Annotated in this window: 43 protein-coding genes and 1 riboswitch (1 of these 44 running past the window's edge); of the genes, 39 read left to right on the forward strand and 4 right to left on the reverse strand. The window is 55.6% G+C overall.

Annotation, left to right across the window (positions count from 1 at the left end):
- The 12 genes from T518_RS02245 to T518_RS02300 form a co-directional block, all read left to right on the forward strand.
- The coding region (locus T518_RS02245; protein ID WP_036374587.1) for an IS30 family transposase at nucleotides 1-331 on the forward strand (331 nt) is incomplete at its 5' end.
- Between the two features lie 97 nt (nucleotides 332-428).
- Entirely contained in the window at nucleotides 429-10643 is a 10215-nt protein-coding gene (locus tag T518_RS02250; RefSeq protein ID WP_036374590.1) for a YadA-like family protein, read from the forward strand.
- A 221-nt stretch (nucleotides 10644-10864) separates the two neighbouring features.
- Nucleotides 10865-12478 carry an MBL fold metallo-hydrolase RNA specificity domain-containing protein gene (locus tag T518_RS02255; RefSeq protein ID WP_036374594.1) on the forward strand — a complete coding sequence of 538 codons (1614 nt, stop codon included), beginning with the start codon at nucleotides 10865-10867 and terminating at the stop codon, nucleotides 12476-12478.
- Nucleotides 12479-12753: 275 nt separating this feature from the next.
- On the forward strand, nucleotides 12754-13701 hold the full coding sequence (locus T518_RS02260; RefSeq protein ID WP_036374596.1) for an aspartate carbamoyltransferase catalytic subunit: 948 nt from the start codon (nucleotides 12754-12756) through the stop codon (nucleotides 13699-13701).
- Nucleotides 13698-14984 carry a dihydroorotase gene (locus tag T518_RS02265; protein ID WP_036374599.1) on the forward strand — a complete coding sequence of 429 codons (1287 nt, stop codon included), beginning with the start codon at nucleotides 13698-13700 and terminating at the stop codon, nucleotides 14982-14984. Before T518_RS02260 ends, T518_RS02265 begins: the two co-directional genes overlap by 4 nt.
- A gap of 17 nt (nucleotides 14985-15001) precedes the next feature.
- Entirely contained in the window at nucleotides 15002-16075 is a 1074-nt protein-coding gene (gene carA, locus T518_RS02270) for a glutamine-hydrolyzing carbamoyl-phosphate synthase small subunit (protein WP_036374601.1), read from the forward strand.
- A gap of 3 nt (nucleotides 16076-16078) precedes the next feature.
- Nucleotides 16079-19306, forward strand: coding sequence for a carbamoyl-phosphate synthase large subunit (carB, locus tag T518_RS02275; protein WP_036374604.1), 3228 nt, complete (start codon nucleotides 16079-16081; stop codon nucleotides 19304-19306).
- Entirely contained in the window at nucleotides 19293-20072 is a 780-nt protein-coding gene (locus tag T518_RS02280; protein ID WP_036374607.1) for a dihydroorotate dehydrogenase electron transfer subunit, read from the forward strand. The genes carB and T518_RS02280 overlap by 14 nt, the downstream gene beginning before the upstream one ends.
- Nucleotides 20069-21019: a dihydroorotate dehydrogenase gene (locus T518_RS02285; protein ID WP_036374610.1), complete on the forward strand. Its 951-nt coding sequence runs from the start codon at nucleotides 20069-20071 to the stop codon at nucleotides 21017-21019. The genes T518_RS02280 and T518_RS02285 overlap by 4 nt, the downstream gene beginning before the upstream one ends.
- A gap of 8 nt (nucleotides 21020-21027) precedes the next feature.
- A complete protein-coding gene (pyrF, locus tag T518_RS02290; RefSeq protein ID WP_036374613.1) occupies nucleotides 21028-21753 on the forward strand; it encodes an orotidine-5'-phosphate decarboxylase in 726 nt (241 codons plus the stop codon).
- Between the two features lie 2 nt (nucleotides 21754-21755).
- A complete protein-coding gene (gene pyrE, locus T518_RS02295; RefSeq protein WP_036375042.1) occupies nucleotides 21756-22331 on the forward strand; it encodes an orotate phosphoribosyltransferase in 576 nt (191 codons plus the stop codon).
- Nucleotides 22332-22571: 240 nt separating this feature from the next.
- Nucleotides 22572-23198: a sugar O-acetyltransferase gene (locus tag T518_RS02300; protein WP_036375044.1), complete on the forward strand. Its 627-nt coding sequence runs from the start codon at nucleotides 22572-22574 to the stop codon at nucleotides 23196-23198.
- A 27-nt stretch (nucleotides 23199-23225) separates the two neighbouring features.
- Here T518_RS02300 and T518_RS02305 read toward each other — a convergent pair whose 3' ends face one another.
- Together T518_RS02305 and T518_RS11820 are read right to left on the reverse strand one after the other, a co-directional pair.
- Complete coding sequence (locus T518_RS02305; RefSeq protein ID WP_036374616.1) at nucleotides 23226-23966, reverse strand: metallophosphoesterase; 741 nt, start codon at nucleotides 23964-23966, stop codon at nucleotides 23226-23228.
- A 235-nt stretch (nucleotides 23967-24201) separates the two neighbouring features.
- Entirely contained in the window at nucleotides 24202-24357 is a 156-nt protein-coding gene (locus tag T518_RS11820; protein WP_081828400.1) for a transporter, read from the reverse strand.
- A 316-nt stretch (nucleotides 24358-24673) separates the two neighbouring features.
- Here T518_RS11820 and T518_RS02310 point away from each other — a divergent pair, with 316 nt between their 5' ends.
- From T518_RS02310 to T518_RS02325, 4 genes are all read left to right on the forward strand, one after another.
- The gene (locus T518_RS02310) at nucleotides 24674-25339 is read left to right on the forward strand and encodes an alpha/beta hydrolase (RefSeq protein ID WP_051652149.1); all 666 of its coding nucleotides are present in this window, start codon (nucleotides 24674-24676) and stop codon (nucleotides 25337-25339) included.
- 175 nt (nucleotides 25340-25514) lie between these two features.
- Nucleotides 25515-25895, forward strand: a complete 381-nt coding sequence (locus T518_RS02315) for a VOC family protein (protein ID WP_036374618.1) — start codon at nucleotides 25515-25517, stop codon at nucleotides 25893-25895.
- Nucleotides 25896-26271: 376 nt separating this feature from the next.
- Nucleotides 26272-26679: a hypothetical protein gene (locus tag T518_RS02320; protein ID WP_036374620.1), complete on the forward strand. Its 408-nt coding sequence runs from the start codon at nucleotides 26272-26274 to the stop codon at nucleotides 26677-26679.
- A gap of 286 nt (nucleotides 26680-26965) precedes the next feature.
- Nucleotides 26966-28438 carry a transposase gene (locus tag T518_RS02325; RefSeq protein ID WP_211248167.1) on the forward strand — a complete coding sequence of 491 codons (1473 nt, stop codon included), beginning with the start codon at nucleotides 26966-26968 and terminating at the stop codon, nucleotides 28436-28438.
- A 285-nt stretch (nucleotides 28439-28723) separates the two neighbouring features.
- On the opposite strand, the gene T518_RS02330 is transcribed toward T518_RS02325, so the two are convergent.
- Entirely contained in the window at nucleotides 28724-29272 is a 549-nt protein-coding gene (locus T518_RS02330) for a folate family ECF transporter S component (protein WP_036374623.1), read from the reverse strand.
- Nucleotides 29273-29365: 93 nt separating this feature from the next.
- Nucleotides 29366-29464: riboswitch (THF riboswitch) on the reverse strand.
- 361 nt (nucleotides 29465-29825) lie between these two features.
- On the opposite strand from T518_RS02330, the gene T518_RS02335 reads away from it, so the two are divergent.
- From T518_RS02335 to T518_RS02355, 5 genes are read left to right on the forward strand one after another with little or no spacing between them, the layout of a single operon-like run.
- Entirely contained in the window at nucleotides 29826-30476 is a 651-nt protein-coding gene (locus T518_RS02335; protein ID WP_036374626.1) for a hypothetical protein, read from the forward strand.
- Nucleotides 30477-30486: 10 nt separating this feature from the next.
- Nucleotides 30487-32643 (forward strand): DEAD/DEAH box helicase family protein, encoded by a 2157-nt coding sequence (locus tag T518_RS02340; protein WP_081828386.1) that lies wholly within the window; start codon nucleotides 30487-30489, stop codon nucleotides 32641-32643.
- Nucleotides 32640-32837, forward strand: a complete 198-nt coding sequence (locus T518_RS02345) for a hypothetical protein (protein ID WP_155948035.1) — start codon at nucleotides 32640-32642, stop codon at nucleotides 32835-32837. Before T518_RS02340 ends, T518_RS02345 begins: the two co-directional genes overlap by 4 nt.
- Nucleotides 32837-34816 carry an AAA family ATPase gene (locus tag T518_RS02350; RefSeq protein ID WP_036374629.1) on the forward strand — a complete coding sequence of 660 codons (1980 nt, stop codon included), beginning with the start codon at nucleotides 32837-32839 and terminating at the stop codon, nucleotides 34814-34816. Before T518_RS02345 ends, T518_RS02350 begins: the two co-directional genes overlap by 1 nt.
- A gap of 2 nt (nucleotides 34817-34818) precedes the next feature.
- Nucleotides 34819-35265, forward strand: coding sequence for a hypothetical protein (locus tag T518_RS02355; RefSeq protein ID WP_036374630.1), 447 nt, complete (start codon nucleotides 34819-34821; stop codon nucleotides 35263-35265).
- A gap of 41 nt (nucleotides 35266-35306) precedes the next feature.
- Here T518_RS02355 and T518_RS02360 read toward each other — a convergent pair whose 3' ends face one another.
- A complete protein-coding gene (locus T518_RS02360; RefSeq protein WP_036374631.1) occupies nucleotides 35307-36482 on the reverse strand; it encodes a radical SAM protein in 1176 nt (391 codons plus the stop codon).
- A 229-nt stretch (nucleotides 36483-36711) separates the two neighbouring features.
- Here T518_RS02360 and T518_RS02365 point away from each other — a divergent pair, with 229 nt between their 5' ends.
- From T518_RS02365 to T518_RS02450, 18 genes are all read left to right on the forward strand, one after another.
- Nucleotides 36712-37461 (forward strand): nucleoside phosphorylase, encoded by a 750-nt coding sequence (locus tag T518_RS02365; protein ID WP_036374632.1) that lies wholly within the window; start codon nucleotides 36712-36714, stop codon nucleotides 37459-37461.
- 1 nt (nucleotide 37462) lies between these two features.
- Complete coding sequence (gene pnuC / locus T518_RS02370) at nucleotides 37463-38176, forward strand: nicotinamide riboside transporter PnuC (protein WP_036374633.1); 714 nt, start codon at nucleotides 37463-37465, stop codon at nucleotides 38174-38176.
- A gap of 189 nt (nucleotides 38177-38365) precedes the next feature.
- Nucleotides 38366-39334, forward strand: a complete 969-nt coding sequence (locus T518_RS02375; RefSeq protein ID WP_036374635.1) for a D-2-hydroxyacid dehydrogenase — start codon at nucleotides 38366-38368, stop codon at nucleotides 39332-39334.
- Nucleotides 39335-39542: 208 nt separating this feature from the next.
- Entirely contained in the window at nucleotides 39543-41009 is a 1467-nt protein-coding gene (locus T518_RS02380; RefSeq protein ID WP_255240769.1) for a nicotinate phosphoribosyltransferase, read from the forward strand.
- A gap of 17 nt (nucleotides 41010-41026) precedes the next feature.
- The gene (locus T518_RS02385; protein ID WP_036374640.1) at nucleotides 41027-41887 is read left to right on the forward strand and encodes a shikimate dehydrogenase; all 861 of its coding nucleotides are present in this window, start codon (nucleotides 41027-41029) and stop codon (nucleotides 41885-41887) included.
- A 33-nt stretch (nucleotides 41888-41920) separates the two neighbouring features.
- A complete protein-coding gene (gene tgt, locus T518_RS02390; protein WP_036374642.1) occupies nucleotides 41921-43048 on the forward strand; it encodes a tRNA guanosine(34) transglycosylase Tgt in 1128 nt (375 codons plus the stop codon).
- Between the two features lie 62 nt (nucleotides 43049-43110).
- On the forward strand, nucleotides 43111-43389 hold the full coding sequence (yajC, locus tag T518_RS02395; protein ID WP_036374644.1) for a preprotein translocase subunit YajC: 279 nt from the start codon (nucleotides 43111-43113) through the stop codon (nucleotides 43387-43389).
- Nucleotides 43389-43991 carry a 5-formyltetrahydrofolate cyclo-ligase gene (locus T518_RS02400; protein ID WP_036374645.1) on the forward strand — a complete coding sequence of 201 codons (603 nt, stop codon included), beginning with the start codon at nucleotides 43389-43391 and terminating at the stop codon, nucleotides 43989-43991. The genes yajC and T518_RS02400 overlap by 1 nt, the downstream gene beginning before the upstream one ends.
- A gap of 43 nt (nucleotides 43992-44034) precedes the next feature.
- Nucleotides 44035-45288, forward strand: coding sequence for a protein translocase subunit SecD (gene secD / locus T518_RS02405; protein WP_211248172.1), 1254 nt, complete (start codon nucleotides 44035-44037; stop codon nucleotides 45286-45288).
- Nucleotides 45281-46198 carry a protein translocase subunit SecF gene (secF, locus tag T518_RS02410; protein WP_036374647.1) on the forward strand — a complete coding sequence of 306 codons (918 nt, stop codon included), beginning with the start codon at nucleotides 45281-45283 and terminating at the stop codon, nucleotides 46196-46198. The genes secD and secF overlap by 8 nt, the downstream gene beginning before the upstream one ends.
- Nucleotides 46199-46947: 749 nt before the next feature.
- Nucleotides 46948-48954 (forward strand): single-stranded-DNA-specific exonuclease RecJ, encoded by a 2007-nt coding sequence (gene recJ, locus T518_RS02415; RefSeq protein WP_036374649.1) that lies wholly within the window; start codon nucleotides 46948-46950, stop codon nucleotides 48952-48954.
- 64 nt (nucleotides 48955-49018) lie between these two features.
- Complete coding sequence (locus T518_RS02420; RefSeq protein ID WP_036374651.1) at nucleotides 49019-51241, forward strand: RelA/SpoT family protein; 2223 nt, start codon at nucleotides 49019-49021, stop codon at nucleotides 51239-51241.
- Between the two features lie 152 nt (nucleotides 51242-51393).
- A complete protein-coding gene (locus tag T518_RS02425; RefSeq protein ID WP_081828388.1) occupies nucleotides 51394-51849 on the forward strand; it encodes a Fur family transcriptional regulator in 456 nt (151 codons plus the stop codon).
- Nucleotides 51850-51863: 14 nt separating this feature from the next.
- Nucleotides 51864-53375 (forward strand): coproporphyrinogen dehydrogenase HemZ, encoded by a 1512-nt coding sequence (hemZ, locus tag T518_RS02430; RefSeq protein WP_036374659.1) that lies wholly within the window; start codon nucleotides 51864-51866, stop codon nucleotides 53373-53375.
- Between the two features lie 21 nt (nucleotides 53376-53396).
- The gene (gene hisS, locus T518_RS02435; protein WP_036374662.1) at nucleotides 53397-54662 is read left to right on the forward strand and encodes a histidine--tRNA ligase; all 1266 of its coding nucleotides are present in this window, start codon (nucleotides 53397-53399) and stop codon (nucleotides 54660-54662) included.
- Nucleotides 54662-56470: an aspartate--tRNA ligase gene (aspS, locus tag T518_RS02440; protein ID WP_036374665.1), complete on the forward strand. Its 1809-nt coding sequence runs from the start codon at nucleotides 54662-54664 to the stop codon at nucleotides 56468-56470. Before hisS ends, aspS begins: the two co-directional genes overlap by 1 nt.
- A 137-nt stretch (nucleotides 56471-56607) precedes the next feature.
- On the forward strand, nucleotides 56608-57378 hold the full coding sequence (locus T518_RS02445; RefSeq protein WP_051652151.1) for a WecB/TagA/CpsF family glycosyltransferase: 771 nt from the start codon (nucleotides 56608-56610) through the stop codon (nucleotides 57376-57378).
- A 182-nt stretch (nucleotides 57379-57560) separates the two neighbouring features.
- Nucleotides 57561-57671 carry the start of a phosphatidylserine decarboxylase family protein gene (locus T518_RS02450; protein ID WP_036374671.1) on the forward strand. The gene runs 528 nt beyond the window's last position, so the window shows 111 of its 639 coding nt (coding positions 1-111); it begins with the start codon at nucleotides 57561-57563; the stop codon falls past the right edge of the window.

The raw sequence follows: 57671 nt of genomic DNA on the forward strand, positions 1-57671 counted from the left end.
CAAGGTGATGTGTGAAGCACTCTCGGGGCAGCCGCATCTTTCGGTCACGCCAGATCGCGGAAAGGAATTCTCGAAACATGCTCAACTCAGCAAGGAACTGAAGCGTGTGACGTTCTACTTTCCTGCTCCGCACCATCCATGGGAGCGCGGGACCAACGAGAATACCAATGGGCTTCTGCGGGAGTTCTTCCCGAAAGGCAAGGACATCACGGATACGCCAGAGGATTACATCCAACGGAAGTACCATGAGTTGAACCTGCGCCCTAGGAAGTGCCTTGGCTACAAAACACCATATGAGGTCTATTTCTCAAAGGTGTTGCACTTAGCTTGACAATTCGCCGAAAAAAAAGAATGAGGAAGCATGGGGCGAGGCCATCGGTCTGGGTGCTGTTGATCTTAATGACAGTCGACTGGTCTCCGGCAAAACCATGTATAAGGAGTTGCATTCCGGCATAACTAGTACCACCAATACGATTGATGCCGGTAAGACTGTTGCGTGGAATTTGAATGCACTCGATCAGGCCATCGGCAAAGCGACGGTAAATCTGAGCACCTTGGATACACAGGTCAAATCGAATGCAGATGCAATTCAGAACAACACGTCCAATATTTCGACGAATACCACCAATATTTCGGCAAATACGACGGCGATAGATAATTTGAGAACATCTACGACGACTAACTTAGCCACAAAAGCAGATGTCAATGCATCAAACCTTACGAATCTTTCGGATCCGGATTTGACGGCATGGGGTACCGCATTGGGCAAGGGGACAATTGCCGCAGGCAATGAGAAGCTGGTGACTGGTGGTATGCTGCACAGCGAGCTCCGTCCGGCGACTGATGGTACGTATGTGAAGAATGGTAATACGACCGCAACAAATCTGACGGCCTTGGATACGCAGATCAAGAACGTCATTGATGCCATTGGCCTCGATCCTGATAATACAACGACGAGTTACACCTCGAAGCTGAATAAGTATTTCAAGGTCAATCCGAAAGTAACAACAACCGATACTACGACAACGTATGATCCGGATGCCGTTGCCAACGGCACGAACTCCGTCGCGATTGGCCCGAATGCGAAGACGGCGACGTATACGACTACGGTGACTTCCGACGACAGCACGACGACTACAGAAACAGCCGCGGATCATGCTGTTGCCATCGGTGACGGCGCGACGGTCAATGCTGCTGGTGATCAGGGCATCGCTCTGGGCAAGGGCGCGGTGACTGGCGAAGCGGAGGCTTCCACTCCGGATGGCACCACAACCACGACGACCGATGCCAAGGGCGGCGAAAGCAGCGTGGCCATTGGCGACAGTGCTAGGGCAAACGGCAATCAGGCCCTTGCTTTCGGCAAGGGTGCCAGTGTCTTGAATCCAACTGGCACTGGCGTATCAACGGGCAGCACTGCTATCGGCAGTGGCGCGAAAGTAGACGGCGGCAGTAACTCCATTGCCTTGGGCACGAGTGCCGTGGTCAACACTGTCTCAGATGCCATGGCTCTGGGCAATGGTGCTACCATCAATAAGACAGCAAAAGAAAGTATTGCTATTGGCAAAGGAGCCGTGACCGGTGGTGTAGATAAACCCATTACGCTGACCAATGGCACCACCGGGACTCTGGCTGCAGCGGGCGGCTTGGATTCCATTGCCATCGGCAACGGCGCCGTCAGTGAAGGCAATGAAGCTCTGGCACTTGGCAAAGGGGCTAAGGTGACGAATGGGGCTACCGGCGGCGATTCGGCAGCTGCCATTGTCAAGAACGGTTCAGCCGCCATCGGCGATGGGGCAGAAGTCGCGAACTCCGCAACCTCTATGGCCATCGGCAACGGAGCCAGCATCACAGAAGGTGAAAATACGACCGTCATCGGCAGCGGTGCCAAGGCGACGCAGACGAAACAGGCTTTTGTCGCTGGCTATCAGGCATCCTCGGACAGCAGTGCAGAAAGCTCTGTTGCCATCGGTGACAATGCCAGTACGCACTCGGCTCGAACCACCGCCATTGGCTACAAGGCAGAAGCTCACAATGCAGATTCCATCGCCATCGGCAGTGAAGCGAAGACCGACGATAACGGCGGCGGCATCGCCATCGGTAATAAGACATCCGTTGCTCAGGGCGGCATCGCCATCGGCAATGCGACGCAGGCAAGCAATATAAGCTCCTTAGCGATCGGCAATGGTGCGGTAGCAAATGTCAATCAGTCAATCTCGATAGGTTATAATGCTGGTGTCAACACAACAGAAGATTACAAAGAACGAAACGGTTCGCTCGTTGCCATCGGCACGTCGGCCGGCAATAACGTCAAGGGCATGCAGAACGTAGCCATTGGTGCGTCTGCAGGCAGTGCAGTACTGAGCAGTAACAACATCGCCATCGGTACCAATGCTGGCAATGGCATCAAGAATGTAACGAGTGAGACGGATACAAACCCGCAGAATGGTTACAATATCTCCATCGGTGCGGGGGCAAATTACACAGAAGGCAATACGAATCAGAACATTGTCTCGTCGATTGCCATTGGCCATGCTACTCATGCAGTGAACCGTGCTGTTGCTATAGGCGAAGGAGCATCGGCACAGGGGGACTCAGGCATGGCTTTAGGCAATAGTGCAAAGAGTTCCGGTTCCGGCAGTATTGCCATCGGCAATGCGGCTAGTGCAGCAGATGGCAATATTGCTTTTGGCGCTGGTGCTATTGCGTCAGGATCGCCTTCCGGAAATGCAAAGTGGACAAGCCAAGAGGCACCTAAATATTATATCTCTGTGGGAAATCCGGGCGGCGGCTCTACAGATTCGCCGATGCTGAGAAGAATCTCCAATGTAGCAGATGGTTCCGATGACCATGATGTGGCTACCGTTGCACAGCTCCAGGAAGTATCGAATCAGCTAAAGAACACCATTGTCGGCACGGACAGCGATAATAAGGACGTACAAACCTATTCCACCACCTATATCGATAATAAAGTTACTGAACTCAAGAATAATATTTCTGCATCCAAGACAAAGTATTTCTCTGTGAATCCCAGTTCACAGACAACGAATTCTGGTGGCACCGGTGCTAATACCGACGGCGCGGCCGATGCCATGGCTATCGGCCCTAATGCCAAGGCAAGCAGTGTCAAGGCTTTGGCAATCGGTAACAATGTCTCGGCCAGCGGTACGCTGAGCATCGCTATCGGCACGGCCAGCGATCCATCTACAGATACGACTACGGCTGAAACGCCGCATCCTACCTCGTCGGAAGGCACGAGCAGCGTGGCTATCGGTACGTCGGCCATTGCGCAGACCAATGACTCCATCGCTATCGGTACACGCGCGGCAACCTATACGGCCAATACAACAAGCACTCCAGTCTCGACTGTTGGTGTACAGTCCATTGCCATTGGCTTCTCGGCAGAGACGCGCGACGATAATGCCATCTCTATCGGCACGAAGTCGAAGGCAAACAGTGCGGATGCGGTTGCCATCGGCGATGAGGCAGAGGCGCTGAATACGAATGCGGTCGTCATCGGCAAGGCAAGTACGGCTGAGGGAAGTGATTCCGTTACAATCGGTATGTCGAATGCCAATAATGGAAAGGCAGTCATAACTACTGGTAATTCCAACCGGATCACAAACAGCCAGGGTGTTAAAGATACTGTACAGAACAGTGGTCTATACGGCTCCTCGAATGCAATCAGTTCTGTATCTTCATCGAATACCAGCAATGCTATCACCGATGTGTATGCCGTGGGTAATTCCAACACGCTGAATCAGAATGGTGAAAAGAACGTTTTGACCGATGTATCGATTATGGGCAATAAGAATACCATCGAGAATGGTACGGCTGGTGCCTACACGCAGACCGTGAAGCAGATTGCCGTCGTAGGCAGCGGCAATAAGGTCAAGGGAAATACCCAGATCGATTACAACACCTGGGGAACGGTGCAGAGAGATACAATCCTTGGCTATAAAAACACAGTTGATGCCACCACACAGTGGACACCTGTATCCAATCTCCAGATTCTCGGCAATGATGTGACGGCTACCCTTGGCAACTCTGTCTACCTCGGTACCGGCTCTTCCGCTACGGCGTCCAAGTCTGCCACGACGGAAGCCATCACACTTGCCAAAGAGCAGGGAGATGCAGAAGCAATCGCCTCGGATGAATACAAGAAAGCCACGACAGAAGCAGAACAAACGGCCATCAAGCAGAAATACGAAGCCCAGTATATCCATGCGGCCAACATCGCGGCCATGGATCAGGATGGCATTTCTGCCGGCATAACTAACTACGATAAAGACTACACTTATGGCAACGACAGCGCCTACACCTATGCAGGCAGTCAGGCAACCGGTGTAGTAACGGTGGGCAGCAAAGATGCCACCCGCCGCATCCAGAACGTATCCGCCGGTCTCGTCGGCCCCAATAGCACCGATGCCGTCAACGGCTCCCAGCTCTACGCTCTGACACGCCAGATCCGCTTCGGCGGCGACAACTCCACCTTCGGGAAGACTACGGCAGCCGATGATGTCAACGTGGTAGCCAAAGGTTCCAACGAAAAACTGGCCATCACCGGCGGCGCAGAAGGTGTATCTAACACGACCACCACGGATGGCAAGTCTGTGACCACCGTAGACGGCACCAAGATTGCCGACAAGAACATCGCCGTCATTGCAGAAGATGATGCCCTCCATGTCAAACTGGCAAGCAACCTTAAGAATCTGAACACCGCCCAGCTGGGAAAGACCACCGCCACCACAACAACTACTGACGATGGCACATCCACCACAACCTATAGCTATCAGGAAACCCTGAAGCTGGACGGCACCGGTGATAACGGTGGCACACTTGCACTGAAAGATGCAAAGGGTGAGAATGGCGTTACGCTCCGTACCAGCGGTGCGACAAAAACGGCTGATGTGACCGGCGCAGAAACGAACCGTCTCCTTGTCAACGACAAGACCGTAGCCACCACCGACGACGGCCTGAAATTCGGCGGCGACACAGGGACGGACTCTGCCCTGAAGCTGAACAGTAAGCTCACCGTCAAAGGCGGCGCTACGACCGGCTTATCCGATAATAACAATATCGGCGTCGTTTCCGATGGCAAGGGCACGCTGACGGTGAAACTCAATAAGGATGTCAATCTGGGCGCGGATGGCAGCCTGACTACTGGCACTGTGACGGCAGCTACCGTCACCACCGGTAGTAGCACGCTCAACACCAACGGCCTGACCATCACAGGCGGCCCGAAGTTTACCAGTAACGGCATCAGCGCCAATAGCCAGCAGATTAAAAACGTCTTGGCAGGGACGGATGATACCGATGCTGCCAACTACAGCCAAATCAAGAAAGCAACTACAACGGTTGTCAAGGGAACCAATGTAGACAGCGTATCCGATGACACCACTTCTGCCGATGGACACCATATCTACACAGTGAATGTCAGCAATCTGGGAGTCAAGGTGGCTGATGGACAGAAGACTAGTGTAGCACTCAGTGATGGACTGGTCTTTGGCAACGGTACAAACACCACAGCTTCTGTGGGTCAAAATGGTGCCATTACCTTCAATGTGTCCAATGATGCCATCAAGACCCAGGCCAAGGATGCCATCAATATGTCTGCCGGTTCGAATGTAAAGGTAGATACCGCCACCAGTACGGATGGCTCATCCAAAACCTTCACCATCAGTGCCACCCACAATGCTCTGAAATCAGCTACTTTGACGTCAAAGTCCAATGATGTATCCACGCTGACCATCACCGGCAATGATGGTGATACTGCGTCTGTTGATATCAAGAACACGCATCTTACGGTCACGAAAGACTCCGAAGCCAAGACTGTCACGTTCACCAGCAACGACGGCACCACTCCGGCAACAACTTTGAGCCTTAGTGATTTGGGTGCTGCCAGCACAGCAGACATGAATGCAGCGAAGGCAGCCGCATCGACTGAAGTCAAGGCTGGAACCAATGCATCGTTGGGGACGGTAGAGACCAATCAGACGGATCAGCATAAAATTTATACGGTCAATGTCGACAACCTGGGCTTGAAGCAGAATGGCACGGCGGCTGGTACAGTCACGTTGGCTGATGGCATCGATTTTGCGGATGGAACCAATACGTCGGCCACGGTGTCGGATGGAAAGGTGACGTTTGATCTGAAGAGGGATGTTACCGGTATTGATACCGTTACGGCAAACAACTCCATTCAGGCAGGCAATGTCAAAGTTGGCAAGCAGGGGACGGACAACAAGAACTACGTCACCGGATTGGACAATAAGAATTGGACAGTCGGACAGACCACCTACGAGGCAGGCCGGGCGGCTACAGAAGATCAGCTGAAATCCGTTAGCGATAAAGTCGCAAGCGGTTTCCAGGTAACTGACGGTACGACCTCTGCCAATATCGGTGCCGACAAGAAAGTCACCTTCACGAATGGCAATTATACGACCGCGAAGGTGACCCAGGCCACGGATGGGGCTAATGTTCAGTATGATATCAATACGGCTCAGATTAATGCCGGTGCCAATGGCACGATATCTGCACCGACAACTGACGGCGTAGCGACGGCAGCGAATGTAGCTGAGGCCATCAATAGTGCGGCTTGGAACATCAAAGCCAACGACGGCACAGCTACGGCTATCAAGGCTGGAACGACTGTCGGACTCAAGGCGGGCAACAATCTGACACTTTCCCAGAGTGGCACGGATTTCACCTATAGGCTGAATGATGAGCTGACTGGTATCAAGAGCCTGACGACTGTTGCTCAGGATGGAGTCACTACGACTCTTGCCGCAAGTGGCGTGACAATTGCTTCGTCGGGTACTGGCAATAAGTCGGTCTCCTTGACTGCCAACGGCTTGAACAATGGTGGCAAGCAGATCACTGATGTGGCAAGCGGCGGCGATACAGACACCAATGCGGCCAATATCAGCGATGTCAAGCGTCTGGTGCAGGCTTCGGCTAGTGGTACGACTGAGACAGGCTTCAACGTCAAAGGCGATGATGCAACAGCTCAGAAGGTAAAACTTGGCAAGCAGCTTAATGTGGTAGGCGGCACCAATAAGGCCGAAGAGCTGTCGGACAATAACATTGGTGTTGTGACTACAGCTGATGCTGAAGGCAATGCTACTCTGACAGTGAAACTGAACAAGGATATCACGCTTGATTCTGTAACTGCTGGCAACAGCACGTTGGATACAAATGGCCTGACTATCAAAGAAGGCACAACACCCAAGGTGGTAATTACCAACGGTAATGTTACCATGGGCGGAAATGTCATCCATAATGTGGGTGATGGCGTTGCTCCTACCGATGCCGTCAACAAGGGCCAGCTGGAGGCTCTCCAGAACCAGGTCAGCGGTGGCTGGAACCTTGTCGAAAAGAATTCGGATGGGACTGCCGTGACGGCCAAGATTGGTGCTGGCAAGACCGTGACCTATACGGATGGCACGTATACTAAGTCCGTGATTACAAAGGATGACACCACTGGCAATGCCACGGTGAAGGTGGACGTGACCACCGGCACATTTGGTGCTGGTACCGGTGATAAGGCTGGTACGGTTACTTCCACAGCTAATGGACTGGCAACAACTCAGGATGTGGCCACTGCCGTCAACAATGCGTCTTGGACGATTCAGGATGGAAATCATACGGACAATGCACAGCAGGTCAAGGCTGGTGATACAGTGTCTCTCAAGGCAGGCGATAACCTGAGTCTTGAACAGAATGGTAAGGAGTTCACCTACAAGCTCAATCAGACGCTGACCAACATGAACAGTGTCACCGCTGTAGACGACAAACAGAACACGGCTGTCCTGAACGGGGAAGGCCTGAAAGTCACCGATGCCCAGGGCAACGCGCTGACTCAGCATGCTACAGAAGTCCGCCTCCATGATGCCAACAAGGCAGCTGATGACACAACCACTGATGTGGTCCTGAACAAACAGGGGCTGCAGAACGGCGGCCATACCATTACAGGCGTGGCAGACGGCAAGGTGGTGGCCGGTTCCAATACGGACAGCACTACCAGTATCGGTGCGGACAAGACCGTTTCCTTCGTCAACGGCAAAAACAGCACGGTAACCGTATCTGGTTCTGACTCCGGTGCCACGGTCAAAATGGATGTGGATACGGCCGAACTGGCTGTGAAAGACAACAAAGCCGTTGCCACCGGTTCCGGTGTGGCTGATGCCCAGGAAGTGGCAGAGGCCATCAACAATGCGGCCTGGAATGTCCAGAAGGCAGGGGATACTGCCCAGCAGGTGAAGGCCGGCGATACCGTGACCTTTGCGGCTGGCAACAATATGGTCCTGACCCAGAGCGGCACCAGTTTTACCTATGGCCTGGCTCCGGATGTCAATACGAAGAGTATTCGTCTGGGCGGCAGTAAGGATACCAATGATAGCTGGACAGGCGGCATATTCGTTGGCAAGCAGATTGGCGGCGGCGCAAACCAGAATGAGGGCGATTATATCACCGGACTGGATAACACTGCCTGGGATCTGTCCAAAGTGGTGGAGAACCGGGCGGCTACGGAAGGTCAGCTGAAGGCAGCCATCAACCAGGTAACCATTGCCTCCCAGAGCGGTGGCTTCGGCCTGCGGGATGAAAAAGGCAGTACTGTTTCTCAGATGCTGGGCCAGACGGTAGGCATCATCGGCGATACAGAATATGAAGCCGACGGCAAGACCGTCAAAAAGCAGGGCAATATCACCACGGAAGCTGACAGCACCAATGCAGGGGCTGTGAAAGTCAAACTGAACAAGAATCTGGACCTGACAGAACAGGGTTCCGTCACCATTGGCACCACCAGTCTGACCAGCGGTCAGGCCAAAGTGGGCAAGGTCACGGTGAACGGCACCGACAATACAGTGAGCGGCCTGGCCAATACCTCATGGGATGAAGCAATGGCGAAGAAAGATGGCTATAATGGTTCCACGAAAGCGGCTACGGAAAGCCAGCTGCAGGCTGTCTATACCCAGGCTACCACCACCGCTTCGGCCAATGAACAGCATATCCAGGCAGGTACGTATGATGTCATGACCCAATCCGATGCGAATGGGAAGAAGCAGAACAGCGTCACCATGAATATCGTCGATGGAAGTGGAAATACGAAAGGCCAGGTTGTCATCAACGATGTGGCCAAAGCCTCGGATGTGGGGGATACCGACAGGCTGTCCACGGAAGTCAAAACAAAGAACGGCGGCAACGATCAGAAGACCTCTGTCGTGGAAGCCGTCAATAATCTGAACGACAAGGTGAACAGTCGCGTAGGCGATAATCGGTACAGTGCTGTCACGAGCAAGGATCCGGTACAGGATGGAGATAGTTCGACAACGGCTATTGCCAAACTGAACAATCGCATGACCGATATTTACACTACTTCTACGCAGCACTCTTCTGTATCGGTTGATGAGAATCTGACGCTGGATAGCAGCAGTAAAAATACTTCCGGCGGCACCAATTACCAGATCGGCCTGAATAAGGAGAAAATCGACCTGGGCAATGTGACCATCCAAGGGAACGAGGGCTCCATTACGGCGAAATCCATGAAGGCGGATACCTTTACGGCGGGCGACACGGTCGTCAACAAGGACGGCATAAAAGTCGGCGACAAGTCGGCGCTGACGGGCGACTCGCTCAAAGTTGGCGGCAAGACGTATGTCGATGACAAGGGCATCAATGCCAATGGCAAGGCCATCGGGAATGTCGGCGACGGCAAGAACGACGGCGATGCGGTCAATGTCAAGCAGGTCAACGACCTGGCAGCAAGACAGGGCGAGGCCATCGGCCAGAATGCGGCGCACATCAATCAGCTTGACCGGGCGGTCAACCGTCTCGACTCGCGTATCAACCGCGTCGGCGCTGGAGCGGCTGCTCTGGCGGCGCTGCATCCGGGTGAATACAATCCGGACGACAAGGTCGACTTTGCGGCAGGCTTTGGCAATTACCGTGGGGCGAGTGCGGCAGCTGTCGGCATGTACTACCATCCGGATGAGACGACGACGATGTCGGTCGGCGCAAGCTTTGGCGGCGGCGAGAACATGGTCAACGCCGGCATCACCTGGAAGATGGGCAAGGACTCTGGCCACATGAGCACGCAGGCGGCGACTAAGGCTGTCCCGGTACAGTTCGTAGCGGCCCCGACGCAGACGCAGCAGTCGAGTGGCCAGGCAGAGGGTACGAAGATGCCACAGCCGGTCACGGCGGTGACGACGACGGCCAGCGGCCAGCAGGTGCCGATTGTGGCGGCTTATCTGCCGTCGGTCGACAATTCGACGCGGGCGGAGAACGACGAGCTCAAGGAGCTTCTGGCCCGCCAGACGGCCATTCTCGAGAGGCTCGCCGATCAGAAGACGGCGCCAGCTCAGGCGACTGCTCCTGTCAGCGGCGAGGATCTCTTCCCAGATGTGCCGGAGAACCATTGGGCGTACGACTTTGTCGCGAAGCTCGCGCAGGCCGGCGCGCTCAAGGACTGCCGCGTCGAGGACCCGGCGAACAATCCGATGCTCACGCGCAACGACTTCGCGCAGATTCTCTACACGGCGCTCAAGAACGGTGCGACGAAGAACCCCGCCCTCAACAAGGACGGCGGCCTCAACCACCTCGCCAATGAGTTCCGCGCCGAGCTCAAGAACGTCAAGCGCTGAGCCCTGAACCCTGAACTACACAACAGGATACACGAGATTTCCGGAATCCCGCATGCTGCAAGACACGCGGGATTCTTGCTGTAAAAAGCGAAAAAACTTTCTGTTCAAAAGAGGAATCCGAACGCATGAATGCGAATATTACCAGTAAGAGACAGTAAGAGTAACGTGTATCTAATGGGAAGACAACCAATACAGATGTAGACGTATAAGGGGGCATTTCTATGCGACTCGAATTCTTAGGTGCGGCTCATACAGTCACGGGTTCCTGCTATCTGCTGGAGACGGGGGAGGACCGCTATCTGATTGACTGCGGCATGTTCCAGGGTGCCAAGCGCATCCGCGAGTACAACTACGACGCCTTTTCGTTCAACCCGGCGGACATCGACGGCATGCTCCTGACGCATGCGCACGTCGATCACTGCGGCCTCGTGCCGAAGCTCGTGCGCGAGGGCTTCAAGGGGACGGTCTACGCGACGCAGGCGACGTGTGATCTCGTCCGGATCATGCTGCCCGACTCTGCGCACATCCAAGAGTCGGATGCGGAGCTGATGAACCGCAAGGGGAGGCGGCGCGGCGATGAGCCAATCCAGCCGCTCTACGGCGTCGACGATGCGATGGATGCGCTCAAGCAGTTCGCGCCGGTCCCCTATGACAAGGAGCTGCGCTTGTCGGACAATCTGCGCGTCTTCTTCCGCGATGCGGGCCACATCCTCGGCTCGGCTATCCTCGAGATCTACGTGAAGGAGGGCGACAAGGAGACGAAGCTCGTCTTCTCGGGCGACCTCGGCCAGCCGGACCAGCCGCTCCTGCGCGACCCGACGATCATCCACGGCGCTGACTTTGTCATCACGGAGTCGACGTACGGCGACCGCCTGCACCAGCTCTACGACAAGGAGACGGCGCTCATCGAGATCGTCAACGAGACGATGGACCGCGGCGGCAACCTCATCATCCCGTCGTTTGCCGTCGGCCGCACGCAGACGCTTCTCTACTACTTCTACCGGCTGCACTGTGAGGGAAGGCTCGACCCGGACATCCCGATCATCATCGACAGCCCGCTGGCCATCAACGCGACGCGCGTCTTCCTCAAGAACTTCCGCGACTTTGACGAGGAGTCCCTGAAGGTCTTCGGCAAAGAGGGGAAAGTGCCGAACTTTGCACAGGTCCATCTCTGTGAGACGGCGGCAGAGTCGCGCGCGCTCAACTCGTCGGAGGGCTCGGCCATCATCATCTCGGCTTCCGGCATGGCCGATGCGGGCCGCGTGCTGCATCACCTCAAGCACAACCTCTGGCGCCCGGAGTCGACGATCCTCTTCGTCGGTTACCAGGCAGAGGGGTGCCTTGGCCGTCGCCTCATCGACGGCATCACGCGCGTGCGCGTGCTCGGCGAAGAGATCGCCGTCAAGGCGCAGATCAAGAGCCTCGACGGATTCTCGGCACACGCCGACGCCAACCAGATCATGAGCTGGCTCGGCGAGATCCGTGACCCGAAGCCCGCGAAGATCTTCATCGTCCACGGCGAGGCCCCGGCGCAGGAAGCGCTCAAGAGCCGCATCCAGAAAGAGCTCGGCATCGAGTGCTACATCCCGTTCCGCGGCGACCTCGCGAAGATCTCGGGCCGCGCGTCGGAGATCATCCCGTCGAACATCCCGGCCGTCTCGGTCGAGAAGGAGATGGAGGATGTCCTGCGCGACTTCGATTCCGACTACCGCCAGCTGCGCCGCCGCGTCATGCAGTACGTCGTGCGCCAGCCGAAGATGATGGAGCCGGTCATCAAGGTCATGAGCAAGGCGCGCAACTACATGCGCAAGCTCTTCACGCCGTTTAATATCTGATGGGAAATCTGATGGGAGGGAATTTCTCATCTGCCTTGCGTTTCGGTCTGAGATACGATATAATAGCTACAGTCAGATGACACAGACGAAAAAGGAAAATTGCCTTTTTAAGATGCGTACTGCGATGCGCATAAAGGGAGCCACAAAGTAACGTCATAAGCTTACGTAAAGCCAGGAGCTTTCTTATGCATACGCATAGGGAGCTCCTTTTCTGCATATCAGGGGCTAAAAAGACAATGGACCATTTCTAGCGGATTCTTTAAGGAGTGATCAACTTGGGGAAAACAAATGTATCCTTACGAGGCAAGAACGTCCTCGGACTCGCTGACTTCTCGGCGGAGGAGATCCGTCTCGTACTCGAGACGGCCAAGGAAATGAAGAACATCATCCATCGTGACATCAAGAAAGTCCCGACGCTGCGCGGCAAGTCCATTGTCACGCTGTTCTACGAGCCGTCGACGCGCACGCGCACGTCGTTCGAGCTTGCAGGTAAGTACCTCGGCGCCGATGTCGTCAACATCACGGCGGGCACGTCGAGCATCGTCAAGGGCGAGAGCCTGCGCGACACGCTCTACACAATCGAGGCGATGGGTGTCGACGCCATCGTCATGCGCCACAAGGCAGAGGGCGCGGCGGAGTACGCTGCGCGCGTCGTGAGCCCGGTCATCATCAACGCCGGTGACGGCGCCCACGCGCATCCGTCGCAGGGCCTGCTGAACCTCTTCACGATCGAGCAGCACAAGGGTCATCTCGAGGGCCTCAAGGTCGCCATCCTCGGCGATGTCCTGCACAGCCGCGTCGCGCGCTCCGATATCTACGGCATGCGCAAGATGGGCATGGAAGTCCACATCGCCGGCCCGAAGACGCTCTTGCCGCGCTTCCTTTCGGAGGAGCCGGGCATCGTCGTGCACGAGCGCATCGAGGACGCCATCAAGGACGCGGACGTCATCGAAGTCCTGCGCATCCAGCTCGAGCGCATGAAGGGCGGTCTCTTCCCGACGACGCGCGAGTACGCCCGCATCTTCGGCCTCAACAATGAGCGCCTCGCCCTCGCGAAGGACGATGTGCTCGTCCTCCATCCGGGCCCGATGAATAAAGGATGGGAAATCTCGCCGTTCGTCGCGTACGGCGACAACTCCGCGATTCAGGAAGAAGTCCAGAATGGCGTAGCCGTCCGCATGGCACTCTTTACCTTGGTTCTGACGGGAGGGAAACAGGAATGAAACTGATACTCAAAGGTGGCCGGGTCATCAATCCGGCAGAGCATTTTGACGAAGTCGCTGATGTGCTGATCGAGGATGGCAAGATTGCTGCCATCGGCAAGGACCTCGCAGCTGAAGGTGCGGAAGTCTACGATGCAGCGGGCAAGCTCGTCACGCCAGGCCTCATCGACATGCACACGCACTTCCGCGAGCCAGGCCAGGAGGCCAAGGAGGACTTTGAGTCCGGCTCGAAGGCAGCAGCCGCCGGCGGCTACACGACGGTCGCGACGATGCCGAATACGAAGCCGGTCGTCGATGCGGCTGACATCGTGCGCAGCCTCCAGAAGCGCGCCGAGGACGTCGCCAAGGTCCACATCCGCATCATCGGTGCAGTGACGAAGGGCCAGAAGGGCCAGGAGCTCGCCGAGCTCGGCGACATGGTCGAGGCGGGCGCTGTCGCGTTCTCCGATGACGGCCACTTCGACCCGACGGCCAAGGTCCTCTTGAACGCCTACGACTACCTGCACACGTTCGACAAGGTCATCATCAACCACGAGGAAGAGACGTCGCTCGTCGAGGACGGCGTCATGAATGAGGGCCACCGCAGCGCGATGCTCGGCATGAAGGGCCGCCCGACGGTCGCCGAGGACATCGCCGTCGCCCGCGACATCCTTCTCGCGGAGTACGCCGGCGCGCGCGTCCACGTCGCCCACATCAGCTCGGGCCGCTCTGTCGACCTCGTGCGCCAGGCCAAGAAGCGCGGCGTGCGCGTCACGACGGAGGTCACGCCGCACCACCTGACGATGACGGACGAGTGCGTCAACCTCTACGACAGCTCGACGAAGACGAATCCGCCGCTGCGCACGCAGAGCGATGTCGACGCGATGGTCGAGGGCCTCAAGGACGGCACGATCGACGCCATCGTCACGGACCACTCCCCGCACGCACAGGAGGAGAAGGACCGCGAGTACGTGTACGCTCCGAGCGGCTTCCCCGGCCTTGAGACGGCCATCGGCGTGCTCTTCACGGATCTCTGCAAGACGGGCAAGGTCGACATCCCGACGATCATCGAGAGAATGACGTGGGGCCCTGCAAAGGCCTTCAAGCTCGATGCCGGCACGATCAACGTCGGCGCGAATGCCGATGTCACAGTCATCGACCCTGATCTTGTCTGGACGGTCGACCCGAAGAAGTTCTACACGAGAGGCAGCCATTCGCCGTTCGTCGGCCGCGAGCTCACGGGCAAGCCGGTCCTGACGATTGTCGATGGCAAGGTCGTCATGAAAGACGGCGTGGTTCTCTGATTAGTGAGGTGTTTTGAGTGAAAGGAAAATTGATCCTGGAAGACGGCAGCGTATTCCACGGGGAACTCTTGAATAATATCAAGGCAACGGGTGAAGTTGTCTTCAATACCGGCATGGTCGGCTATCAGGAAAGCCTGACGGACCCGTCCTACTGCCGCCAGATCCTGACGCTGACCTACCCGATGGTCGGCAACTACGGCATCGCTGACATCTTCATGCAGTCGCGCAAGTCGTTCGTCAATGGCTTCGTCATCGGCGAGCTCTGCGAGCACGGCAGCAACTGGCACTATGAGACAAGCCTCGCGGACTTTCTGACAAAACAGGGCGTCCCGTGCCTTTACAACGTCGACACGCGCGCTGTCACGCGCAAGATCCGCAATGCCGGCACGATGAAAGGCATCATTGTCTCCGAGGATGCCGCGCAGACGGAGATCGACGAGCTCTTCGCCGTGCCCATCAAGAAGGACGTCGTCATGGAAGTCACGACGCCTGAGGCCTACACGCTCGAGAGCGAGAAGGAAGACGCGCCGTTTGTCGTCGCGATGGACTTCGGCGTCAAGCAGAACATCATCAAGTCGATGCACGACCTCGGCTTCAAGATCACGGTCGTTCCGGCTCACACGACGGCAGAGGAAGTGCTCGCCATGAACCCGGACGGCGTCTTCCTCTCGAACGGCCCTGGCGACCCGGCTGACGTGCCGGAGATCGTCGAAGAGGTCAAGAAGCTCATCGGTAAGAAGCCGATCTTCGGCATCTGCCTCGGCCATCAGCTCTTGGCGCTCGCGATGGGCGCGAAGACCTACAAGCTCAAGTTCGGCCACCGCGGCACGAACCAGCCGGTCAAGGACCTGCGCACGGGCAATGTCTACATCTCCTCGCAGAACCACGGCTACGCCGTCGACGAAGAATCCCTCAAGGACCTGCCGCTGACGGTCACGCACATCAATGTCAACGACGGCACGGTCGAGGGCATGCGCCACAATACGCTTCCGATCTTCTCCGTGCAGTATCATCCGGAAGCAGCGCCTGGCCCAGACGACAACATGTACCTGTTCGACGAGTTCTGGGCAATGCTGAAGAAAGGGGAATGACTCGTGCCAAAGAAAGCGAATCTCAAGAAAGTAATGGTCATCGGCTCTGGCCCAATCATCATCGGCCAGGCCGCTGAATTCGACTACGCCGGCTCCCAGGCCTGCCGCGCGCTCAAGGAAGAAGGCCTCGAAGTCGTGCTCGTCAACTCGAACCCGGCGACGATCATGACGGATACGCACATCGCGGACCGCGTCTACATCGAGCCGCTGACGCCGGAATTCCTCGAGGAGATCATCTCGAAGGAGCGCCCGGACGGCCTGCTCGCGACGCTCGGCGGCCAGGCTGGCCTGAACCTCGCGGTACAGCTCTCCGAGAAGGGCGTCCTCGAGAAGTACAATGTCGAGCTGCTCGGCACGCCCTTGAAGGCCATCGAGCGAGCAGAGGACCGCGAGCTCTTCAAAGAGACGATGCAGAAGCTCGGCGAGCCGATCCCCGAGAGCACGATCGTCGAGGATGTGCCGTCGGCTGTGGCGTTCGCCAATGAGATCGGGTATCCGGTCATCGTCCGCCCGGCCTACACGATGGGCGGTACCGGCGGCGGCATCGCCGAGAACGAAGAGGAGCTCGTCGAGACGGTCATCAAGGGCCTGACGTACTCCATGATCGGCCAGGTGCTCATCGAGCGCAGCGTCGCCGGCTGGAAAGAGATCGAGTACGAGGTCATGCGCGACGGCCACGACAACTGCATCACCGTCTGCAACATGGAGAACTTCGACCCGGTCGGCGTCCACACGGGCGATTCCATCGTCGTCGCTCCGTCGCAGACGCTGACGGACCACGAGTACCAGATGCTCCGCTCTGCATCGCTCCGCATCATCCGCGAGCTCGGCATCGAAGGCGGCTGCAACGCGCAGTACGCACTCGACCCGAACAGCAACCGCTACTACGTCATCGAGGTCAACCCGCGCGTCAGCCGCTCCTCGGCGCTCGCTTCGAAGGCGACGGGCTACCCAATCGCGAAGGTTTCCGCGAAGATCGCCATCGGCTACACGCTCGATGAGATCACGAACGCCGTCACCCAGAAGACGAAGGCCTGCTTCGAGCCGGCCCTCGACTACTGCGTCGTCAAGTTCCCGCGCTGGCCGTTCGACAAGTTCGTCTACGCTGACCGCACGCTCGGCACGCAGATGAAGGCGACGGGCGAGGTCATGAGCATCGACCGCCACTTCGAGGGCGCCATCCTCAAGGCGGCCCGCTCGCTCGAGATCGGCGTGCACCGCCTGCACATGGACAAGATGGACGCCTGGGACGATGCCCGCGTCAAGAAGAACCTCGCGCGCATCAACGACGAGCGCATCTTCGTCATCGCCGAAGCCCTGCGCCGCGGCATTGCGACAGTCGACGAGATCCACGATATCACGAAGGTCGACAAGTGGTTCCTCTACAAGATCCAGAACATCGCGACCATCGAGAACAAGCTCAAGGATGAAGCCCTGACGCCGAGCCTCATGCTCGAGGCGAAGAACATCGGCCTGGCCGACCGCTCCATCGCCGAGATCACGGGCAAGACGGCAGACGAGGTCCGCACCATCCGCAAGACGATGCACATCCTGCCGAAGTACAAGATGGTCGATACGTGTGCAGCCGAGTTCGAGGCCGCCACGCCGTACTACTACTCGACCTTCCAGGCAGAGGAGGACGAAGTCCGTGTGTCCGACGCCCGCAAGGTCATCGTCCTCGGCTCCGGCCCGATCCGCATCGGCCAGGGCGTCGAGTTCGACTACTGCTCCGTACACTCCGTCTGGGCACTGCGTGAGATGGGCATCGAGGCCATCATCATCAACAACAACCCGGAGACGGTATCGACGGACTTCGACATCTCCGACCGCCTCTACTTTGAGCCGCTGACGGCAGAGGATGTCCTCAACATCATCGACAAGGAAAATCCGGAGGGCGTCATCGTCCAGTTCGGCGGCCAGACGGCCATCAACCTCGCCGCATCCCTGCAGAAGGCAGGCGTCAAGGTCTTCGGCACGTCGGTCGACGACATCGACCGCGCAGAGGACCGCGAGCGCTTCGATGAAGTCCTCACGCAGACGCAGATCCCGCGCCCGCAGGGCATCAGCGTCACGAACCTCGACGATGCCGTCACGGGTGCCGCCAAGATCGGCTACCCGGTCATGGTCCGCCCGTCGTACGTCCTCGGCGGCCGCGCGATGGAGATCGTCTACAACGAGGCGGAGCTGCGCGACTACATGAGCCGCGCCGTCAAGGTCACGCCGGACCACCCGGTTCTCGTCGACCGCTACATGCAGGGCACGGAAGTCGAGGTCGATGGCATCTCCGATGGCGTCGATGTCGTCATCCCGGGCATCATGGAGCACGTCGAGCGCGCCGGTGTCCACTCGGGCGACTCCATCGCCGTCTACCCGCCGCAGACGCTCTCGTCGAAGGTCATCTACACGATCATCGACTACACGAAGCGCCTCGCGCTCTCGCTGCACGTCAAGGGCCTCCTGAACATCCAGTTCGTCGTCGTCGACGGCGAGGTCTATATCATCGAGGTCAACCCGCGCTCCTCGCGCACGGTGCCATTCCTCTCGAAGGTCACGAACGTCGACATGGTCGGCATCGCGACGCGCATCGCCATGGGCCACACCTTGAAGGAGCTCGGCTACAAGTCGGGCCTCGTGCCGCCGAAGCCGTACGTCGCCGTCAAGGCACCGGTCTTCTCCTTCGCGAAGATGACAGACGTCGACATCGCGCTCGGACCTGAGATGAAGTCGACGGGCGAGGTCATGGGCATCGACTACCACTACGCGCGCGCCCTCTACAAGGCCATCATCGGCTCGGGCATCCACGTCCCGACGAAGGGCTGCATCCTCTTCACGGTTGCCGACAAGGACAAGGAAGAGATGAAGCAGCTCGCCAAGGCCTTTGCCGAACTCGGCTTCGAGATCTGCGCGACGGAGGGCACGGCCAAGGCCATCCAGTCGATGGGCATCGATGCAGAAGTCGTCGGCAAGGTCCACGAGCGCAGCTCCGACATCATCCAGATGATCAAGAACGGCAAGATCAACATGGTCATCAACACCTTGACGCAGGGCAAGCACTCGGCCAAGGACGGCTTCAAGATCCGCCGCGCGACGGTCGAGCACGGCATCGCCTGCCTGACGTCTCTCGACACGGCCTGGGAAGTCCTGCGCGTGCTCTCCTTCATGCGTGAGCGCCGCCTTGTCTACTCGCTGGCCATCCAGGACTATGTAGGTGGTGGTGATGACCTTGCCTAATCATCCAGAGAAAATCGTGCGCGACGCGAAGGTCCTCGCACAGCAGGAGCTCGCGACGAACGTCTACTTCCTCGTCGTCGAGTCGCCAGAGATCGCGCGCCGGGCCAAGGCCGGGCAGTTCGTGCAGCTGCGCATCCTCTCGGGTGCGTTCACACTGCGCCGCCCGGTCGGCGTGGCGGCTGTCGACGAGAAGAAGGGCAGCATCGCCTTCATCTACCGCGTCGTCGGCAAGGGCACGAAAGCGCTCGCACAGCTGATGCCGGGGGAGATGGTCAATGTGCTCGGCCCGCTCGGCCACGGCTTCGCGATGGCGTACAAGCACCCGCTGATCGTCGGCGGCGGCATGGGACTCTCGCCGCTGCTCTACTACGCGGCAGCCATGCAGGGCAAAGCCGACGTCCTCATGGGGGGCAAGACGGCCGAAGAGCTCTTCTGGTCGGGCCTCTTTGACGACCTCTGCGGCCATTGCTTCCTGACGACGGATGACGGCTCGCGCGGCACCAAGGGCTTCACGACGACCGTCCTTCCCGAGATCCTCGAGAGGGGCGACTACGATGTCGTCGTGACCTGCGGCCCGGAAGTCATGATGCGCGGCGTCGCCAAGATCGCCAGAGAGCACGGCATCCCGTGCGAAGTCTCGCTCGAGAAGCGCATGGCCTGCGGCCTCGGCGCCTGCCTCTCGTGCTCGATTGACACGACGGACGGCCAGCGCAAGAAGGTCTGCAAGGACGGCCCCGTCTTCCCGGCAGAGGAGGTGTTCGCATGAGTGACGAACGACTCCAGACAAATCTTCTCGGCATCGCCATGAAGACGCCGGTGCTGACGGCCTCGGGCACGTTCGGCTTCGGCGAGGAATTCAAAGACTTCGTCGACCTCTCGCGCCTCGGCGGCGTCATGGTCAAGGGCACGACGCTCCTGCCGCGCCGCGGCAACGACGGCGTGCGCATCACAGAGACGCCGGAGGGCATGCTCAACTGCATCGGCCTCGAGAATCCGGGCGTCGAGCACTTCCTCGATGAGACGCTGCCGCGCATTCAGCAGTACGGCATGAACGTCATCGTCAACATCTCGGGCAGCACGGCAGAGGAGTACGGCAAGCTCGCCGGTCTCCTCGACGTGCCGGGCGTCGCGGCCATCGAGCTCAACGTCTCGTGCCCGAACGTCAAAGAAGGCGGCATCGTCTTCGGCACCGACCCGGAGGCGGCTGCGGCCGTCGTCCGCGAGGCCAAGGCGCACACGAAGAAGCCCGTCATCCTCAAGCTCTCGCCGAACGTCACCGACATCGTCGCGATGGCCAGGGCCGTCGAGGCGGCCGGCGCAGACGCCGTGTCGCTCATCAATACGCTGCTCGGCATGGAGATCGACATCCACAGATTCCGCCCCGTGCTCGGCAACATCACAGGCGGCCTCTCCGGCCCCTGCGTAAAGCCGGTCGCTGTGCGCATGGTCTGGCAGGTCGCGCAGGCCGTCCGCATCCCGATCATCGGCATGGGCGGTATCGCGAGTGCAGAAGATGCCGTCGAATTCTTCCTCGCCGGTGCGAGCGCCGTCGCCGTCGGCACGGCCAACTTCACCGACCCGGAGATCACGATGAAGATCTGCGACGGCCTCGACACGTACCTTGCTGAGCACGGCTTCTCGAGCATCGAGGAGATCGTCGGCAAGGCCAATCCGGGCTTTCTCGGGTTCCGGAACGATGTTCAGAAAGGATGACAGAGATAATGGCAATCCAAGCAGATGACCGCTTGATCGTGGCCCTCGACTTCCACACGATGGAGGACGTCAAGTCCCTCGTCGAGAAGCTCGGGGAAAGCGTCTCATACTATAAAGTCGGCATGGAGCTCTTCTACAGCGTCGGCGGCGAAGTCGTCCGCTGGCTGCGCGGCCAGGGCAAGCACGTCTTCCTCGACCTCAAGCTCCACGACATCCCGAACACCGTGGCCGGCGGGCTCTGCTCGCTCATGGACCTCGGCGCCGACATCCTCAATGTCCACGCGAGCGGCGGCTACACGATGATGAAGACGGCAGCCGACCGGCTGCACGCGGCAGCAGAGGAGAGAGGCATCCCGTGCCCGAAGCTCATCGCCATCACGGTGCTGACGAGCATCAACCAGGAAGACTGGGCGGGCGTCGGCCAGACCCTTCCCATCAAGGACGCCGTCGTGCGCCTCACAAAGCTCGCCAAGTCGGCCGGCCTTGACGGCGTCGTCGCGTCGCCGCAGGAAGCAGCCCTCATCCGCGAAGCGTGCGGCGAGGACTTCCTGATCGTGACGCCGGGCGTGCGCCCTGCAGGCTCGGCCATCAACGACCAGAGCCGCATCGCGACGCCTTCGGCTGCGCTCAAGAGCGGCGCGAGCCACCTCGTCATCGGCCGCCCGATCCGCGCCGCCGAAGACCCGAAGGCCGCAGCCGAGGCTATCTTGAAAGAAATGGAGACCGTACAATGAAAATGACCGAAGAAGAAGTAAAAGACCTGCTCGTCAAGACGAACGCCATCATGAATGGCCACTTCCTGCTGACGTCCGGTCTGCACAGCCCGCACTACGTCGAGAAATTCAACGTGCTGCAGCATCCGAAGTACACGCAGCAGCTCTGCGAGGCGATGGCCGAGAAGTTCAAGGACGCTGACATCGAGACCGTCGTCGGCCCGATGACCGGCGGCATCCTGCTCGCTCACGAGACGGGCAAGGCCCTCGGCACGCGCGCCATCTTCACGGAGCGCGTCGACGGCAAGATGACCTTCCGCCGCGGCTTCCACCTGCATCCGGGTGAGCGCTGCCTGATTGTCGAAGACATCGTCACGACCGGCGGCTCCATCAAGGAAGTCATCGACGTCGTCAAGGCAAACGGCGGCATCCCCGTCGCCGTCAGCATGCTCGTCGACCGCAGCGGCGGCAAAGTCAATTTCGGCGACGTCCCGTGCACGGCACTGCTGCACCTCAACGTCGAGACCTACAAGCCAGAGGACTGCCCGCTCTGCAAACAGGGCATCCCGATGACAAAACGCGGACGGACTGGTCGCTAAGGTTCAAAGGCATACCAGTAATGCGACCGTGTGTGGCAGCACCGGGAAAAATAAGACTGCGTTTTTAAGCGTGAAAAAGCAGCATCGCTCAGGAATTGCCTGACGATGCTGCTTTTTGCTGTCTTATACGCATTTGGCAGGAAAAAACGAACGTGCTGTCGAATCGTTATACTTAGGAAAACTTAAGGAATGATAGACGCAAAAGAGAGGGGATTTCCATTGAGCAAAGTGTACGATGACATGATGAACGGCGAAATCTACTGGCCGGGTGATGAGGAACTGATGAAGCAGCAGCTCGACTGCATGGAAAAGCTCTACGACTACAATGCCACGCGGCCGCATGAGTGGGAGAAGCGGCAGAAGCTGCTCAAAGAGATGCTAGCAGAAGCCGGGGAGGACTGCTACATCGAGCCGCCGCTGCACGCGAACTGGGGCGGCCATCACCTGCACCTCGGCAAGCAGGTCTACGCCAACTACAACCTCACGGCCGTCGACGACGGCGAGATCTTCATCGGCGACTACACGATGATCGGGCCAAACGTCACGCTCGCGACGCCGAACCATCCGCTAGCACCGGAGCTGCGCGAGAAAGGCTATCAGTACAATCTGCCCATCCGCATCGGCAAGAACGTCTGGCTCGGCGCAGGCGTCATCGTCGTGCCCGGCGTCACGATCGGTGACAACACGGTCATCGGCGCGGGCAGCGTCGTGACGCGCGACATCCCCGCAGGCGTGCTGGCCTTTGGCGTGCCGTGCCGCGTGCAGCGCGAGCTCGGCGAACGCGACTGGGAATTCTACCACAAGGGCAGGCGCGTGCCGCAGGAGCTGCTGAAGTACCGCAGGCCCGGCAAAGAGACGGAGGCATGACCACGGTCCAGCTTATGCTGGTCACGGTCAAAGGATCTTGACCGGCTTGAAATCGAGATAGTCGCCTGAGACAAGCCGGTAGGTGATGCCGCGCACGACGCCCTGCAGGCTGTCGTGGAAGCGCTCCTCGCCGTGGCAGTGCGAGTAGATGACCTGCTCGGCGCCGTATTCCTCGGCGATGTCGGTGAAGGGGCTCTTCTGCTCGAGGATGTTCGTCGGCGGATAGTGCAGGAACAGGATGAACTTCTGGAAGCCCGCATCCACCGCCGCATCGAGCGAGCGGCGCAGCCGCGTGCACTCGCGCTCGACGAGCATCTTGGCGTGCGCTTCGCGCTCCTCATCCCAGCCGATGACGCGGCCCTGCCCGTCGAGATAGAACGGCCCCTCAAACGTGAAGCCCTTCGTGCCGACGAGCGCGTAATCTTCGTAGGCAAAGAAATTATTCTGCAGGAAGGACAGCTTCCCCGCAAAGCGGCGATTGAGAGAGGCTGTCCTCTTTGCGTCCCAGAACATGTCGTGGTTGCCGCGCAGCAGGATCTTGCGCCCCGGCAGCGCCTCGATGAATGCGAGATCCTGCTCACACTCCGCGAGCTTTCGCCCCCAGGAGTGGTCGCCCGTGATGACGAGCGTGTCGTGCGGCCCGACGAGCGCCTCGCAGTTCCGCTTGATTTTTTCTTCATGGTGCCGCCACACCGCGCCAAAGACGTCCATCGACTTCTCGGGTGTCTGGAACGAGAGGTGAAAATCACCGATTGCAAAGAGAGCCATATTTACTGCCCCTTTCGTATAACGTGGATGCATGGCTTAATTGACTTTTCTCTATTTTTATGATATGCTTTGCATAGATAAAAAGAGCGAACCTAAGATGGTCGGCTCGGCATATCTGTTGGCTAAAAAATTTCGGCCATACAAACAGCGCTGCAGACGCTGATGGCCACCGTACATCCCGAAGAAGCCGTCCCTGGCAGGACGGCTTTTTCATTTGTGAATGTACGCCGAAGGGTTATTTCCGAATGATGCGGAGCAGTTCCAGCAGGAACGTTCCGTCAATGACTCCGAAGGAAGCCAGCACGATCAAGGCGAGAAAGACCAGCACTGAGAGTGCAGCCAGTCCGCAGACCGTGAGGATAGCAACCTCCGAGGAGAACAGTGCTTCCATGGAAGCAGGCATTCGTCGCGTGACACCAGAGGCATCACGTCCCTTTCTGTCTTGGATTTATGCCAAAGCCAGACGGCTCGACTACCGATGACCATCAATTGCATCGTAGATGACAGCAAGATGCTGTGTTCGCTCTAAGGGGAAATCCCCTCTGCTACAGTATAGCAGGAACGAAGAATGCTAGCAAGGAGTGTTAATCTGGATGAAAATGGAGATGGAAATGGAACGAGGCAGATGTGGGGCAGCCACCAAAAGAAACGGCCGGACGTGGCTGTGTGACGAGTTTCCTGTTGATGTTCCTTCGGGCGCGGAATCAATGCGCGGCATTGTCCTGCATGCGCCAGAGCCACGCGCTTTGCTCGTGCAGCCCGTCGGGCAGGAAGAGATTGTTGCGCGCAAGGGGCTCTTTGAGGAAGTCAGCGCCATTGCCGCTGCTGTTAGCATGCCGCTGGCTGTCGCCTTCCTTGCCGTCGAGGACTGGAACCAGCAGCTTTCCCCGTGGCAGGCGCCCGCCGTCTTCGGCAAGCAGGACTTTGGCGCAGGGGCAGAGGAGACGCTGAAGTCCATCGAGGCCATCCTGCCCGCGCTTAAGAGCCATTGTGCTCTGGCAGAGGATGCGCCCGTCGTACTCGGTGGCTACTCCCTCGCCGCGCTCTTCTCACTCTGGAGCGCCTATGAAAGCACCTCGTTCGACGCCATTGCCGCCGCATCGCCGTCCGTCTGGTTCCCCGGCTGGCTCGACTACGCCAAAGCCCGCGAGCCAAAGGCAGGCATCATCTACCTGAGCCTCGGCGACCGCGAAGACAAGACCCGCAACCCCGTCATGCGCACCGTCAGCACCTGCATCGAGGAGCAGCACGCCCTGCTGCAAGATGCCGGCATCAAGACAACCCTCACCTGGAACCCCGGCAACCACTTCCAGCATCCCGAACAACGCTGTGCCAAAGGCTTCACCTGGTGCCTGGAGCAACTTTTTCGATAAATTGACGTGCTGGATTGGTTCATGCAAGTATCCTGATGAAGAAAATTGCCAATCCGTGCAATAGGGTTTAAAATAGATAAACATAGAGATTCCCAGTGGCAGGCTTCTGCGTGGTTTGCTGCTGCTCAAGAATTTTGGATAGGGTCAATTGGTGCGTAAAGGAAAAGGTGAAAACATGGCAAGACAGTCTTATTTGGAACACAGCGCCGTGACGGTGCGAGATATTGAATGGTCCAAAAATTTTTTTGAGAAAATCCTTGGCATGACAGAAACGCGCCGCAAGGAAAAAGATGGTCATCTCAAGATGGTCTGGCTCAAGGGTGGCGTGCAGCTTGTGGCCGCGCCAGAAGACTATAAAGCGGGACAGGGACATCATCTCGGCATCGTTGTCGAGGATATGCCCGAAGTCCTCAGGGAAATGCTTGCTGTCAAGGGTGTCCATCACATCGAGGGCAAGCCCGAAAAATGGGTGCAGCTGCCCGACGGCCTGACGCTCGAGCTGTTCCAGGAAAAGCCCGGTGCTATCCAAAACGTGCTGAATATCGAGGTAAAATAAAGCGTAGACAGAGCAGCCGTTCTGCAGGCGGCCCTGCTCGTGAATGACGTCTGCGCGCAGAAGGTCTGACGAGGCCGATACTGAAAGCGTTGCAGCATAAATAAGGGGGAGTGAAAAAATGATTTTTCACTCCCCCGGTCAGTGGTCAGTGGCCGAAGGAACCGATTTGCTGTTGGCAAATCGGGTGGAATCGTAGGGGCGGGTCGGCGTGACCCGCCCGGTGCACAGTGGAATAAGCCGAGTAGCCAGCATTTTTAGACTAAAAAATAAGAAAACTTAGCCTTGTCATTTTTTTTTTGCTGGCGTAAAATAAAATAGGCAATGATGGAATCATTTTTGTTTGCATCATAATTGATGATGAGGAGGTTGTTGGTGTATGAAACATTGGGAAAGAGTGGCTTTGACTTGTGTATTGGGGACCGGGATCTTCTTCGGGGTCGGGGGTATGGCCCCCAATTCGTTGGTAACGCTGCAGCCGGTTCCTGTGGCGGAAGCAGCTGCGGATACCTGGCTGGCATCCGATGGCTCCACCCAGTATTACCTGAAGGGTGGCACGCTGCAATATCGGCAGCCCACTAGGGATATGCGTTTATCGGGGGCCTACAGCTTCCGGGCACGGATCGCCATCGTTTATGAGGACGGCAGTGCAGAAGTGCATAATATCCGTATGGCCAGCAAAGGGGCGTTGGGATTGTCCATCGACGGCGGCCCCATGGAACTGGTAGATTCTGATTCTGTGTATGCAGAGATCTACCATACCATTGTGAACCGGTACATCCAGTAAAAGGGAATGCAAAAAAGGGGGGAGTGAAAAATGATTTTCACTCCCCCGGTCGCGAGTCGCGCAGGTCGCGGGTTGCGAGCCTTGTAAGGTGGTATCCGTTAGGTAGTTTTTTGTCAAAACTTGGAATTACCACTACTTTTAGATTATCCGTACAATCTTTCAATCTGCACGAACAAGCCCGCGACTCGCGACAAAAGGGGCTGTGAAATAATAGCTCCATGAAAACGAAAGGGACTTTCGATTCTTGTGAATCGAAAGTCCTTTTTCGTGTTAGAATTTAACTGCTATGAAAAACCTAACTGTGTATTATGGTACTCCCAAACAGGGAATTTTACCAGCATTTTTTTCTGAGTGCCTGGATATCACAGATCCGGTTTTCACATTTGACAGATTTATGGAGGAAATCGATTTACGCAAATATCTGAGCAAACTTCCTGCTCATGAGTTGGGAAGAATCAGATATAATCCCATCAATATGTTGAAAACGGTTCTGTTCGGGTTTATGGATGAAGGATGCATCTCTCTCAGAAAGCTGGAAGACAATTGCAAAGTCAATATCCGCTATAAATACCTTATGGACGGTAAACACCCGTCCTATCGGACTTTCGGATATTTCATCAATACTGTCCTGATGAATCAAGCTGAATCGCTCTTTTATGAAATTACCCAAGAAATCATCACCAAAGAGCATGTGGACCTGGACCACCTCTATATCGATGGCTCCAAATTCGAAGCCAATGCCAACAAGTACTCCTGGGTCTGGAAAAAAGGTACGGAGAAATCGAGATTCCGGCTGTTTGCCAAAATCTCAGCACTCCTGGAAGAAATCAACGAGATGCTGAGCTGTGGTGGACTGAAAGCCGAAATCAATTCAGAATATGCTCCTGAATATCTGGAGCTCATCCTGAGCAAACTTCACGAAATCTGGGAACTGGACGAGGAAAGATTTGCCCATGGCAAAGGACACCATAAGAGTCCGGAACAGCGGAATTACGAAAAACTAAAAGTGTATCTGCAGAAACTTAAGGAATATGGAAAGAAATTGAGTATCTGTGGAGAGAATCGTAATAGCTATTCTAAAACGGATCATTCAGCTACGTTTATGCGGATTAAGAGAGACTACATGGGAAACGACCAGCTGCTGCCGGCATATAACGTCCAAGTTGGCATAGCTGATGAATACATAGCAGTCCTTGACGTAAACCAGTACAGATCAGATATGGACTGCTTCGTTCCCCTTCTGGAAAAGTTTTATGAGCACCATAGGATCTATCCGAAATATCCAGTAGCTGACGCAGGGGATGGTTCATTCAATAACTATCTGTACTGCAGCGAACATGGGATGGAAGCCTGTATGAAATTCTCCATGTTCTTCAAAGAAACGACGGATAAGAAGTATCACGAGGACCCATTCCGTGCGGTTAATTTCAAGACGACGGTTGATGGAGCGTTGCTCTGTCCCAATGGAAAGAAGTTCAAATTCGTCTACAGGAAAAACATTCAAGGCAACCAATATGGCCGTCAGGAAGAAATCTATGAATGTGAGGACTGCAATGGCTGTCCTTATGCAGAACGTTGCAAGAAAACACCTCATAACAGACGGATCAGCCTGAATCGTGAACTTACAAAGGTCTATGCTGACGTCATCGGACGATTGACAGATATCCGCGGATTTCTGCTGAGAAGGAACCGTGCTATCCAGGCAGAAGGTACTTTCGGAGTGATGAAGAACGATCGGGAATATGACCGGATTGTCTGAAGAGGCATGGATTCAGTGAAAATGGAAGTTTTTCTGGTTTCTATTGGCTTCAACCTGTACAAATACCATAGGAAGCAGCAGGTACATATGGATATGGCAGCTTAATTTTAAAAAGCTGAGTTTTGGGGGAAAGGGGGAAGTATACCCTTTTTCTCTTGCTTTTTACTGCCAGGAGTAAAAAGAGACAACAAAAAAGGAGCTGTGAAGAAATGAATCCTCATTTCTTCACAGCCCCTTATTTTCGTTTTCCGGGCCGGACAATGGGGAACTTGCAGCCTGTATTCATCAGGCTGCTGTGGAGGTAGCGGCCTTTTTGGCTGCCGCCTGCGGGAACTGCTCGGGCAGGAAGCGCAGCAGGGGCCGGTAGACCATGAGGAAGAGGCCGACTTCCATGGGATAGCAGAGGAGGTTCTTGATGAGGCGGCTCAGGAAGATGGCCGAGGCGGCTTTGTGGTAGAAGATGGTCAGCCAGAGCGTGTTGAGTCCCAAGTGGATGAAGACCATGACGAGGAAGAAGGGAATGCAGGCGCGCAACAGTGTGACGTGCCGGCGGTAGAAGAACCAACCGTAGATGTAGCCTGTGAGGAAGCCGGAGACGAGGAAGCCCGGGAAGAAGATGCTCGTGCCGAGCAGTGCCGTGCCGATGAAGTCGGCGGCCGCGGCGACGAGGCCGGCCTTCATGGGGCCGTACATCGCACCGTAGATGGCGATTGGCAGGAAGCCGAAGGTGATGCGCACGAAGATCGTCTGGATGGCAAAGACGTAGGAGAAGAGTACCGCCAGGGCCACGGAGACACCGGCGTAGACGAGTGGCTTGACAGAGAATCTGGACATGAAAAAAGACCTTCCTTTCCATTATCATACGCGTACTGTTGCGTACAGATGGGTCGCAGCGTTGCTGCAACAAGGAATGTCTTCCGTGCCTGCAGCAGCGGGATGCAATGCCTGCACCGCAGCCCAAAGGCTTTCGTCCGGCTATCAACTCCCCGTATACCCGGCACTTAACGCGCAAACACCTACTCTGCTTATTTTTTTGCATCGATAGCTGTAGTATAGCGCAGATTGTCCCGCTTGGCAACAGTAGCATCGACAGATGAGTTTTCATTTATCTAGATATATAAGAGCCGTCGACAAATACTGTGATGGTGTCGAAGGCTCTTTTGTGATGCACCCTTATAATTGAGAAATGAGATCAATTAGTGTAATTTTATAATGAATTTGTATAAAAGCAGGATTTTATAGATCAATATCGAATCAAGATCTAAGTAAAAGAATAAGATCGAGAGTAAGAGAGTAAGATCATTTGAATCAGAGTCAATCTTGGTAGCTACTTCATAGGAGAGGAAGTACTTCAAAGTAGTCCATTGATTGCAGGAGGAGGGGATAGATGATGTCATACGAAGATGTCTTGCGGGGACTATTCCTAGACGATGCAACTCCGTCGGGCAGACTGGAGCCAGATCAGATTCGGTCGACGATAGCACAGACTCCTGTATCAGAGATTGTATACTTCTTGCAAAAGCATCAGGATGAATTATCTGATGTCAGTGCCAAAAATATTCCACAATTTAGTAATATCGATGAGGTAGACAAGGTATTGTCAATCATCATTGACTCTGGGCTAGATAAAGTTGATTTTTTATTAATCGGCTCCTATCTTAAACAAGATAGGGCAAAAGATATGGCATATCGTAAATATGGAGAGAATCATTATAAACTCTGTGCTCAGCTTGGGTTTGTACTTAATCCGCCGCAATTTCAGGCTACGAGAAATGGATATGCTTATCATAGAGAAAATGATAAAGCATTAAAAATGATATGGTTTGCCAAAATGATACTACATGTACCAATTGTTCAACAAGCTATTTTTAAAGTGATGAAGGATGATACACCTTTTTCAATACGAGAATATATGGGTGTTTTTTTATCTAAAAGTACGGTTATTCGTCGATTGTCAAATATGAAGAAATTATTTCAGATTTTAAATGAATATAGTGACGAAATAGCACGTGTATGGATTACACGAATCAATTTTTGAGGGAAGAAAAATGGAGTATTCAAAATTATCATATCCAGATATGCTTATAAAATCGAGTTATGATACAATTCAAGATGATTTACTTGTAGATTTCTATATTCCTGTCTTGGAACATGCTAAACGTTATGACCGTATCTCAGGCTTTTTCTCGTCGACTTCTTTAGCTATAGCAGCTCGTGGAATAGCAGGATTAATCCGAAATAAAGGGAAAATGCGTCTCTTGACTTGTCAGAAACTTAGTAAAGATGATATAAATGAAATTCAAAAATATGTACGTCATGCTGATAGTTTAATTGGAGAAAAAATGATCAGTGAGATGGATGATGTTGAAGATACATTTAAAAGAGATCACGTTGTTGCGCTAGGATATATGTTACAACAGGGGTACCTCGAGATGAAAATTGCTGTTCTTTATGATGCAGATACAGAGAGCAGAAGAGTCGGTTCATTAAAGAATGCTATACTACATCAAAAAATCGGTATCCTATATGATTCCAATTTTCATGGTATTTCATTTAGTGGTTCAAACAATGAAAGTGCAACTGGTTGGCTTGAGAATATTGAGGAATTTAAAACATTCAAAAGTTGGAAGGAGGGGCAAAAGGAATATTTCATGGAAGATCGTAACCGTTTCGAACGTCTATGGAATTTAGAAAATGACAAACATACCGGAATGTACGTTATGGATTTGCCTAATGCAGTCAAACAGCATTTTTTAGAAATATCGAATGATTTCAGATTGGATAATATATCCACAAGGGAATATTTAAAGCAAAATAAACAAACATTTTTGATCAAAGAAGGAAATAGTAAAAAAGAACAGCTTTCACTTTATTATTATCAAAAGTGCGCTGTTAATCAGTGGATCGAAAATGGTCATAAACTAATGTTGCAAATGGCTACGGGTACAGGTAAAACACGAACAGCTTTCGGCTGTATGGAATGTGCATGCCGTGATATAGAGTCTGGACTGATAATTGTCGTTGCAACGCCGCAAATTACATTGACGCGCCAATGGATAAAAGACATGGAAAAGCTTCAGTTAGATATCGATGAATACATTGAGGTCGACGGAACGATTCATGATTGGCGTATCAATATGAGAAAAAGTCTACAACGTGTTTATATAGGCCAATACAATCATTTTGTAATTTTTACAACTCATGATACGGCTTCAAACGAAGATTTTATTGATATTTTACAGGCATATGGCCCAGGGTTTACTATCTTCTTCATTGGTGATGAAGTACATGGAATGGGAGCTAATAAAACACGAAATGCATTGCAACCTAAATACAAATATCGCTTAGGATTGAGCGCTACACCAAAACGATGGTTTGATGATGAGGGCAGTCATCTGTTAGAAGAGTATTTTGGAAATAAATCATTCAATTTTGGGCTACGTGAAGCATTAGAAAGTGTCAACCCAAGAACTAATCTTCCTTTTTTAGCTAATTACTATTATTATCCGTGCTTTATTTCCCTGACATATGACGAATTAGAAAAATATAGAGAGTTATCACAAAAAATATCTCGCTTATCGCATAATAAGGATTCTGACCTAAATGAATTGCGAACACGCTTTTTGATGAGACGAGCAGAAATTCTTAAAAATGCAGAAAACAAATACCAGAAACTGCATGATATTTTAGGAAAACTTGGTCCAAGTATTCAGGATACAATAATTTTTGTATCCCCACAACAAATTGATAAAGTTATGATGATTTTACGAGAGCACAACATCTTAGCGCATCGTATCACGGAAAAAGAGTCACAGCATAAATCTAATAAATATAGTGGATTATCTGAGAGGGAATATATCATCAAACAGTTTGAAACAGGATCATATCAAGTTATTGTAGCAATTAAATGTATGGACGAAGGAATTGACATTCCATCTGCACGTTGCGGAATTATTATGGCGAGTAGTACAAACCCTCGAGAGTATGTGCAACGTATTGGTAGGATTATACGCCAAGATGGGCATAAGAGCTTTGCAACACTATATGATATGGTTGTTGAGCCAGGACATGATATTATACAAGATGAAGATTTGAAAAAAATCGAAAAGAGAGTTTATGAAAAGGAGATGACACGAATAAGCGATTTATCAGAAGAAGCAATAAATAGGGCACAAGTAGTTTGTGAAGTCTATCAGCATCGATGAAAGAAGATGAAATAATGAGCGTGACAATAAATAAAAATATTACAGATAAGATAGCTAAAAAAACAACAGAAGATAAAATGATGAAAAAATTTCTCTTGGAAATTTTACAAATAGAAGCTGAGCATAAACAGTTTAAAAAGAATTACCTACCAAAGATTGAAAAATATGCACGTGAATATAAGGGGAAATTGTAATGCGTATTAATTATCTTCAATTAAAGAATTTTCGTCAATATAAAGACATGAAAATCGAATTTAAGAAAAATGATAAAGGTGACCTTCATATTTTTATTGCTAATAATGGCTCAGGAAAAACTAATATCATGAATGCAATAAGTTGGTGCCTATATCAAAGAGATCTTGATGGACATCAGAGAAAAGATAAATTACCTGATTTTAATCTAAGGGCTGCAAAAGAAGCTGAAGAGGCAGGTGAAGATCACATCGATATTTCAGTAGAAGTTCAGATTGAAAGCTGTGGCGAAGTTTATACAATTACACGGATGCAGCACGTTGTTTTACCAAGTGAATTTGCTCAGAAGCCATCTCTTAAAATTATTTATCAAAAAAAAGGAGAAACCAAGATTATTGAAGGTGATAACCAGCAAAAGGAAGCAGATGAAATAATACAGGATATTCTCCCTCAAGCAATTTCTCAATACTCATTTTTTGATGGCGAAACATTGCAGAACTATTTTAACGATAATAAGAATAGCAGTGTAAAAGATGCCATCAATAAAATGGCACAGATTAATGTCGTAAAAGATGCAGAAAATCATTTAGATAATTTAATTAAAGATAAAGAGATAGCTGCTTCAAAATTAGACCCAGACATTGATTATTATAAGAAAAAATTAGACAAAGACATTGAATCGAAAAATCAGTATGATACAATAATAAGTGAGCTTTTAAATAACATATCTTTTGCGGAGAAAAGAAAACGAGAACTTGATCAAGCAATTGCTGGAAATGAACATATTAGTGATATAGATGCAGAGAAAAAACGTACTGAAAATATACTTGAAGATTTAAAAGTTGATGCACAGAAATTCACTGATGAATTGAACGCTTTTTTCCGTAAATCATATATTGAGCTTGCCTTAAAAGATACATTACAGGAAGTAAATAGATATATTAATGAAAAAAGTGAATACCTTCCTGTAAAAGGATTTTCTCAAGAAATGCTGGAAAGATGTCTTGATGATGATGAGTGTCAGTTATGTCACTCTCATTTAACAAAACAAGCTCAAAATATAATTCAACAATTACTGCGACGATATGAACTAGCTCCAGTAGGTACACAGACACTTCTTAAGATTCAACCTCAAATAGAATCTATGTGTCATGATATTAACTTATATTCAGAAAAAGAAAGAGAATTTAATCAAAAGGATATTGATTACGACAAAAAAATTAATAGTCTAGAGGACCAAAAAGCAGAATTAGAGAGTCGTTTAAATCAGGTATCAAATGTTGAAGATATTGAGGCATGGATAAAAGAACGTCGTTTGCATGAAGATAGTATCAAGCATGATAGCGAAAAGAAAGGAGAATATGTTGCACAATTAAACGAGTTAAGAAAAAGTATTGAAAAAGATCAAAAGGATTTAGAAACAGCCGAGAAGGCTAATATTCAGCAAAACACCTTGTACAGTGAACTTAATTTTATGCGTAGAGCAAGAAATGTATTAGGAGATGTCGAGAGGGAAATTGTCGGTGAAATTCGTGACAAAACAACAGCTGAAACAAAAAAATACTTTGACGAACTAGCATATAAGACGCAGACGTTTGGCAATATTTCAATCGATGAGAATTATCAATTAACAGTCTATCATAAACAGACAGATCCAAATGGTAAAATGCGGTCTATGCTCGGAAGCTTAAGTGCAGCAGAAAAGGAATTACTGGCATTAGCATTTACTTTAGCAATCTTGAAGGTGTCTGGATATGACTCCATGCTTGTCATTGATACACCAGTTGGTCGTGTTGATGACAATAATCGTAGAAATTTTGCACATTGCCTTGTCGAGGTAAGTAAGAAAAAACAATTGATTTTGTTCTTTACAAAAACGGAATATGATAGCGAAATTGCTCAAGAATTCGACCCAGTAGCAGCTACAAATAAAAGAATCCAGATGTCATCGAACGAAGAAGAGAGTTTATTGGAGGACTAACGATGAGTAATGATGCTTTTACAGATAAAAATAGTGGACGTATCCCATTATGTGTTGAAGAAGATATAAATCAATTTTTTGATGATCTTGATAAGGTTGCCTTCTTTTCGAAAGTACGGAGATTAGACCTGTTTATATTAGCTGTAGCAATTGGTTATCGTCAAAAAGAAAGGACACCACTTAAAAATTCCCATGGAATTATCCGTGCAGAATATATTCTTGATAATTCCGATGCTTTAGCGATTATTCAGGCAATACATATAGATGAATTACGAAAGAATGCTCAAGAGGATAAAATTGATGACCTTTCTGAAGCGTATCGAATTGCAAACGAATATGCGAATACAGGATTTCATCGCTTAAAAGAAGAACTTGAGTCATCTGCTTTTGATTCAGAATCAATACAGCTTTCTTTTCGTGCAGCTTGCAAAGAAATGTCCATGAAATAAAAGAGCGGCCATTAGGCCGCTCTTTTACTTGATATCAAATCTTAAGGATTAAATTGATCCCAACGTATATCGTAATACTTTTTTGCAATTTCTGGCCAGTCATGCTCAAATTCGCGCATGTAGCGAACTGTAGAACTGTGTTCGCCATTGGCTAGACAATATTCACGATAGCTTTTTTTCTTGAAGAAGGAAGGCTGGTTGCACCAACGTGCTAGATTAATGTAGGTACCACGATACTTACTGTTCTTGTAAAGCTCATGACGCATGATGTAGGGGAGTGCACGGTGTTTCATCAAGACCGTAATTCGCATGAAGGCGCTTTCGATATCATTTTGATCCTGTGAATCCCATCCTACTAAGACATACAACTTTGGTATCTTATCGTTATGACGTCGCCAGCAATCTAATCCTTTTTCAATAGAGGGACGCTCCTCTGGATGATCAAAAGCAAAGATATAATCACCGTAGTAATGAGCTTCGTTGAGCACTTTTGCTTTTTCGTCAGTCATCAAACGGATGTCCATGCCCTGACGAAATTGGAAACGCTTGCCAGTTTCAGCAAGTTCTTCGAAGACCTGCCGCCAGTTACCGTCCGGATGATTTGGATCATGGGTATATGCTAAGATATTATCATCCCAAAGATAAATCATCTTGCGCGTAGGATCAAGCCATTCTGATATATGAGAATGAAAACGAACGCCGCAGCTATTTTCATTCACACAGAATTTACAATGACGGAAACAACCTCTCGTGGCAAAACCAATGCTGAAATCAAGATAATCCTTGTATTTAATTGGCTTGATTCCGCGTGTGATTTCTTTTTCTACATACCGATCATATAAGTGATAATCTGGCATATGATGCTCAATCACATTGGGTAAAGTTCTGATAACACCCCGCCTCTCAATGGTTTCTGCGGGCAGATTACTGCCGCCTGGAGGGAAGGCAATAAAACTATCAGGGAAGCCTGTTCCACCATAGCTGACATTGTGAAGATCAAGAACACCTTCTGGAATTCTAGTGAAGTCGAATACCTTAGCAATAAAAATATGATCATATTCTTTTGCGTGATATAATAAGTCTTCCCAGCTGTCAATTAGTAAAACCGTGTCTCCCTGAGCGCGATACCATCCAGCTAGTTTCAGGCAAACAAGATTGGGGTGCCTAGTGCCGTTATCCAATAAATCGGCATCAACGATACCTATTATCTTCTTCATGACTCTAAAACACCTTTCATTATAATATTATTGTTTTATTATAGATCATATTCATAGGTCGGTCAAGATCATTATAATGTTCCAACTATCGGAATATTGTGCTTTTCACAGACTATACAACATATTGTCACCTGCTCGTGTCTGTAGTACAATGATGCCGACGGAGTGTTTGTTCTGTCATATAGTCGTATACGTGTAGATGATAGGTTTTGTATAAGGGGGCGTTCTTATGGATAAGGAACGGAAGGTAGAGGCTCCGCAGCCGCATACGCAGCTGACGCATGCGATTGGGACGGACCGGGCGATCATCATGGGGGACCCGGCGCGGGTCGATGCGATTGCGAAGCTCATGGACGATCCGCAGCCGTGGGCGTTCAACCGCGAGTACAAGTCGGTCGTCGGCACGTACCGCGGTCAGCGCATCCTGGCGATGTCGACGGGCATCGGGGCGCCGTCGGCCGGCATCGGTGTTGAAGAGCTTCACAATGTCGGCGTGAAGTACGTCATCCGCGTGGGCTCGGCCGGTGCGATGCAAAAGGACATCGCGCTCGGCCGACTCGTGATTGCTGAGGGGGTCGTGCGCGATGACGGCCTCTCGCGCAAGTATGTGCCGGAGATCTATCCAGCTGTACCATCGTACCGCCTCTTGCACCTCGCGCACCGCTATGCGCCGGAAGCAGTCTACGGCATCGTGCGCTCGCACGACGGCTTCTATGTCGACGACAACGCCGAAGTCGAAACTTTCTGGTCGAAGAAGGGCATCAAGGCTGATGACATGGAGTCGGGCATCCTCATGGTCATCGGCAGGCTGCGCGGCATGGAGACGCTGTCCATCCTCAACAATGTCGTGCTCTACCAGGGCGACCTCGCGGAGGGCGTCAACAGCCTCGTCAACAGTGCGGATCTCGTGGCGAAGGGGGAGCGCGACTCGCTCCTGACGGCGCTCAATATCCTGTCCGATGAAGAAATGGAGAAATGACATGACACAGCACAATTGGTTCTACAGCCAGCTCTTCACGAACTGGAAGCGCTTCGAGGTCATCTACGTGACCATCCTGATCCTCCTGCAGCTCGCAGTCTTTGCCATCGTGCCGGACAGCCCGATTGGCATGATCTCTGGTGTCGCAGGTGTCATCTGCCTCGTCTACGGCATGAAGGGGCGCAAGATCTCGTTCATCTTCGGCTTCATCCAGTGCGTCGCGATGACGTACGTCGCATGGATCAGCCATGCGTACGGCTCGTTTGCGATGGACATCGTCTACGTCATCTCGCAGCCGATCGGCTGGTACCTCTGGGGACGCCAGCAGGCGACGCATTCGTTCCAGCCGGGCACGCGCAAGAAGGTCTTTTTCGGCGCGTTCCTCGCCTGGGCTGTCGGCTGGTGGGTGCTCGCCGGCGTCGGCGGCCAGCTGCCGTACTTCGACTCGATCAACTTCGTCATCAGCTTCATCGCGCAGGTCCTCTATGTGCTCAAGTATAACGAGAACTGGTCGCTCTGGATCTTCGTCAACATCGCGAACTTCGTCTACTGGTCAATCCTGTCGGTCCAGATGATGATGGGCGACAACACGATCGGCACGCTCGGCGCGAACCTCTCGCAGGTCGCTCTGCAGGCGGCACTTCTCTTTAACGCTGTCTACGCGCAGAAAGTCTGGAACAGCGGCGAAGCCGACAATGAAGGCGGCGCGGCGTGAGATGCCTGTCCGGCCTGACAAAAAGACATCCTTCGCCTTTGGGATGTCTTTTTTTGTGCATGCGCTTTTGTAACTCTGTAACATCTTTTTTGCGCACAGAAAAGGCTTTGGGAAAGTTTTGGCGAACGTATAAAAATGTAACGTAGAATTACCGTATATGCTTTTATCGATAGAAAGGAGCGTTTTTTCATGAAGATTGCAGTGGTCAATTCCTTTATGAATGATGCACATCGCGAGAAGATATCGGCTGCGGCGGCGCAGCACCATATGGAGGTCGCGTACTACAAGACGAACGATGGGGCGCTGCCGCATCTTTCCGATGTCGACATCATCTACGCGGCGGCGACTGGCGGCGGCTCGAAGCTCGCGGAGGCGGCGCCGCATCTCAAGTGGTTCTGCAGTGTGTCAGCCGGTGTCGACCCGGTACTCAAGCCGGGCGTGCTGCCGGAGGGCTGCCTGCTGTCGAATTCATCGGGTGCGTACGGTGTGACGATTGCGGAGCACCTCGTCATGGTGACGCTGATGCTCTTGCGCCGCTATCCGGAGTATGCGGAGATCATCCGCCGCCACGAGTGGAAGAACAACCTGCCGCTGCGCTCCATCAAGGACAGCCGCGTGACGATCGTCGGCACGGGCGATATCGGTACGCGCTACGCAGAGCGCATCCAGTCGTTCCAGCCGGCCGCCATCGTCGGCGTCAGCCGCACGGGCCGCAAGCGCAGCCCGGTCTACGATGAGGCCGTCAAGCAGGAGGAGCTCGAGGCGTATCTGCCGAAGACGGACATCCTCGTGCTCTGCCTGCCGGGCACGAAGGAGACGACAAACATGATCTCGCGCGAGCGCCTGGCCATGCTGCCGGATGACGCTTTCGTCATCAATGTCGGCCGCGGCAACTCAATCGATCAGGCGGCGCTCGTCGAGGCGCTCAACACGGGTCACCTCGCCGGCGCAGCGCTCGATGTCATGGCCAAGGAGCCGATTCCGGAGGGAGACCCGCTCTGGACGGCGAAGAACGTCATCCTGACGCCGCACTGCTCGGGCAAGATGACGCTGGCGTACACGCGCGACAAGTCGGTCGCGATGTTCTGCGAGGACCTCGAGCACTTCGTCAAGCAGGAGCCGCTCGAGCACGCGGTCAAGCGCGAACTTGGCTATTGATAGAGCGCACTTCCTTCTATTGTATATCGCATCTGGTGGAAGAGCTGCTGTGCAGTGGCACAGCGGCTCTTTTTTCTGCTTTTTGCGGGATACGTTTTGCATCCCCATCATTAAGATGATATAATTGATACCGTATATCCGAATGCCCAGAACACTTCTAGTAAAAAAGCGCGGCCGCAGGGCCGCGACATCAAAGGGGTTGGCTTCATTGACGCAAACACAGTTTGATAAACGCAATATCACGATGATGATGGACTTCTACGAACTGACCATGGCCAATGGTTACTTCGAGGACCACGACAAGGACGTCCAGGTGGCGTTCGATGTCTTCTACCGCCAGAATCCGGATGAGGGTGGCTTTGCCATTTTCGCTGGGCTCGAGCAGGTCATCGAGTATGTGGAGAACATGACGTTCACGGACGAGGATGTCGAGTACTTCCGCCAGCAGCACATGTTCTCGGAGAAGTTCCTCGCTTATCTCAAGGATTTCCGCTTCAAGGGTGATATCTACGCGCTGCCGGAGGGCACGGTCATGTATCCGAATGAGCCGATCCTGACGGTCGTCGCACCGCTCATTGACGCGCAGCTCGTGGAGACGGCCATCCTCGCGCAGATCAACCACCAGTCGCTGATCGCGACGAAGGCGCGCCGCATCTGCAAGGCAGCAGCGGGCCGCGCCGTCTCGGACTTCGGTGCGCGCCGCGCCCACAATATGGATGCGGCGACGTACGGCGCGCGCGCTGCCTACATCGGCGGCGTCGTCGGCACGGCGACGTGCTCGGCCGGCAAGATGTTCGGCATCCCGATCTCGGGCACGATGGCGCACAGCTGGGTCATGTTCTATGGCGACGAGTACGAGGCCTTCAAAAAGTACGCGGTGACGTATCCGGATGCGACGATCCTGCTCGTCGACACGTACGATGTCATCCACTCGGGCATCCCGAATGCCATCCGCATCGCGCATGAGGTGCTTGAGCCGATGGGCAAGCGCCTCATGGGCATCCGCATCGACTCGGGCGATCTCGCGTACCTCTCGAAGCGCGTACGCAAGATGCTCGACGAGGCGGGCCTGCCGGACTGCAAGATTGTCGTCTCGAACAGCCTCGATGAGTTCACCGTCTCGTCGCTCTTGACACAGCAGGGCGCCTGCATCGATGCTTTCGGCATCGGCGAGCGCCTGATCACGGCAAAGTCGGAGCCGGTCTTCGGCGCCGTCTACAAGCTCGCAGCAGTCGGGGAGAACGACCACTTCGCGCCGCGCATCAAGGTCTCGGAGAACGTCGAGAAGATCACGAACCCGGGCCTCAAGGACCTCTACCGTGTCTACGACGAGAACGGCCACGCTGTCGCGGACCTCATCGCCAAGTGCGGCGAGCAGATTGACGGCACGCAGCCGCTGCGCTACATCGACCCGCAGAAACCGTGGAAGAACCGCTCGTTTGAACACTGCACGTTCAAGAATCTCCGCAAGTGCTACGTCCGCCAGGGCAAGCGCACGGAGGAGCTGCCGAAACTCGACGCGATCCGCGACTACGTCAAGAACCAGCTCGACCACGAGATCTGGGAGGAGGAGCAGCGCTTCGAGAATCCGCACCGCCATTACCTCGATATGACGCCGGACTACTACGAGCTCAAGATGGACCTCTTGACGAAGACGCGCCGCGCACACGGCTGACGGCGGGAGGACTTGTGATGATCAAAGGAACGACAAAGAATCTCGGCGTCATGGGCTGGCCGATTGCCCACTCGCTCTCGCCGGTGCTGCAGAATGCGGCCATCGAAAAGGCGGGGCTCGACTACGTCTACATCTCGCTGCCCGTGCCGCCCGATAAGCTCAAGGAGGCGGTGGCGGGACTCAGGGCCATGCAGTTTGCCGGCTGGAACGTCACGATCCCGCACAAGCAGGCCATCATGGCGGAGCTCGACGCTGTCGATGAGGACGCCCGCATCATCGGGGCGGTCAACACGGTTGTCAATCGGGATGGCCACCTGACTGGCTATAACACAGACTGCATCGGCTTCATGCAGCCGCTCGCGCAGCACGGCTTCTCGCCGAAAGGCAGGGAAGTGACGCTGCTGGGCGCCGGCGGCGCAGCGAGAGCCGTCATCTGGGGCCTCCTGCGTGCCAAGGCAGGGCGCATCACGCTCGGCGTGCGCAACCCCGCCAAGGCGGCGCGCCTCGCTGAAGAGTTCTCTGCGTACGGAGAGATTCAGGTCCTTCACTGGGAGGACGGTGCCTTCGCGGACCATCTCGCGGTGACGGACCTGCTCGTCAACACGACGCCGCTCGGCATGTACCCGCACGTCGAGGGCATGCCGCCCGTGAACTGGGCGAAGCTCAAGAAGGCGGCACTCGTCTACGACATCATCTACACACCGGCGCGCACGCGCTTTCTCTCTGAGGCGCAGGAGCATGGCCACGCCATCATCAACGGCGAGGGCATGCTGGCCGGCCAGGGCGCGGCTGCCTTTGCACTCTGGACAGGCGTGACGCCGGACCTTGCGCTGATGAAACACGCTCTGCGCGAGGAGCTTGCCGCACGCCAGGGCTGATGAAACATCTAAATTGAAAGTTGAGGTTTTTATTTGACTGCAATCACATATGAGCTCGTCAAGAAGGACGAGCGCACGGGAGCGCGCGCGGGCATCATCCATACGCCGCACGGCAGTTTCCCGACACCAATCTTCATGCCGGTCGGCACGCAGGCATCCGTCAAGGGCGTCTCGCCGGACGAGCTGCGCGATCTCGGCGCAGGCATCATCTTGTCGAACACGTACCACCTCTTCCTGCGGCCGGGCATGGATCTCATCCGCGAGGCCGGCGGCCTGCACAAGTTCATGCACTGGGACGGCGCGATCCTGACGGACAGCGGCGGGTTTCAGGTCTTCAGCCTCGGCGATCTGCGCAAGATCACGGAGGAGGGCGTGACGTTCCGCTCGCACATCGACGGCTCGAAGAAGTTCCTCTCGCCGGAGGTCTCGATGGAGGTCCAGATGGCACTCGGCTCGGACATCGTCATGGCGTTCGATGAATGTGTGCCGTATCCGGCCGACTACAACTACGCGAAGCAGTCGACGGAGCGCACGATCCGCTGGCTCCAGCGCTGCAAGGAGGCGATGACAGCTCCGAACCAGGGCCTCTTCGGCATCGTGCAGGGCGGTATGCACAAGGAGCTGCGCGAGTGGAGTGCCCGCGAGACGACGGCGATGGACCTGCCGGGCTACGCCGTCGGCGGCCTCTCTGTCGGCGAGCCGAAGGAGCTCATGTACGAGATGCTCGAGTACTCGACGTCTCTTCTGCCGCAGGACAAGCCGCGCTACCTCATGGGCGTCGGCACGCCGGACTGCCTCGTCGAGGGCGTGCAGCGCGGCATCGATATGTTCGACTGCGTCTACCCGACGCGTGTCGCGCGCAACGGCATGGCCATGACATGGACAGGCCGTCTCGTCATGAAGAACGCCCAGTTCACGCACGACCACACGGTCCTCGAAGAGGGCTGCGGCTGCTACGCCTGCCGCAATGGCTACACGCGCGCCTACATCCGCCATCTCGTTCGCGCGAACGAGATCTTCGGCCTGCGCCTCTTGTCGCTGCACAATCTCTACTTCCTGCAGGAATTCATGCGCCGCATGCGCCAGGCCATCCTCGATGACCGCTTCACGGAGTTCCGCAGTGATTTCTTCAACCATTATCAGATGCACGGCAAGCAGTGAGCCTGCCGCCATGACCGATATATGTCCACACATCATTTTTATCTGAAAAGGAGTTGTTCATTATGAGTCCAGAAGCACTTGGAACGTGGGGCCCGATCGTCGTCATGATCGCGATCTTCTACTTCCTGCTCTACCGTCCGCAGAAAAAGCAGCAGAACCGCCGCCGCGCCATGCTCGACAACCTCAAGAAGGGTGACCAGGTCATCACGATTGGCGGCATCTACGGCACAATCGTGGAGCTCGGCGACACGTCGCTGAAGCTCAAGATTGCCGACGGCGTCGTCATCGAGGTCGTGCGCTCGAGCGTCAATGCCAACGTCACGCAGCAGGAGGCTGCCTGATGACGCCGCGCGAGCTGCACGACGTGAAGCTCGCCGAGAAGAAGGCACTGCGCCAGAAGATGCTCGCTTTCCGCAAAGGGCTGACGAAAGAGCAGCACGAAGCGAAGAGCCGGGCCATCCTAGCGCGCCTCTACGATGAGCCGCGCTTCCAGCAGGCAAAGACCATCTTCGCTTACGCCTCGATGCCCGACGAAGTCCAGCTCTACGATCTGCTCGCCCATGCCCTCAGGGAGGGCAAGCGCGTCGGCCTGCCGCTCATCACGGGCAAGGGGCTCATGGAAGCCGTCAACCTGCCGTCGCTTGCGGCGCTCGTGCCGGGCAAGTTCGGCATCCTGACGGTCCGCAAAGAGGAGCAGAGCATCATCCCGGCAGACGAGGTCGACTTTGTCGTCGTGCCCGGTGCGGCATTCTCATCGGCGGGGGAGAGGCTCGGCCTCGGCGGCGGCTACTACGACCGCTACCTCATGGAGAAGGCGCCGCAGGCCTACCGCGCCGCACTGACCTTCGACGGCCAGGTCGTCGCGAGCGTCCCGATGGAAGCGCATGATGCGAAAGTCAATCTGATCCTGACGGAAACGCGTCGGATTGAACCAAATACATAGACCACGTAGAAAGGGTTGTGAAACGTTGAGAAAGAATAGTCTCATCAAACTCATTGTCTGCATCGTGGCAATCGTCGGCTTATTCCTTGCATTCGTCCAGCCTCTGGCCAATTCCATCCGCCAGGGCCTCGACCTGCAGGGCGGCACGCATGTCGTGCTCGAAGCTGAGGACACCGATGTAGCAAAAGTCAACGATGATGCGATGAACCGCGTCGTCACCATCATGGAGAAGCGCGTCAACGCGCTGGGCCTCACGGAGCCGATCATCCAGCGTGAGGGCGAGCGCCGCGTCATCATCGAGCTGCCGGGCGTCAAGGACCCGGATGCGGCCATCAAGACCATCGGCAAGACGGCCATGCTCGAGTTCAAGGACGAGGACGGCAATACGGTGCTGACCGGTACTGACCTCAAGGACGCGCAGGCCGCGACGAACCAGCAGAACGGCCAGAACGTCGTCAACCTTGAGTTCACCGATGAGGGCGCGAAGAAATTCGCAGACCTCACGACGAAGAACGTCGGCCGCACGATCGCCATCCTGCTCGACGGCGAGGTGCTGACGGCACCGAATGTCCGCGAGCCGATTCTCGGCGGCAAGGCTGAGATCTCGGGCCAGAAGACGCTTGAGGAGGCGCAGAACCTCGCCGTCGTCCTCCGCAGCGGCGCGCTGCCGGTCAAGGTCAACATCATCGAGACGCGCACCGTCGGCCCGACGCTCGGCCAGGATTCCAAGGATAAGTCGGAATTCGCCTTTGCCATCGGCCTCGGCGCTGTCCTCCTGTTCATGATCCTCTTCTACCGCATGTCGGGCTTCATCGCCGACATCGCGCTGATGGCCTACACGCTCATGCTGCTCGGTCTTCTCTACCTGCTCGATGCGACGCTGACGCTGCCGGGCGTTGCCGGTATCATCCTGTCCATCGGTATGGCCGTCGACGCGAACGTCCTGATCTTCGAGCACTTCAAGGAGGAGTACCAGATCCAGGGCAAGACGCTGCGCCTCTCGATGGAGTCGGGCTTCAAGCGCGCCTTCACGACGATCTTCGACTCGAACATCACGACGATCATCGCAGCGGCCGTCCTGTTCTTCCTCGGCACGGGCACGATCCGCGGCTTCGCCATCACGCTGGGCCTCGGCACGGTGCTCTCGATGTTCACGGCCATCACGCTGACGCACTACATGCTCAAGCTCATGGTCGATTCGAAGCTCTTCGAGAAGCCGGGTGCCTACGGTGTCACGGGCTTCATGCTCTGGAAAAAAGAGGATTTGCAAAAGGAGGATTTGAAGAAGAATGCTTAAATTCGATATAGCAGGTCATCGGAAAATCTGGTTCCTCATTTCCGCTTTGATCATCATCCCGGGCCTCATCTGCATGGCTGTACGCGGCTTCAACTTCGGCATCGACTTCACCGGCGGTACCATCATCGACCTCAAGTTCAATCAGCCGGTCAGCATCGCAGAAGTCCGCACGAGCCTCGCGAAGTACGACCTCGACGATGCGACCATCCAGCTCTCGGGCACCCAGTCGGACGTCAAGGAGTCGGAGAACGTCATGATCCGCACGCGCGATCTCGAGGAGGACCAGCGCAAGGAAGTCATGGCGACTATCAAGAGCGATGTCGGCGACTACAAGGTGCTGCGTGAGGAGAAAGTCGGCGCGACGATCGGCGGCGAGCTCATCACGAACGCTATCCTGGCCCTCGTCGTCTCGTGGGCACTGATCATCCTCTACGTCGCATACCGCTTCGAGCTGCGCTTCGGCATTGCCGCCGTCCTCGCGCTCATCCACGATATCCTCATCGTGCTCGCGGTCTTCTCGCTGACACAGCGCCAGATCGACTCCTCGTTCATCGCGGCGCTCCTGACGATCGTCGGTTACTCGATCAACGATACCATCGTCATCTTCGACCGCATCCGCGAGAACCTCAAGCTGCACTTCCGCCGCGGCGGCGACATCAACCAGCTCGTCGACCGCAGTATCTACCAGACGCTGACGCGCTCGCTCTACACGGTCTTCACCGTCCTCTTCACGACGGCCGCCCTCTATTTCTTCGGCGGCGACACGACGAAGGACTTCGCGTTCGCCCTGCTCGTCGGCTTCACCGTCGGCTGCTACTCGTCCATCTTCATCGCCAGCCCGCTCTGGGTCGTTTTCCGCAACTGGGGCGAGAAGAAAAAGCACCAGCCGAAACCAGAAGCTGCTGCATAATTGCATACAAGCTCTTGCAAGAGACTGCTGTCACGGCAGTCTCTTTTCTTTGTAATTCGCACGGTTGATTCGCTTTACATCGAGGAAAGGGGAGGGGGCTGTATTTCAGCTTCGTCGCGGCAGGGACGTGCAGCCTCAAGACAGATTGTCGTAGCAGGGAGGGAACCCTTCCGGTTTCGTCACTCTGTTAAATGGGGCGCATGGCACTTCATACCCCTGAAGTCCATTCGCCGCCTGCCACGGCGTTCCTACATCCGTGTCCCAGCAAGTGCGTGGTGCGCCCCATCCCTGCGGGCAATCACGCCGTTCCTGCAAGCGGAAGGGTTCCCTCCCCGCTCAGATACGCCGCGGAATCTCGCCGCACGAAAGCTCGGTGCGCATCCGCAGGTATGAGCTCTGGCCGGGGGGATGTATTTCACCTGCAGGAGCGCAGTGACCACCCGAAGGGCTGGCCCCCAGACGTTCTTTTTAGGTACGACGATGTCAGAACGCCGCGTCAGGCGGCGAAGCAACTTGAGAGGGCGTTGCAGCATGGGGGACATTTAACGGAGCGACGAAGCTGAAATACATCCCCCCGGCCCTTTGCCAATAGTTTCTCGATTAAAGAATGTTGGTACGGTGTATCTTATAAATTTTAGTTGTCATGTTTTTGCTTTTCCTGTATGATAGAGAGAAACATTGTAAACTATGATATAATAGAGGCAACGTAAATCACGTAAATAGATACGGGAAATAAAGAGGGATAGAAGTTGTATAAGAAGTGGAAATTGTATGAGCCGGTGCCAGAGCTTCAGGCGTTTGCGCGCAAGATCGGCCGGGACACGACGGTGGCGGCTCTTTTGTGGCACCGCGGCATCCGCACGCGCGAAGAGGCAAAACTCTTCCTGCATCCGGAGCAGCTGCCTTTTTGCGATCCCTTCCAGATGCGCGACATGGACAAGGCTGTCGCGCGCATCATGCGCGCTCTGGAGCATGGCGAGCACATCACGGTCTACGGCGACTACGACGTCGACGGCATGACGGCGACATCGCTCTTGACGCGGACGCTGCGCAAGGTTGGGGCGAGGGTCGACTTTTACATCCCGGACCGCATGACAGAGGGCTATGGCCTCAACCGCAAGGCGCTCGAGGCGATTGCCGAGCACTCGGACCTCTTGATCACGGTCGACTGCGGCATCGCGTCGGTCGCGGATGTCGCAGCGGTACAGGGGGCGGCCCACCTCGACATCATCATCACGGACCATCATCTGCCAGGCAGTGCGCTGCCGCCCGCCTGTGCAGTGCTCAACCCGCACCGCGCGGACTGCCCGTATCCCGACAAGGATCTCGCCGGTGTCGGCGTGGCTTTCAAGCTCTGCCAGGCTCTCGACGCGAAGCGCCGGGGCGCAGAGTGGGACGGTCAGTCTGTCTTTCTTGATGACCTCGAGCTCGTAGCACTCGGCACGGTGGCAGACATCGTGCCGCTGCGCGGGGAGAACCGCCGCATTGTCAAGCAGGGCATGGCCCGCATGGAGGCGACTTCGCTGCCGGGCATCGCAGCGCTCGTCGAGGTCGCGGGCCTCAAGGACAAGAAGATCACGGCCGGCCATCTGGGCTTCCTGCTCGCGCCGCGACTCAACGCGGCCGGGCGCATCGAGTCGGCGAGGACGGGCGTCGCACTGCTGACGGCAGAGGACCGGCAGACCGCCGACAAGCTCGCGCTCGAGCTCGACATGCTCAACACGGAGCGCCGCGAGATCGAGCACAAGATCTGCGAGACGGCAGAAGAGGAGCTTTCCGGGCTCGACATGGCGGCGGAGAAGGCCATCGTCGTCGCGGGCAGGGGCTGGAATCCCGGCGTCATCGGCATCGCGGCCTCGCGGCTCGTCGACAAGTTCTACAAGCCGACCATCGTGCTCTCCATCCAGGAGGACGGTGTCTGCCGCGGCTCCTGCCGCAGCATCGAGGGGCTCAACATGTACGAGGCGCTCTCTGCCTGTAAGGAGCACTTGCTGCAGTTCGGCGGCCACGCGATGGCGGCTGGCCTCTCGCTGCGCGAAGAGGAGCTGCCTGCCTTCCGCGAGGCATTTGCCGCCTATGCGGGCGCACATCTCTCAGAAGAGGACTACGAGCCGAAAGTCTCGGTCGAGTTCGAGATGATGCCGGAGGAGCTGACACTCGACCTCGTCGAGGAGCTCTCGCTGCTCGAGCCGTACGGCATGGGCAACCCTAAGCCGTACTTCGGCTGCCGCAATGTGCGCGGCCGCGAGGCCATGGCCATCGGCCGCGATCAGAATCATCTGCGCTTCAAGCTCGGCACGGACGAAGCGCCCGTCACGAGCCTGATGTGGAATCGCGCCGATCTCGCGCCTTCTGTGAACCGCGAATCGCTCGACATCGTCTACGCACCGGCCATCAACGAGTGGAACGGCCGCCGCAGCCTGCAGTGCATGGTCGAGGACATGAGCCCGGCAGAGAGCGAGCGCGTCTTCCCCGACAAGGAGCTCCTGCGTGATGTCTACCGCTTCCTCTACGGGCTGCAGAAGATGCAGGGCAGCATCCCCTTTGAGACGGCAGCGCTTGCCGCGCGCTTCTGCCAGTCGTTCCATCATATTTCTCTCTATACGATGGGCGCGGCCTTGCGCATTTTCCAAGAATTGGGTATCCTAAGAGAGAATCTTGATGAAAATCACTATTATTTGCCACCCGTTCAGGGCAAGCAGGGAAAAATGGAACTGGAGGCGTCGCCGACGTATCGGCGCCGCAAGGTCATCTGACAGGGAAAGCAGGGACCTCGCATCGCGCGGCGAGTCTGCGCGATGACGCAAAGGAGTGGGACGTATGAATGACAAAGAGAAAGAACCGGTGACTATCGAGATGATTCTCGACGCCGTGAAATCGTATTCGCCGAAGGCCGACCTCGACCTCATCCGGCGCGCCTATGAACTCGCGAGGAAGGCCCATGAAGGGCAGACGCGCGTGTCGGGGGAGGCCTACATCATCCACCCGCTGCACGTCGCCCAGATCCTCACGCAGCTGCACCTCGACGATGCGACCATCAGCGCGGCGCTCCTGCACGATGTCGTCGAGGACACGATCTACACGAACGAGCAGATGAAGGAGATGTTCGGCGACGAGGTCGCGATGCTCATCGACGGCGTGACGAAACTCGGCCGCCTGCAGTACAAGTCGAAGGAGGAGGCACAGCTCGAGAGCTACCGCAAGATGTTCCTCGCGATGGCAAAGGACATCCGCGTCATCATGATCAAGCTGGCCGACCGCCTGCACAACATGCGCACGCTCAAGTACATGCGCGAGGACAAGCAGAAGCGCATCGCGCGCGAGACGATCGAGATCTACGCGCCGCTCGCGAACCGCCTCGGCATCTCGAGCATCAAGTGGGAGCTCGAGGACCTCTGCCTGCGCTATCTGGAGCCGGAGATCTACTACGATCTCGTCGAGAATGTCAAGCAGAAGCGCAAGGAGCGCCAGAGCTTCATCGATACGTCCATCGAGCAGATCAAGGAGAAGCTCGCGGAGGCGAATATCAAGGCAGATATCAGCGGCCGCGCGAAGCACTTCTACAGCATCTACAAGAAGATGAAGCGCGACAACAAGGACCTCAGCGAGATCTACGACCTCTCGGCCGTCCGCGTGCTCGTTGACTCGGTCAAGGACTGCTACGGCGTGCTCGGCGTCATCCACGCGATGTGGAAGCCGATCCCGGGCCGCTTCAAGGACTACATCGCCATGCCGAAGTCGAACGGCTACCAGTCGCTGCACACGACGGTCATGACGCGCGGCTATCCGCTCGAGATCCAGATTCGCACGTTTGCGATGCACCAGGTATCGGAGTTCGGCGTTGCGGCACACTGGAAGTACAAGGAGGCGGGCAAGGGCGCGAAGGCGACGGGCGCCGTCGACCAGAAGATGAGCTGGCTGCGCCAGATGGTCAACCTGCAGCAGGAGCTCAGCGACCCGAAGGAGTACTTCGAGGCTTTGAAGGTCGATGTCTTCTCGGACGAAGTCTTCGTCTTCACGCCGAAGGGCGATGTCGTCGACCTGCCGAAGGGCTCCATCCCGATTGACTTCGCCTACCGCATCCACACGGAAGTCGGCCATCACTGCGTCGGCGCGAAGGTCAACGGTAAGCTCGTGCCGCTCGAGTACAAGCTCAAGAACGGCGACATCGTCTCCGTCATCACCAACAAGGCCAACAACGGCCCGAGCCGCGACTGGCTCAACATCGTCGCCTCGTCGGAGACGCGCAGCAAGATCCGCTCGTGGTTCAAGAAGGAGAAGCGCGAGGAGAACATCGAGCAGGGCCTCGAGCTCATCAAGGATGAAGCCAAGCGCCTCGGCTACGCGCCAAAGACGCTCTTGAAGGAAGGGCGCCTGCAGCAGGTGGCCGAAAAGCTCAACAACCTCAGTGAGGACGACTTGCTCGCGGCGCTCGGCTACGGCGGCATCACGCTGCGCAGTGTCATGACGAAGCTCATCGAACTCTACAAGAAGGACCTCAAGGAAGCCACACCGCCCGATGTCTCGAAGATGCTCTCCGAGCTCAAGACGCCGCAGCACAGCAGCAAGCGCAACCGCTCGAGCCACGGCGTGCTCGTCGAGGGCGAGAGCGGCCTGCTCGTCCGCCTCGCGCGCTGCTGCAACCCGATCCCCGGCGACCCGATCACGGGCTTTGTCACGAAAGGCCGCGGCGTCTCGGTGCACCGTTCGGACTGCCCAAATGTCCTGCGCGACAACGACCTCTCACGCATGATCGAGGTCAGCTGGGATATCGGCCTCGATAAGGACTACACCGTCGAGATTGAGATCGTCTGCAACGACAAGAGCGGCGTGCTCGCAGAGCTTTTAGCCGTGCCGTCGGAGATGAAGATCAACATCCACAGCGTCAACGCCAACCCGAACCGCAGCAACAAGACGTCGACCGTCGTCATGGGCCTCGATGTCAAGAATGCGACACAGGTCGCGCAGATCATGACGAAGATGCGCCGCCTCAAGAATGTCTACAGCGTCTCCCGCGCGCTCAGCAGCCATCCAGGGCAGTGAGAGCGCGGGGGCACAGCAAAGGTCTGTCCCAGATTCCTGGATTGTATTTTTCTTACATTCTTGTTATAATATATACATTTGAACGTACGATATCCTGTGCAGGGATTGAGGGCTGACAGGAATCAATAGACGCTAGAAAAGGGGACTACATTATGTCACAGACTTTCACGATGGACGATCTCAGGCGGATGCTGCAGGAGCGCCAGCACAAGATGACGCCGCAGCGCCAGGTCGTGCTCCAGATCTTCCTCGACCATCCGGGCGAGCATCTCTCAGCCGAGGATGTGCACGGCATCCTGCGCGACAACAAATCCGAGATTGGCCTGGCCACGGTCTACCGCAGCCTCGAACTGCTCTCGGAGCTCGGCATCCTGCAGAAAATGGAGTTTGGCGACGGCTGCAGCCGCTACGAAGTCAACAAGACGGACCCGTCAAAGCACCATCACCATCACTTGATCTGCACGAACTGCGGCAAGGTCATCGAGTTCCAGGACGACTTCCTGGAGCCGCTCGAAGAGGACATCAAGAAGAAGCTCGGCTTCACGGTCAGCGACCACCAGGTCAAGTTCTTCGGCCTCTGCAAGGAATGCCAGGAGGCCCAGCAGTGACGCAGGAGAGACGATTGCGCGTCCGGACCTTCACGCTGAGCGACCGCAAGGAGATCATCTCGAAGATCGTGCGCGAGGTGCTCGTGCTCTTCAAGGTGGAGATCGTGGGGCGCAGCGGCGAGGCCGACTATCTGCAGCTCTCCGTCGTCAACCACCGACTGCCCGATACGGCAGACGGGCGCGTCGTCATGGAGTCGAGGCTCATGCTCTTTGACTGCAGCGGCAGGGAGACATCCTTCACGCGCCGCAGCACGGGTGCGCTCGACGAGCGCGAGGGCGCGGCCGTCAACCGCCTGATCAAGCTGAATCTCTACCATATCTTCCGCGAAGAACTCGACATGCCCCAGGCACCCTGGGGCATTCTGCATGGCGTGCGTCCGACGAAGATCGTGCACCGCTGGATCCGCGGCGGCATGGGAGAGGAAGCAATCATCGAGCGGCTGCAGCAAGACTACGCCTGCAGCGAGGGAAAGGCCCGCGTCATCGTGCCGATGGCCTTCCGCCAGCTGCCGTTCCTCGCGCAGTCCGACGAGAAGACGGTCAGCGTCTACATCGGCATCCCGTTCTGCCTGACGCGCTGCCTCTACTGCTCGTTCCCGTCGAACATCCTGCCGGGCAGGAAGCGCATTGCGGAGTTCATGACTGTCCTCGAGAAAGACCTGCTCGCGGCCAAGGAAGCCATCGACCACTACGGCTTCCACGTGCAGAATATCTACGTCGGCGGCGGCACACCGACGAGCCTGCCGGACGAAGCCTTTGCCGAAATGCTCAATATGGTATATAATGCTTTCTATGGGCCCTCTATCGTGGAATTCACGGTGGAGGCGGGCCGTCCGGACAGCATCACGCCGGCAAAGATCGAGACGATGAAGCGCCTTTCCGTCTCGCGCGTCAGCGTCAACCCGCAGACGATGCAGGCAAAGACGCTCCACCGCATCGGCCGCCAGCACACGCCGGAAGACGTCGTCACGATGTTCCACGCACTGCGCGAGGCCGGCATCCCGCACATCAACATGGACCTCATCCTCGGCCTGCCGGGCGAGACGGCCGAAGATGTGCGCGACACGATGGAGAAGGTCACGGCGCTCGGCCCGGACGACATCACGCTGCACGCCCTGGCCCTCAAGCGCGGCTCGCGCCTGCGCCTCCTCATGGAGGACCAGCACGTCGAGCTGCCGTCTGACGAGGAGACGCGCCGCATGTCGGAAGTCGCGATGGCCTATGTCGAGAAGCTCGGCATGCGCCCGTACTACCTCTACCGCCAGGGCTACATGAGCGGCGACCTCGAGAACGTCGGCTGCTGCCGCGCCGGTGCGGAAGGCATGTACAACATCCAGATCATGGAGGAGCACCAGACCATCATCGGCATCGGCGGCGCGGCGACGACGAAGGTCGTCGACTTCCGCAGGAAGCGCATGAAGTCCTCGTTCAACGCGAAGGACCTCGTGACGTACCTGCGCGACATCGATATCTACATCGAAAAGCGCCGCGCGCTTCTCGACGAAGCGTACGGCAATCCATCATAATTCATACAGGGGGAACGATTCATGCTCACCAATGCCCCTCGGGGAACAAAAGACATCCTGCCCGACACCGTCGGCGAATGGAACTACATCGAAGGGAAGATTCGCGAGATCTGCGGCCGTTACGGATTTGAAGAAATCCGCACGCCGCTCTTCGAGCACACGGAGCTCTTCCATCGCGGTATCGGCGAAGGCACCGATGTCGTTGACAAGGAGATGTACACGTTCGAGGATCGCGGCGGACGCAGCATCACGCTGCGCCCGGAGAACACGGCGTCAGTCGTGCGCGCTTACCTGCAGAACAAGCTCTACGGCGACTCCTCGCTCGTCAAGCTCTTCTACATCGGTTCGATGTTCCGCTACGACCGCCCGCAGGCCGGCCGCATGCGCGAATTCCATCAGTTCGGCGTCGAGTCGCTCGGCGAGGAGAACCCGATGGCCGATGCTGAGATCATCATGCTGGCCGTCGACTTCCTGCAGTCGCTCGGACTCAAGGACCTGAAGCTCAGCCTCAACTCGGTCGGCTGCCCGAAGTGCCGTCCTGTCTACCGCAAGGTCCTGCAGGACTACTTCCTCGACAAGCTCGATGACCTCTGCGAGGACTGCCAGGATCGCTTCGAGCGCAGCCCGCTGCGCATCCTCGACTGCAAGGTCGATGCCGACAAGCCTTACATGGCCGATGCGCCGAAGATCACGGACTGCCTCTGCGACGAGTGCCGCGAGCACTTCGAGAAGGTCCAGAGCTACCTGACGAATGCCGGCATTGAATTTGAGCTCGACCCGCGTCTCGTGCGCGGCCTCGACTACTACACGAAGACGGCCTTCGAGATCAAGTACGCGCCGCTCGGCGCCCAGAGCGCTGTGGCAGGCGGCGGACGCTATGACGGTCTCATCGAGGAGATCGGCGGCAAGCCGACACCGGCTGTCGGCTTTGCGACGGGCCTCGAGCGCGTGCTCTTAGCCCTCGAGAAGCAGGGCCTCATCCCGGAGCAGGAGAAGAAGACAGATGCCTTTGTCGTCGCACTCGGTGAGGCGGCCAAGGCCCCGGCCTTCACGCTCCTGACGAAGCTGCGCCGCGCCGGCCTCAAGGCTTCGATGGACTACGCGGGCCGCAGTATGAAGGCCCAGATGAAACAGGCAAACAAGGCGCATGCCCGCTTTGCGCTGATCATCGGTGAAGATGAAGTCAAAGAATCCTGTGTCATGCTCAAGGATATGGAAAAGAGTGAGCAGCAGAAGGTTTCTTTTGATGCAATTATAGAAAAGCTATGTGCTGAGGTGAAAGGTTAATGGAAACATTACAAGGTATGAAGCGCACCCATCATTGCGGTGCCCTTCGCAAGACGGACGTCGGCCAGGAAGTCGTACTCTGCGGCTGGGTCTCCCGCCGTCGTGACCACGGCGGACTGATCTTCGTCGACATGCGCGACCGTTCCGGTTTCGTGCAGATCGTCTTCGATGAAGCTGCCATGAACGAAGGAACGTTCCACAAGGCAGAGTCCCTGCGCAACGAATTCTGCATTGCCGTACGCGGCAAGATCCGTGCGCGCAGCGAAGAGACGATCAACCCGAACATCGATACGGGTGAAGTTGAGGTTGTCTGCGCTGAGCTGCGCATCCTCAATACGTCGAAGACGCCGCCGTTCTACATCCAGGACGGCGTTGATGTGGACGAGATGGTCCGCCTCAAGTACCGTTATCTCGACCTGCGCCGTCCGGAGATGCAGAAGAACATCATCCTGCGTCACCGCGTGACGAAGATCATGCGCGACTTCTTCGACCGCAACGGCTTCCTCGAGATCGAGACGCCGATGCTCTGCAAGAGCACGCCTGAGGGCGCCCGCGACTTCCTCGTCCCGAGCCGCGTCAATCCGGGTGAGTTCTACGCCCTGCCGCAGTCCCCGCAGATCTTCAAGCAGATCCTGCAGGTCGCCGGCTTCGAGAAGTACTTCCAGATCGTCCGCTGCTTCCGCGATGAAGACCTGCGCGCTGACCGCCAGCCGGAATTCACACAGCTCGATATCGAGATGAGCTTCATGAGCCAGGACGACATCCTGACGCTCATGGAAGGCATGATCAAGGAACTCTTCAAGAAGGCCATCGGCGCGGACGTCCCGACGCCGTTCGAGCGCATGGAGTGGGATACGGCCATGGATAAGTACGGCTCCGATAAACCGGATCTCCGCTTCGACATGCCGCTCATGGATATCTCCGAGTACGTCAAGGGCTCGAGCTTCAAGGTCTTCAACTCCGTCATCGAAAATGGCGGCATGGTCAAGTGCATCAAGGTTGACGGCTATGCCGACATCCCGCGCCGCCGCCTCGACGACCTCGTCAAGTTCGTTCAGGTCTACGGTGCCAAAGGCCTTGCCTGGATTCAGTACACGGCAGACGGCATCAAGAGCCCGTTCAAGAAGTTCTATGATGATGAGACGTTCGCCAAGATCGCCGAAGCTACGGGCGCCAAGACGGGCGACCTGCTGCTCGTCGTTGCCGACAAGCGCCTCGTCGTCGATACGGCCCTCGGCCAGCTGCGCCTCGAGATGGGCAAGGAACGAGGCCTCATCGATCCGGACAAGCTCCGCTTCCTCTGGGTTGTCGACTTCCCGATGTACGAGTGGAGCGATGAAGAGCACCGCTTCAAAGCCATGCACCATCCGTTCACGGCTCCGCGCGACGAGGATATTCCTCTGCTGAACACGGACCGCATGGGCGAGGTCAAGGCCAATGCCTACGACATGGTCCTCAACGGCGTCGAAATCGGCGGTGGTTCGCTGCGTATCTACAACGCTGACCTGCAGGAGAAGGTATTCGAGTCCCTCGGCCTCACGCCGGAGCAGGCTCATACGAAGTTCGGCTTCATGATGGATGCCTTCCAGTACGGCACGCCGCCACATGGCGGTCTCGCTTTCGGCCTCGACCGTCTGGTCATGCTCATGGCCAAACGCCCGTCGATCCGCGACGTCATCGCCTTCCCGAAGACGCAGAGTGCACGCGACGTCATGTCGAACGCTCCGTCGCCGGTTGACGAGAAGCAGCTCCGCGAGCTCTCCATCCGCACGGCCGTCAAGAAGAAAGAGAAAAAAGAAGAGAACTGAATGCCTGGACCTCGTTAGAGCTCCAGCGCATCAGGGACCACTGTGAGATCCCGGGCACTTTACTGGTGCCCGGGATTTTTGCGCCGTTGCATCGTTTTGCATCTTGGACCGATTTATGATAGAATCTAACGTATATCATGAAGGGCCGCAGTCTGCGGCTTTGTTTATGGGAGGGTAACGAAGTGCCGAAGAAGATTGATATCCTCGGGGTCAAGGTGGACCCCGTTACGATGGAGGAAGCCGTCGCCCAAGTGGAGACGTATATGGATGAGATGTGCGGCGTGCTCGTCGCCACGGCCAATGCCGAGATGATCATGCGCGCGACGCACGACCATGAGCTCATGAAGATCCTCAACAATGCCGCACTCGTCGTACCGGACGGTGCGGGCACGGTCTGGGCTGCGCATCACCTCGGACACGAGATGCCGGAACGCGTCGCTGGCTACGACCTCGCACAGGAGCTCATGCGCCGCGCTCCGGAGAAGAAGCGCCGCATCTTCTTCTTCGGCTCGGCACCGGGCGTAGCGGAACTCGCCAAGAAGAAGGCCGAGTCGCTCTACCCGGGCATCGAGATTGTCGGCACGCGCAACGGCTTCTTCTCGGAGAAGGACGAGCCGGGCATCATCGAGGAGATCCGCAAGGCGAAGCCGGACCTCTTGCTCGCGGCGCTCGGCGTACCGAAACAGGAGAAGTGGCTCTACGCCCACAAGGACGAACTCGGCGTGCCCGTCTCCATCGGCGTCGGCGGCACGCTCGACGTCATGGCCGGCGTCATGAAGCGCGCGCCGCGTTGGATGCAGAAGGCCAAGCTCGAGTGGCTCTTCCGCGGCATGCTGCAGCCGAAGCGCGCCGGTCGCCTCATGGCGCTGCCGAAGTTCGTACTCAAGGTGCATCACGCCAAGAAGTGATGACCGCCGCCTTTCAGAAAAGTCACAGGCGGGAGCGCCGGAATGGCCATCTCGTATGGACAAAGGCAGGGCAATCCGCTATAATTGTAAATTAGCAGGCAGGCCAGTGGCGAAACTGGCCTGCTCCTTATGCAGAGGGCTATCTGCATGGAGACATATCAAATCGATCAGGAGGTGGAGGTTTGACTCCGATTATTTCAGAGGGATACCCGTTCATCGGGGGATGCTTCGTGCTGACACTGCTCTTCGGCTGGTCGCTGCATCCGCTGGCCGCCGTCGTGCCATTCGTCCTC

It is taken from the genome of Mitsuokella jalaludinii DSM 13811, from assembly GCF_000702905.1.
Taxonomy (GTDB): domain Bacteria; phylum Bacillota; class Negativicutes; order Selenomonadales; family Selenomonadaceae; genus Mitsuokella; species Mitsuokella jalaludinii.

Coding starts and splice junctions, on each gene's coding strand:
- hisS (WP_036374662.1), top strand. CDS start 53,397: ATGCTCACCAATGCCCCTCGGGGAACAAAAGACATCCTGCCCGACACC.
- pyrE (WP_036375042.1), top strand. CDS start 21,756: ATGACCGAAGAAGAAGTAAAAGACCTGCTCGTCAAGACGAACGCCATC.
- T518_RS02365 (WP_036374632.1), top strand. CDS start 36,712: ATGGATAAGGAACGGAAGGTAGAGGCTCCGCAGCCGCATACGCAGCTG.
- pyrF (WP_036374613.1), top strand. CDS start 21,028: ATGGCAATCCAAGCAGATGACCGCTTGATCGTGGCCCTCGACTTCCAC.
- T518_RS02385 (WP_036374640.1), top strand. CDS start 41,027: ATGATCAAAGGAACGACAAAGAATCTCGGCGTCATGGGCTGGCCGATT.
- secF (WP_036374647.1), top strand. CDS start 45,281: ATGCTTAAATTCGATATAGCAGGTCATCGGAAAATCTGGTTCCTCATT.
- T518_RS02310 (WP_051652149.1), top strand. CDS start 24,674: ATGCGCGGCATTGTCCTGCATGCGCCAGAGCCACGCGCTTTGCTCGTG.
- T518_RS02300 (WP_036375044.1), top strand. CDS start 22,572: ATGATGAACGGCGAAATCTACTGGCCGGGTGATGAGGAACTGATGAAG.
- pnuC (WP_036374633.1), top strand. CDS start 37,463: ATGACACAGCACAATTGGTTCTACAGCCAGCTCTTCACGAACTGGAAG.
- T518_RS02400 (WP_036374645.1), top strand. CDS start 43,389: ATGACGCCGCGCGAGCTGCACGACGTGAAGCTCGCCGAGAAGAAGGCA.
- T518_RS02325 (WP_211248167.1), top strand. CDS start 26,966: ATGAAAAACCTAACTGTGTATTATGGTACTCCCAAACAGGGAATTTTA.
- T518_RS02250 (WP_036374590.1), top strand. CDS start 429: ATGTATAAGGAGTTGCATTCCGGCATAACTAGTACCACCAATACGATT.
- T518_RS02360 (WP_036374631.1), bottom strand. CDS start 36,482: ATGAAGAAGATAATAGGTATCGTTGATGCCGATTTATTGGATAACGGC.
- T518_RS02315 (WP_036374618.1), top strand. CDS start 25,515: ATGGCAAGACAGTCTTATTTGGAACACAGCGCCGTGACGGTGCGAGAT.
- T518_RS02255 (WP_036374594.1), top strand. CDS start 10,865: ATGCGACTCGAATTCTTAGGTGCGGCTCATACAGTCACGGGTTCCTGC.
- T518_RS02340 (WP_081828386.1), top strand. CDS start 30,487: ATGGAGTATTCAAAATTATCATATCCAGATATGCTTATAAAATCGAGT.
- T518_RS02420 (WP_036374651.1), top strand. CDS start 49,019: ATGAATGACAAAGAGAAAGAACCGGTGACTATCGAGATGATTCTCGAC.
- T518_RS02265 (WP_036374599.1), top strand. CDS start 13,698: ATGAAACTGATACTCAAAGGTGGCCGGGTCATCAATCCGGCAGAGCAT.
- yajC (WP_036374644.1), top strand. CDS start 43,111: ATGAGTCCAGAAGCACTTGGAACGTGGGGCCCGATCGTCGTCATGATC.
- T518_RS02345 (WP_155948035.1), top strand. CDS start 32,640: ATGAAAGAAGATGAAATAATGAGCGTGACAATAAATAAAAATATTACA.
- T518_RS02425 (WP_081828388.1), top strand. CDS start 51,394: ATGTCACAGACTTTCACGATGGACGATCTCAGGCGGATGCTGCAGGAG.
- T518_RS02350 (WP_036374629.1), top strand. CDS start 32,837: ATGCGTATTAATTATCTTCAATTAAAGAATTTTCGTCAATATAAAGAC.
- T518_RS02330 (WP_036374623.1), bottom strand. CDS start 29,272: ATGTCCAGATTCTCTGTCAAGCCACTCGTCTACGCCGGTGTCTCCGTG.
- T518_RS02280 (WP_036374607.1), top strand. CDS start 19,293: ATGACCTTGCCTAATCATCCAGAGAAAATCGTGCGCGACGCGAAGGTC.
- T518_RS02305 (WP_036374616.1), bottom strand. CDS start 23,966: ATGGCTCTCTTTGCAATCGGTGATTTTCACCTCTCGTTCCAGACACCC.
- T518_RS02355 (WP_036374630.1), top strand. CDS start 34,819: ATGAGTAATGATGCTTTTACAGATAAAAATAGTGGACGTATCCCATTA.
- T518_RS11820 (WP_081828400.1), bottom strand. CDS start 24,357: ATGGAAGCACTGTTCTCCTCGGAGGTTGCTATCCTCACGGTCTGCGGA.
- T518_RS02320 (WP_036374620.1), top strand. CDS start 26,272: ATGAAACATTGGGAAAGAGTGGCTTTGACTTGTGTATTGGGGACCGGG.
- T518_RS02445 (WP_051652151.1), top strand. CDS start 56,608: ATGAAGGGCCGCAGTCTGCGGCTTTGTTTATGGGAGGGTAACGAAGTG.
- aspS (WP_036374665.1), top strand. CDS start 54,662: ATGGAAACATTACAAGGTATGAAGCGCACCCATCATTGCGGTGCCCTT.
- T518_RS02335 (WP_036374626.1), top strand. CDS start 29,826: ATGATGTCATACGAAGATGTCTTGCGGGGACTATTCCTAGACGATGCA.
- T518_RS02285 (WP_036374610.1), top strand. CDS start 20,069: ATGAGTGACGAACGACTCCAGACAAATCTTCTCGGCATCGCCATGAAG.
- T518_RS02375 (WP_036374635.1), top strand. CDS start 38,366: ATGAAGATTGCAGTGGTCAATTCCTTTATGAATGATGCACATCGCGAG.